Consider the following 57,671-nt stretch of genomic DNA (forward strand, 5'->3'; position numbering starts at 1 on the left):
GTCAGAAGGGTGTTGAGGTCTGTCGTCACAAACGGATCTTCAACACCCTTCGCCTATGCCCACACCCCGGGGTCGTTAGGACTTACTCGTCTAGCTCGCCGTACTTGACGGCGAGTGAATCGTCCGTTCAGCGAACGTCAAGTGCACCGATCCTACGCTGCCCCCGATCGACGCTGACGAACCCGACGAAAGGTTATCGATGACGACACGACGAACCCTGCTGACCGGTACCGCCGCCGTGGCGACAGGCGCGTTCCTCGGCGCGCCCGTCGCACACGCTCACCGGCCCAAACCCACCGTCGTCCTGGTGCACGGCGCGTTCGCCGACGCCTCCGGGTGGAACGACGTGGCCACCCGGCTCATCCGCGATGGGTACCCGGTCATCACACCGGCGAACCCACTGCGCAGCGTGTCGGCCGACGCGGCCTACCTGGCGAGCATCCTCGCCACCATCAACGGGCCGGTGGTTCTCGCCGCGCACTCGTACGGCGGGATCGTCATCAGCAACGCGGCGACCGGCAACGCGAACGTCAAGGCCTTGGTCTACGTGGCCGCGTTCGTCCCCGACGCGGGTGAGACGCTGCTGGGCCTGCAGACGAAGTACCTGGGAAGCAGGCTGAACGAGGCGGCGCTGGACTTCCGTCCCTACGGTGAAGGGCTCGTCGACGGCTACATCAAGAAGGACGTCTTCCGCGACGTGTTCGCCGCCGACGTCCCGAGGACGACCACCGCCCTCATGTGGGCCGGGCAGCGGCCCGCCGACGCCCGCACGCTCGGTGAGCCGTCCGGTGCGCCGGCGTGGAAGGCGATCCCCTCCTGGTACCTGGTGGCCCGCAACGACCAGGTGCTCCCGGCGGCGGCGCAGCGGTTCATGGCACGGCGGGCGGGCTCGCAGGTCCGCGAGGTCGGTGCCTCGCACGTCGCGATGATCTCGCAGCCGGCAGTGACGGCCGACCTCATCACGCGCGCCGCGCGCTGACCTTCCCGACGCCTGGGCGGGGTCGCAGATTCGGTCGGCGCAGCCCGTGTCCGAACCGCGGCCCGCGGCGTCCGTACCCCCTCCGGCCGACGAGGACTGACCATGCATCAACGTGCCAACGAAGGGCAGTGCGCTGCCGAGGAGGTGCGGCACACCACCGCGACCTCGCCGATCCGCCACCCGAAGCTGACGCTGTTCGCGCTGGCGCTGGGCACCTTCGCGATCGGTACCGGCGAGTTCGGCAGCAACGGCATCATCCAGCTGTTCGCCGCCGACCTGGACGTGTCGATCCCGATCGCCACGTACGCGATCACCGCGTACGCGTTCGGGGTAATCGTCGGTTCGCCCGCGATCACCCTGCTCGCCGCCCGGGTCAACCGACGCACCCTGCTGCTCGGCCTGGTCGTGCTCTTCCTGGCCGGGAACGGGCTGTCCGCGCTGGCCCCGGACATCACGCTGCTTGTCGTGTTCCGGTTCCTCGCCGGCAGCGTGCAGGGTGCGTTCTTCGGCGCCGGGGCCGTCGTCGCCGCGTACGTGTACGGCCCGGGACGGGGTGGCAAGGCGTTCGCCACCGTGATGAGCGGGCTGACCGTCGCCACCATCGTCGGGTCGCCACTGGGCACCTTCGTCGGCCAGCACGCCGGCTGGCGCGTCATGTACTGGACGGTGGTGGCCGTCGGCCTGCTCGCGGGCGCCGCCCTCGTCGCCTGGCTGCCCCGTACGGAGGACCTGCGCGGCAGACCCATCAGCGACGAACTGGGGGCACTGCGCCGGGGCAACGTCTGGCTGATGGTCACCGTCGCGGCACTCGGCATCTCCAGCATCTTCGCCGTGTACACGTTCATCGGCCCGTTCGTCACCGACGCCGTACGGCGCGACGCCTCCCTCATCCCGATCGCGCTCGCCGTGTTCGGTCTCGGCATGGCAGTCGGTAACCAGGTCGGCGGGCGCATGGCCGACCGGTACGAGCACCGCGGCCTGATCTGGGGCTACGGCGGCGTTCTGGTGCTCCTCGTACTGATCGGCGTCGCCGGCGGCAACCTGGTGGTTCTGCTGCCCTGCCTGTTCGGCGTCGGCGCGACCATGATGGCCGCGATCCCCACCATCCAGGTCCGGCTGACCGGGTTCGCGCCGGACGCACCGACGCTCATGGGCGCCCTCAACCTCGCCGCCCTCAACCTCGCCAACGCCCTCGGGGCGATCGGCGGTGCGCTCACCCTCGACGCGGGCTGGGGAACCCTGTCCACCGTCTGGGCCGGCTTCGCCCTCACCACCGGCGGTCTGCTCCTGTATGCCGGAACCCTCGCCCCGGCCTACACGCTCCGGCGTGATCGGGCTGTCGCGTGAACGACGACGCGGCGCGCCGAGGCGCTACCGCGTTCCGGCCGATGTCAAGTACCCATTCAGTACCGCTACCTAGATTCGGTCTCATCGCACACCAAGCCAAGGAGAGCCTGTGATGCCTACCCGCGTCAATCGGCAGACCGTCGACCTCTCACCGTATCCGGACCTCGTGGTCGTGTATCTGGGCATGCGCGTCAACCGGCTCTACGGCCTGCGAACGCTGATGGGCTACGGCCCGCAGATCGGCCGGTCCGCGACCGACAAACCGGAGGGCCTGCTTCAGCACGAGCCGCTGCTGTGGTCACTGTTCCCCATGCATGTCGGCATCCGCCAGTACTGGCGGGACCTGCCTTCACTGCTGTCCTGGGCACGCTCCGAACCGCATCGGCACTGGTGGCGCAACTTCCTGCGCGACAGCGGCGGCACCGGGTTCTGGCATGAGACGTACTTGATCCAGGGCGGTATGGAGGCGGTGTACGACGACATCCCACGACAGCAGGGTTTCGCCGCCTTCGCTCCCGTACATCCGGCACGTGGGCCCATGTTCGGCTCGGCCGCGCGGGTCGGGCGTCCTGAGGACACCATCACACCGGTCGTCAGTGAGGATGAGCTTTATACGCAGGGCTCCGACGGGTGATCAGGTGTGGCATCCGACCAACGGCTGGAGCACACGAACCGCCGGATTCCTCGCACCCGCCTACACGCCCGCGCTCTGGCTCACGGCATCGCCCTGATCGGCGCCCAGCCGACCAGCGACCGGTTCGGTCACCTGCCGTGGGTGTTCCTGGGCACCGTCACGGCCTTCCTCGTCGTCCACAACCTGCACGCGCTACGGGTACATCGCGGGAGTCGGGACTTTGGTCCCGACCCAGTGGGGCGTTCCGGCCCGGGTGCGGCGGCAGCCGGGTGAGCGAAGGTGAGGGGGCCAACAGAGAAGACCCCGATCCCGGAGGCAGCGATGACCACCCACACGAACAGCGACAGGGCTTCGACCAACGTCCCGGCGCACGCTCTCGAACACGCCGCCTTCCCCGGCCACATGCTCACCAGCACCGCCGCCCGCGCTCTGGCCGTCCTGCGGATCACGACCGGTTTCGTCTTCCTGTGGGCGTTCCTGGACAAGACCTTCGGACTCGCCTACTCCACACCCGCCGAACGGTCCTGGATCAACGGTGCCTCGCCGACCGGTGGCTTCCTGTCCCACGTCGAGGTCGGGCCGATGCAGTCGATCGCCCACACGATCGCCGGGACCTGGTGGGCCGACACCCTCTTCATGGCCGGGATGGCCGCCGTCGGCATCGCCCTCGTCCTCGGCATCGGCCTGCGCATCGCGGCCGGCTCCGGCGCGCTCATCATGGCCATGATGTGGTTCGCCGAGTTCCCCCTCGCCCGGTTCACCGCGAGCGGCGAGCCCTCGGGGTCGACGAACCCGATCACCGACTATCACCTCGTCTACGCCGTCGTCCTGGTGGTGCTCGCCGCCGCGTACGCCGGGCACACCTGGGGCCTCGGACGGCTCTGGGCCCGTCTCGCCCTCGTCCGGCGCAACCGCTGGATGATCTGAACTCTTCGTGACACCTGCCGGGCCGCCCCTGCGCGGCCCGGCACGCACCTCTGTCTGTTCCTGTTTCCCGCAAGCTGTCCCCATGTTCGGCGTCCGTCCGTTGTAGGCTTCCGGCCGCTCCGAAATTGACGGAAAGAGGCCGACGTTGCTCGCTAATCTGTTGCCCGGATTCCGAGAGGTGCGTGCGCCGCTGATAGCGGGGTACGTGTGGGTGCTGGCAGTCTGGATCGCCATTGGCGAGGACCTTCTCTCGCTCCAGCCGTACCCGCCCGCTTTCCAGAGCCTGATCGACCTCGGCAACTGGCTCGGAAAGACGGTCCTGCTCGGCGCGGTCAGCGTCTGCGCGTACATCATCGGGATCATCTCGAACACGACGAACAGGTTGTTGGAGCCGCGCCTGCTGGCCAGCGGATGGGGCCACCGGAACGTCGTCACCCTGGCTCGGGCCGGCGGACTCCGGCGGATCGACGCCAGCATGCGCTGCCCCGGTCCCCGGTCGATCAGCCGGCCACTCTTCGACATGATCCGCAAGCGTGCGGTCGAGCACTACCGCACCGCCGTCGACTACCGCGACCACTGCCACCGGATGATCGACAAGGCACGGCAGACCCTTCCGGTTCGGCATCCCGACCGGGTGGTGCTGGTCCCGGCCTCCACCACGATCACCGACCTCCTGGTCGAGTACCCGGCGCTGGACAACGCGATCGCGGAATCGATGTTCGACGTGGACCGTAAGGTCGCGCGGGTGTTGCGGGATCTGGAACCGACGGTGGAGCGGCTGATCGGTGCCGAGCCGGAACTACACGGCGAATTCGACCGGTGGATCGCCGAGGCACAGTTCCGTATCTCGCTCTTCGTACCGACCTGCGCGCTGGTGGGGGTCCTCGGTTGGCGCTTCTCCTGGCTGTACCTGCTGGGCCTGGTCGCTCCGATCGCGCTGCTGCTGGTGGGGCGACACGAACTCGTCAACGCGTACGCGAAGATCGCGATCTGGCTCTCCGCCGGCCGGGTGAACTCACCTGTCCTCGACGACATCCTGGCTCTGGGCCAGCAGCACGACCCGCAGGCCGAATCGTCGCCGGCCGCGGAACGTTTTGTGGCCCGCAATCTGCTCGGTCCCGAGCCGGTCGGGATGAACCCACTCGCGTGGGCCAGGAACCTGTGGCCGCGCGGCTGGCGCACCCGGTACGACTACGAGTTCGAGTAACGAGCGCCGGACACGTCGGAGTCGCCGCGCAGGCGCTGGTCAACGGGCGCTCGCGGGGTAGACGCGGGTCTCGGTCGCCTTGACCGCCGCCCAGACGGGTTGGCCGGGCGCGAGTCGAAGCTGGGCAGCGGCGAGCGGGGTGATGTCGGCGGCGACTCCGATCGGCCCGTCGAGTTGGACCCGCAGGTTGTCCCCGTGGCGTTGGATGCCGGTGATGGTGGCCGGCCAGGTGTTGCGGGGGCTGCCGTCGGGGCGGTTCGGGTGCAGTGCGACGGCCGAGGGCGGGAAGGCGACAAAGGCGTCTCCGTCGAGCCGGTCGGCGACGGTGAGCGAAAAGTCGTCGCCGACCCGGACGGTCAGACCGTCGGCACGACCCCGGTAGAGGTTGAGTCCGACGAGGCGGGCGACGTAGTCCGTACGGGGTCGGGCGGTGATGGTGGCGGCGTCGCCCTCCTGCACCATCCGGCCCTCCTCGACAATGATCAGCCGGTCGGCGAGCACCAGGGCATCGAGCGGGTCGTGGGTGACCAGGAGCGTGGCGCCGACGTGCTCGCCGAGGTGGCGTTGCAGTTCGGCCCGGGTGTCCAGCCGGGTACGGGCGTCGAGCGCGGCCAGTGGTTCGTCGAGCAGCAGCAGCGCGGGGTTGACCGCGAGCGCACGGGCCAGCGCCACCCGTTGGGCCTGCCCGCCGGAGAGTTGCCGGGGCTTGCGCCGGGCGTGTTCGGCCAGTCCCATCCGGTGCAGCCACCCGGTCGCCTGTTCCCGGGCGGTGCGCCGGTCGACGCCGTGCCGTCGGGGTCCGAACGCGACGTTGTCCACCGCGCTCAGGTGTGGGAAGAGCAGGTAGTCCTGGAAGACCACGCCGATCGGGCGGCGTTCGGTGGGTAGCCAGGTCCGCTGGGCGGGCCGGTCGAGGTCGACGCCACCGAGCGTGATGTGCCCGTCGCCGAGTGGCTCAAGGCCGGCGAGCGTACGCAGGGCGGTGGTCTTGCCGGCGCCGTTCGGGCCGAGCAGGGCGACGACCTCGCCGGCCTCGACCCGCAACTCCAGATCGAGGCGGAAGGTGCCCCGGTCGACGACGAGGTGGGCGTCGAGCATCGGGGCGTCGGGCTGACCGGTCGCGGGCGGTGAGGTGATCGGGGCGGGAGTGCTCATGGGCTGGTGATCCATCGGTCGCGGAGGCTGGCCAGGATCGCGACGGAGACGGTGAGCAGGATGAGGCTGAGGACGATCGCCGATTCCAGGTCGGTCTCCAGGGCGAGGTAGACGGCGAGCGGCATGGTCTGGGTCCGGCCGGGGAAGTTGCCGGCAAAGGTGATGGTGGCACCGAACTCGCCGAGTGCACGGGCCCAGCAGAGCACCGCACCGGCGGCGATGCCGGGTGCGACGAGCGGGAGCGTGACGTGGGTGAAGGTGGTCCAGCGGCCCGCGCCGAGGGTGGCGGCGGCCTCCTCGTAGCGGGTGTCCGCGCCGCGCAGCGCCCCCTCGACGGCAATGATCAGGAACGGCATGGCGACGAACGCCTCGGCGAGGACGACACCGGTGGTGGTGAACGGCAGGGTGATGCCGAAGGTGGAGTCGAGCCAGCCGCCGAGCAGGCCCCGGCGGCCGAAGACGAGCAGCAGCGCGACTCCCCCGACGACCGGCGGCAGGACGAGCGGCACGGTGACGAGGGCGCGTACGACTCGGCGGCCGGGGAACTCGATGCGCGCGAGGAGCCAGGCCAGGGGTACGCCGACCGCCAGGCAGAAGACCGTGGCGAGGGTGGCGGTCTGTAGCGACAGTCGCAGTGCGGTGAGTACGCCGGGTTCGGCCAGTCGCTGCGGCAGGGTGCTCCATGGTGTCCGGACCAGGAGTCCGACCAGCGGCAGAACCAGGAAGAGCAGGCCGATGGCGGCGGGTACGAGCAGCGCGACCGGGGTCCGTCCGGCGCGCCGACGAGGGGGTGAGGGCGCGGCCTGCACCGGCCGCGCCGTCACGTTGGAACCGTCTACGAGGGGCATCGGGTCTAGGGTGCCTGGAAGCCGGCCTGGATGAGCACGGACTTACCGGCGTCGGAGAGCACGTAGGCGATGAACGCCTGCGCGCCGGTCTTGTTCGGGGCGCTCTTCAGCACGGTGATCGGGTAGTCGTTGATCGCGCCGGCCGATTCGGGGAACTCGATGCCGTCCACGTCGGCGGTGGATGCCTTGGCGTCGGTCCGGTAGACCAGGGCGGCGTCGACCTCGCCGAGCTTCACCTTGGACAGTGCACCCTTGACGTCCTGTTCCAGGGTGACCGGGGTGAGTTTGACGTTGGCGGCGGTGAGGGCCTTCTTGGCCGCCGCGCCGCAGGGCACCTGCTCGGCGCAGAGGGCGACCTTCGCATCGGGTGTGGTCAGGTCGGTCAGTCCGGTGACGCCGTCGGGGTTGCCCTTCGGCACGGCGATGACGAGCTGGTTCTTCACGAAGGTGGTCGGGCTGCCGTCGCCGTTTCCGGCGTCGGTGACGGTCTTCATGTTCGCGGGTGCGGCGGAGGCGAAGACGTCGGCGGGGGCGCCCTGGTTGATCTGGGTGGCGAGGGCGGAGCTGCCGGCGAAGCTGAAGGTGACCTTCACCCCGGGGTTGGCCGCCTCGAAGTCCTTGCCGATGGTGGTGAACGACTCGGTCAGCGACGCCGCGGCGAAAACGGTGACGCTGCCGGTAACCCCTGAGCTGCTGCCGCCCGGCTGTGGGCTGGCGGTGTCGGCGCTGTCGCCGCAGCCGGACACGGCGAGCACCACAAGTGCGGCGAGTCCGGCCAGGGCGGTGCGGAACCGTCGTGCTCCCACGAGTTGGTCCTTCCTCGATAGCGATGCGGGACACGGCTACCTTAGTGCCCCGCATCTGCTATGAGGAACAGCCCTATCGGCTGGCAACTTCCATGAAGCTGGCCAATACCCCGCCGCATCTGCATGATGGATACATGGCTGGTGAAGCGGTGCCGTCAGCGGTCCCCGAGTCGATGACCGACCAGCAGGCACGTCGGTGGGCCGAGGTCCTGGACCACCTGAGCCACGCCATCCCGTCGGGCGCGGTCACCGTCGTGGTCGACGGCTTCGACGCGTACGCCGAACTGGTCGCCGATCGGCTCGCCGCCGCCCTGCACGGGTTCGGGCGCCCCTGTGTCCGGCTGACCGACACCGCACCGCTGGCGACGGAGGACTCCTGGCGGGCCGAACAGGGCCCGGAGCTCGTCGCGCTCGCCGACGGCCCACGGTGGCGCGAGCGTCCGCCGACCGGGAAGTGGGACGTGGTGATCTGGTTGCGGAGGCCACCGGCAGGCCGGTCCGCCCGGGGTGACCACGACAACGGCTGCGACATCGTGGTGGATCTGCACGACCCGCTCTGGCCGGTGATCCGTCACCTCGACTCCCGACTGGTAGCCCACGATCTCTGGTACCTCAGCGAGTCGCGGGCGTTCTTCGCCATCCGCGCCCGGACCTGGGACACCAAGTTCGGCGACGACCTGCCGGCGTACGCCGCCGCCGTTGCCGAGGCCGATCTACCCAGGGGCGGATCGGTGGTTGACGTCGGCTGCGGCACCGGTCGCGCGCTTCCGGCACTGCGGGAGGCCGTGGGCTCGTACGGCAGTGTGATCGGACTGGACCTCACCCCGGAGATGCTCGCCGTCGCGCGGACCCATGCCCGGGAACGGCTCGCCACCCTGGTGCTCGGCGATGCCCGGCAACTGCCCATCCGGGACGGGGCGGTGGACGCGGTCTTCGCGGCGGGGCTGGTCATGCACCTGCCGGAGCCTGACGCCGGTCTGCGCGAACTTGCCAGGATCACCCGTCCGGGCGGGCTCCTGGTCCTCTTCCATCCCTCCGGTCGGGCCGCGCTGGCTGCCCGACACGGCCGCCCGGTCCGCCCCGACGAGCCACTGTCAGAGGAACCGCTGCGCACCTCGGCCGGGCTTACCGGATGGCACCTGACCAGGTATGACGACGCCGTGGACCGGTTCCTCGCGATCGCCGTACGGGTGGGTCGGTAGCGACCGACCGCAGCTCGTAATGGGCCCTCCCCGACTTGACATGCAGCCGAAAGGCTGCATATCTTCAGGCAGCCAAAAGGCTGCCTGTTCGGAGGGACCGAAGAGATGGACGAGGTGTTCAAGGCGCTGGCCGACGCCAGCCGCCGCCGGCTGCTGGACAGTCTGAACGCCCGCAACGGCCAGAGCCTGCGTGAGTTGTGCACCGGACTCGACATGGCCCGACAGTCGGTCAGCAAACACCTGGCAGTGCTGGAGTCGGCCAACCTGGTGACCCCGGTGTGGCAGGGCCGCGAGAAGTTGCACTACCTCAACGCCGCACCGATCAACGCCATCACCGAACGCTGGATCAACCAGTACCACCGCGAGCGGGTGCACGTGCTCGCGGACCTGAAGCGAGCACTGGAGGAGAAGCCCGTGAGCGACCTCGAATTCGTCTACACGAACTACATCAGCACCACCCCCGAACGGCTCTGGCAGGCGTTGACCGATCCCGCGTTCACCCGCCGCTACTGGGGCGTCGCCTTCGAAACGGAGTGGACCACGGGTTCGACCATGGTCTGGGAGGAGAGCGGCGTACGGATGGCCGACCCCGAGCAGGTCGTGCTCGAAGCCGACCCCTACCGTCGACTCTCCTACACCTGGCACACCATCAGCCCCGAGTTCGCCCGCGCGCACGACATGAGCGAAGAGCTCTTCGCCCAGATGAGCGCCGAACCGCGCTCGACGGTCACCTTCGAGATCGAGCCAGTCGGCGACATGGTCAAGCTGACCGTCACGCACGGCGGCTTCGAGCCCGGCAGCGCCATCCGCGAGGGCGTCCAACACGGCTGGCCTGAGCTGCTCTCCAGCCTGAAGAGCCTGCTGGAGACCGGTGCACCGCTGCCCGCCTCCGACGGGTCGGCGGCCCCGTCCGAGTAACCGGAGAAACTTCCGTACGACGTACCAAAATAGTGGTTGTCGCATAATGGGGCGCCGGACCGAGCGGAGGAGGACACGTGGGCCGGGCACGACCGACAGGCGGCGGCGCCGTCGATCCCGAGGCACTGTGGCTGCGCCCCGGCGGCTCCCGGCTCGGCCGGCCACCGACCCACACCCGTACGGAGATCACCGCCGCCGCCATCGCGGTCGCCGACGCCGAAGGGCTCCCCGCCGTCACCATCCGCCGGGTCGCCACCGACATCGGCGCCGGCGCGATGTCGCTCTACAGCTACGTACCGGACAAGGAAACCCTGCTCGAACTGATGATCGACCAGGCGAGCGGCGAGGACGAACTGCCCCCGGCCAGCGGCGACTGCCACGTCGACCTGCGCCAACTCGCCCAGACCCAACGGGCGATCATGCGGCGACACCCGTGGCTGCCGTCGGCGCTCGCCTTCCGGCAGACCCTCGGCCCCAACACCCTCGCCGCCATGGAATACGCGCTCACCGCGCTCGCCGACACCGATCTCGACAGCCAGTCGAAGCTGGAGGTCGTCGCACTGCTCACCGGCTTCGTCGCGAACTACGTCGCGCAGGAGGTCGCCCAGGAGCGTGACGGCCGCCAACCACAGGAGTCGGTGGCCGCACAGGTTCGCTACCTGCACACGGTCGTACGCGGTGGCGACTATCCCCGCCTGGCCGAGGTGCTCTCCAGCAGCAGCGGCCGGGCACCGTCCAGCTTCGACCGTCTACTCGACCAGCTCATCGACGGACTGGTACCGGAGCGGACGACCAGCCGCAGCTCGATGGAGGTCGACCGGACACGAAGCGCCGAGTAGCGCCGCCGAAGCCGGGGTCGGTTCCGGCTTCGGCGGCGCCAGCGGCGCGCCCGCCCGGGTGCGGCGGTTGGCGAGCAACGTTCAGGCCAGGTCCCGCCGGGTGAGCAGCAGAGCGGCGGCGACCGCGAAGACGACGGTGTATCCGGCGAGCAGGAGGGTGGCGGGACCACCGTCGAGGATCGCCAGCACTCCCGGGACACCCTCGTCGGCGAACGTACGCGCGCCGAGCGCCCCGGCGAGTGAGCCGGCCGCCGTACCGGGGAGGACGTTGCTGACGGCCTCGACGGGTTCCCACACGTTCGCGACCCCGCGCAGCAGGTTCTCCACCGCGAGCGACCACACCAGACCGAGGCCGACACCGAGCGCTGGACTGCGGGTCAGGACGCCGACCAGGACCCCTGCGGCGGCCCACATCACGTACATCAGCAGGGTGGCACCGAACGCCGACGCCACCTCGGCTGTGGGCGGCCAGCGCAGCGGCTGGGACTCGACCCCGGCGACGAGCGTGGCTATCCCGAAGTTGACCGTGAACGTCGCCGCGACCTGGGCGACGACCACGGCACCGAGGGCGGTGAGCGTGCCGCCGCAGGCCGACGCGCGGGAGGATGCCTGGGTGAAGACCGTCTTCCAGGTTCCCCAGCCGTACCCGCCGCCGATCGCCAGCGCGCCAAGGATCAGCAGGAGCGGGGCGCCGAACATGGGTGTGCCGGCGAGCGTGTTCTCCGGTACGCCGACCGGCAACAGATCCTGTAACAACTGCTCGGGCGGCATGCCCTCGTTCATTGCCGAACCGCCGCCGTTGCGGAAGCCGACGTAGTCGAAGACGTAACCGAACAGGATGTCCACCGCCATCCCGACGCCCAGTACGGCCCAGAGTGCCGGCCACCTGCCCAGGCGCAGCAGTTCGGCACGGGTGCTGGCGAGCAACGACGCCGGTCCACGGAGCGTGTTCATGATCCCGTCCTCCTCGCCCCGGCCCCAGCCGGTGCGGATGCGTTCGTGGTGAGTTCGAAGAAGACCTCTTCGAGGGTCCGTTCGGCGACCCGGAGTTCGTGCAGGAGAACCCCCTGCCCGACGAGCGCCTTCGCGATCCCCGGGGCGAGGGAGGTGTCACCGTCGATCCGGATCCCCTGCACGGTGAGGGTGACCGCGTGGTCGCCGACGATCCGCGCTGCCACGGCAAGGGCGATCCCGGTCGGCTCGGCGCGGACGTGGAGCGAGCCGGTGCCCCGTACCTCGGCGACGGTGCTCTCCGTGATCAGTCGCCCGTCCCGGATCACCCCCACCCGGTCGCAGATCTCCTGCACCTCGCCGAGCAGGTGGCTGGAGATCAGTACGGTCTGTCCCTGGCCGGCCAGGTCCACGAGCAACTGCCGCAGGTCGGCCATGCCGGCGGGGTCCAACCCGTTGGTCGGCTCGTCGAGCACCAGCAGTTCGGGGTTGCCCAGCAGTGCCGCCGCCACACCCAGTCGCTGCTTCATACCGAGCGAGTAGGAGCGGAACGCCGAGCGGCGGTGGCTGGTCAGGTCGACCCGGGCGAGCGCGAGGTCCACATCATTCCTGGTGAGTCCCCGGTAGTGGGCCATCACCCGGAGGTTGTCCCGCCCGGACAGGTACGGGTAGAAGCCGGGGCCCTCGATGAGTGCTCCGGTCCGGGCGGTCGCCGCCGGGGCGCCGGGGCGGTGGCCCAGCACTCTCGCGGTCCCGCTGGTCGGCCTGATCAGGCCCAGCAGCAAACGCAGGGTGGTGGTCTTGCCCGCGCCGTTCGGCCCGAGGAAGCCGTACACCTCTCCCCTGCGGACGGTCAGGCTGACACTGTCGACGGCGGTACGACCGCCGTACCGTTTGGTCAGCCGATCGGTACTCACGACTGTTTCGGTCATGCCGGAAGCGTCGCAACCAGGGGCGTTCTTCCGCGTCGACCGGACACCGGTACCGGCGTACGTGGTCTTGCGTAGTGCACGTACGTCGGCGCGACGATGTGGCGGCGCCACCACGCGCCTATTCTCGGCGACGAGGTGCCACCGGGGCGTAACCAGGAGTGAGGTGGAGTGGTGCGTACCGACGATGTGAGGCGTCACTGGGAGACGGCTTCCCCGGTGCTGCTGATCCTGGTGGCCGGGCTGCTCGGCACCGGCTCGGCCGGTGCGGACGAATCCGGCTGGAACAGGGAGCCGGACTGGTTCGCGTACACGCTGGTGGTGTGCGCGGCGCTCGCCTCGGCGACGTCGCGCCGCCGTCCGGAGGTGGCCTTCGGCGGCTGCGGCGCGTCGGTCGTGGCGTACCTGGCGCTGGGGTATCCGGTCGGACCGATCCTCATCGCCGTCCCGGTCGCCGCCGCGGCGGCGGCCGTCGGCTGGCCGCTGCGCCGGGCGCTGCTCTGGAACGGCGGGTTGGGCCTCGCCGTGCACCTGGCCGGCGCCGTCCGGTTCGGCGCCGAACTCACGACCAGCGACCGTGGGCCCTACCTGGACTGGCTGGTCATTTCGGCGGCGGCGGTGGCGCTGCCGACGGCGATCGGCGTGGCGGTGCGGATCCGCCGGGAGTCCGAGATCGCGCTCCGGGTCGCACACGCGCGTCGCGCCGTCTCGGAGGAGCGGCTGCGGATGGCGCAGGAACTGCACGACTCGGTCGGCCACGGACTCGCCGTGATCGCGATGCAGGCCGGGGTCGCGCTGCACGTGCTGGAGCGGAACCCGGGCAAGGCCCGCGAGTCGCTGAAGGCGATCCAGGCCACCAGCCGGGAGTCGCTGCACGGGATGCGCGCCCAGCTCGACGTGTTACGCGACCCCAGGGGCGAGGAGGCGCCCCGGCGTCCCGCTCCGGGGTTGGCCGACGCGGGGGTGCTGCTCGACCGGATCCGTACCGGTGGACTGGAGGTTACGGCGGACGTCCGGGTGGGCGACCTGTCGCCGGAGGTGGACGGGGCCGCGTACCGGGTGTTGCAGGAGTCGCTGACGAACGTCCTGCGGCACGCCGGGGCGACCCTGGCCCAGGTGCGGGTGGCCCGTCAGGGTGGGGACCTGGTCCTGGAGGTCGCCGACAACGGCCGGGCCGATCCGGCCGACAACGCGGTCGTGCCGGCCGACGAGCGGTCCGAGGGGGCGGTGGGGCCGGGCAGCGGCGACCGGCCGGGCAGCGGCATCGCTGGCATGCGCGCCCGGGTGGAGGCGCTCGGCGGCGAATTGGCGGCCGGTCCCCAGGCCGACGGCGGATTCGCGGTACGGGCCCGGCTGCCGCTGGACACCCGATCCGGCACCGCCGACGTGCCAGGATCACCGTCATGATTCGCGTCGTGGTCGTCGACGACCAGGCCCTGGTCCGGATGGGGCTGCGTACCCTGCTGGAAAGTGAGGACGACACCGAACTGGTCGGTGAGGCCGCCGACGGGCGGGACGGGGTCGACCTGGTCCGGCGAACCAGGCCGGACGTGGTGCTGATGGACATCCGGATGCCCCGGCTCGACGGGCTGGCCGCGCTGCGTGAGATCACCTCGGATCCGGCCCTCGCCACGGTTCGGGTCGTGATGCTCACGACGTTCGAATTGGACGACTACGTCTTCGGGGCGCTGCGTGACGGGGCCAGCGGTTTCGTGCTCAAGGACTCCCCTCCCGACGAGCTGTTGCACGCGGTGCGGGTGGTCGCCGAGGGCGCGTCCCTGCTGTCGCCGTCGGTGACCCGTCGGGTGATCCAACAGTTCACCGGTCGGGGCACCCCGTCCGGCGCGCCACACCCGGCGTTGGAGCGCCTCACCGACCGGGAGCGGGACATCGTCGCCTGGGTCTCGACCGGCCGTTCCAACGACGAGATCGCCGCCGAACTGGTGGTCAGCCCCGCTACGGTCCGTACCCACGTGGGTCGCGCCATGGTCAAACTCGGTGCCCGGGACCGCGCCCAACTGGTGGTCTTCGCCGTTCAGTCCGGCCTCACACCGATCCGTCCCGACTGATGCCGGGCGCCCGCCGGGGCGGCTCGGCGGGTCCACTCGGTGCGCGGCGATCTGGGCAAGATCTGGTACGGCGCTTGACTGAGTTCTGGGAGCGCCCCAGGATTCTCCATGGTCCACTGCCTGGTGGACGGTCGAGTGGGGTGGCGGTAGATGCTGGCAGCGTTCGGTCTGACCGAGTTGGAGGAGCGGGTATATCTCGAACTCGTGTCCGGGCAGCCGGGCACGGCCGGCGAGCTGGCGCGTCGGCTCGCGGTCAGTCCCACCGAGGTCGACCGGGCGGTACGGACTCTGGAGCGCCCGGGGCTGGTGCACACCGTCGACGGTCGGGCCGAGGCCGCATCGCCCGATCTCGCGATCGACTCGTTGATGATGCAACGGATGCGGGAACTCCAGGAGGCCCGGATCGGGCTGCGCGACTGGTTGCAGCAGCAACGCGCGACCGACCCGCTCGACCAGGGCATCCATATGGTGGTCGGCGGGGCGACGATCAGCCAGACGTTCGAGCAGTTCCTGCGCGGAGCACAGGACGAGGTGCTCGGCTTCGACCGGCCGCCGTACGCCAGGGAGTTCCACGACAACCCGACGGAACTGGACCTGCTCAGCCGGGGCGTACGGTTCCGCGTCGTCTACGACCGGCGGGCCCTGGAGCGGCCGAACGCGAGCTCCCACATCGGGGCGCTGGTCGCCGCCGGTGAACAGGCCCGGGTCGCGTCGGACGTACCGGGCAAGCTCGCGGTCGCGGACCGCCGGGTGGCACTCCTGTCGTTTCCCGGACGCACCGGCACGATCGAGCCGTGGGCGCTGGTGGTGCGCGGCGCGTCCTGGGTCGACGTGCTGGTCGCGTTCTTCACGGAAGTGTGGGAGCGGGCCACACCGCTGCGCCTCTCCCCGAGCATGGACGCGATCGACGACGTCGACCGGTGGAGCCTGCCGACCGCGACCGACCGCCAGATCCTCTCACTGTTGATGACCGGGCTGCCGGACAAGGCGGTCGCCTCACAGCTCGGCATGTCCCTGCGTACGGTGCAGCGCCGCCTGCGCCAACTGATGGACGTCACCGGCAGCGCGACGCGGATGCAGCTCGGCTGGTTCGTCGCCCGCAACGACTGGTTGTGAACCGCCCCGCCCCCACACCGCGGGGCGGTTCACGCCCTGGAAACGGCCGTCAGTCGCGCGGGGTGACGGTGTCGGGGACCGTGGTCGGTGCCCCCGGCGCGTTCGGTGTGCTGACGACCACCCGGACGGGCGGTGCCAACAGCGGGCCGAGTCGTAACGCGACCCCACACGTCCACCGGGGCGTGCGGCCCCTGAACCTACCCATCGACCTTCTCCTCCTCCGGCGGCGGCGCGGCGAGGCGTTGCCGCCGTGGCCGATTCTGGGCCGGCGGATGACCGTCGGGCAGACGTAGCCGGTGGCGGAGCACGGACATGACGCAACTCCGCCACCCGTGTGACAGCCAGGGCCACGGTGTGTAACAGGAAGATGTCGCTGGTCGGGACGCTACCGGCAGGCCGTACGCTGCTGGACGTGCTGATCCTGCTGCCTCCGTCGGAAGGGAAGACCGCGCCCCGCTCCGGCCGCCCACTGGACCTCGACACGCTCACCCTGCCGGAGCTGAACCCGGGGCGGGAACGGGTGCTGGACGCGCTGGTCGGACTCTGCGGGGGCGACGACCGGGAACGGGCCCGGACGGTCCTCGGACTGAGCCCGGGTCAGGACGAGGAGATCAGCCGCAACGCCCGGCTGCGAAGCGCGCCGACCCAGCCCGCAGCCAAGATCTACACCGGGGTCCTCTACGACGCCCTGGACATCGCCACCCTGACCGGAGCCGCCCGGTCCCGGGTACGCCGGTCCGTGCTCGTCTTCTCCGGACTCTGGGGAGCGGTGCGCGTCAACGACCGGATTCCGGCGTACCGGTGCGCGATCGGGGTCAGCCTGCCGGACGTGGGTGGGCTCACGGCGTACTGGCGGGGGTTGTTGGATCCGGTGGTGGCCGAGGCAGCCGACGGGGCACCCGTGCTCGACCTGCGCTCCGGGGCGTACGGGGCGATGTGGCGGCCCACCGGGCGGACCGCCGAACGGACGGTCGCCGTACGGGTGCTGCACGAACAGGTCGTCGACGGCGTGCCCCGGCGGTCGGTGGTGAGCCACTTCAACAAGGCGACCAAGGGGCGGCTGGTCCGCGACCTGCTGCTGGCCGGGGCGGCGCCACGGAGCACGGGCACGCTGGTCGAGGCGCTGCGTGACCTGAAGTACACGGTCGAGGAGCAGCCGGCCGGGGCCGGCCGGCCCCGTCAGCTCGATGTGGTGGTCACCGAGCTGTAGCGTCCGCGGAGGTGAGCAGTGCCTCGATCCGGCGACTGGCCTGCTCGACCGAGGCGGGTCCGACGGCGGCCCGCAGCCGCAGTGCCCGGTCCCGGTGGTCGCGTCCGTCGAGGAGCCGGCGCATCAGCGCCGCCGCCCGCGCCGGTTCCCACTGGGTCGACGGCAGCCACTCCCCCACGCCGAGCCGGCGCAGCCGGGCACCGGTGTCCGGCTGGTCGAAGCTGTGCGCCAGCACCAGCTGCGGCACCCCGGCGGCGAGACACTGGGCGATGGTGCCGGTTCCCCCGTGGTGCACGACGACCGCCACCCGGGGCATCACCGACCGGTACGGCAACCAGCGGAACCAGTGCACGCCGACGGGCAACGTGGCCGGCAGCAGTTCCCGGTACGGCGACACCAGCAGCACCGTACGGCCCGCGTCGAGGGCGGCGGGGACCGCCGCCGAGTAGAAGTCGTGCAGCAGCATCTGTCCACTGCTGCCCGCGACGAGCACCGGTGGCACCTCGCCGGAGAGCAACTCGGCCACCTCCGGAGGGACCGGTCCCGGGTCAGGCGAACCGGCGCTGTCGAGTAGGAACCCGACCTTCGCCACCCGGTCCGGGGTCGGGTCCCCGGCGGCGTCGAACCACCGGGGCCAGAGTCCGAGTTGCAGGTCGGCGGAGCCGAGGAAGGCGCCCCAGTCGTCGACCGGCCCCAGGCCGAACCCGGCCCGCAGATGGTTGATCGGTCCGGCGAGCGCGGTCCGGTGCAGGTGTTCGGTGACCGGCAGCAGCAGGTGCTGCGCCGGGGTCATCGCCACCCAGGCGACGGGTACGTCCCGTAGCTCCCCCGCGATCAGTGGGGCGAGCCCCGAGGTGTGCCGACCGACCAGAACGGTCTCCCCCGGCACGGTCAGCTCGCAGAGGTGCTCCACCTCCGCTCGGAGCTGCCCGAACAGGTGTGTCCGGTGGTAGTGCGCGAGCAGGTCCGGCGGGCTCGGCGAGCCGACCCGGGAGAGCAGGATCCGGCGGGCGTCATCCAGGTAGGCCGCGTACTCCTCGGCGGTGTCGATCGGCACGAAGCCGAGGCCGGTCCGTCGCGCGGGGTCGGCGTACGGGGCGTGGGTGAGCAGGGTGACCTGGTGGCCCCGTCCGCGCAGTCCCGCACCGAGGTGGATCATCGGCCAGACGTCGCCGTGGGTCCCGTGGCTGACCAACAGAACAGTTGCCATCAGCGGCCTCCCGGGTTGAATACGGGTCCGCTACCTGCCCACGGCCACCCACGCGCCGGCCACCGGGTCGTAGCGGAGTTTGACGGAATCCTCGGTCGCCAGCTCGCTGAGCTTCTCGAACGCTTCGGGCGGCAACCCGGCGCTGATCTCCGCGTCGATGCCCCGCGTCGCATCCCGGATAACGACGACCGGTCGTTCGCTCCGACCGCTGCCGAGCCGGGTGAGAATTCTTCCGAAGAGCGCGTGCATCGCCTCACCCGTCGCGCTGCCGAGAGACTCACCCAGCGCCGAGAGGAAACTGTGTACGGGCACAGCGAGCAACACGATCAGGGCAAGGTTGCTGGCGTCGCCACGGTTTGCCTGCGCTTTGAGAGCGCGGGCGGTGAACCCGTGGGACCGTAGCGTCTCCGCCACCGCCTCTGCGGCTTCGCCATCATCGCCGACACCGAAGTGCACCACGGACACTGACTGGTCGGACATCCAGCCTCATTCCTCACTTCTCAAAAAGGGGTGTGCTGCCAGAACGCATGAAGACGGTCGGGGTTCCCCACTCCAGCGAGCCGAGACCGTCGCGGCGGACCGCGAGCCGGGCCATCATCGCGGCGACGTCGATGGGTGCCGAGGCGGCGAGGGCCTCGTAGAAGACTGTCGCGAACTTGCGGGCGACCGGGTCCGAGACGACGTCGCGCATGGACAGCACCGAGTTCACTCCCCGCCGTACGAGCGCCTCGGCCGTGCTGGTGTAGCCGTGCATGCCGTCGTCCCGCGCGGACTCACAGGTGTTGAGCACCACCATGCGCAGCCCGTTCTGGTTGGCCAGGATCGCGCCGAGGTCCGAGGCGAACACCCGGTCCGCCTTGCCCTCACTGTTGGCGAACGCGACGTATCCTTCCCCACGGGTCGCGTCGAATCCCCCGTGGCCGACGAAATGCAGGGCGTGGTACTGCCGCTTGTAGAGCTTGCGTTGCAGGTCCTGCCAGGTCTGGCCGTTCACCCAGCTCAGCCGGACGAGCCCGTCCCGGACGAACTGGCGCAGCGCCTCCTCGATCGCCTCCCGCTCCGCTGCCACCGCAACCGGATCGAGGTCGTCCGGGGAGACGACCATACCGAGGACGTACAGCGGTGGCTTCGTCGCGCCGCCGCGCACCGGCACCGGCATCTCGACGTAACGCACGATCGGATGCTCCAGCGCGACGTGCGCCCCGGTCTCGTCGTCGAACATCAACTCCCAGGGCAGCGCGGCCAGTTCCGGCGAAGGCATCCGCAGCACCAACCGGAGCACCGCGTTGACCGGTCTCCGGTCGCCGCCGTAGCGGGTCGCGTGGTGGCAGGCCCGGTACAGGCTCCTCGACTCACCGTGCAACAGCGCGTCGAACAGTACGGTTCCCAGCTTCCGTACGGCCGCGAGGTCCGCCGCGGTCGAGAGCGTCGGGTCGAGGCGGGCGGTATCGATCGCGGAACTCGCCCGTGCGAGATTCGCAGCCAGGTCCGACGGCAACCGCAGCGGCACCTCCACCTCACCGGCCGAGCCCCTGAGCAGCGCCCTGTTCCCGGCGCCCCCGGCAGCGGACGGATAAACGCGGATGACCAGGTCCTCGGTGCGCGGCGGGGTCCAGCCCATGGTGGTCTGTTGCGCCGAGGAGAGCCCGAATGCCTGCCGTTCCCACCTGTCCACCACAAACGATCGCCAGACGGTGAACGTGCTGGTGTCACCGAGCTTGGACGCGAAGGTCTCGTACCACCGGGGGCCCCGGACGTTGATCGAGGGCTGCTCGGTGACCTCCGGCAGTGCCGCCGTCACCGGCCTCCCCGCTATCGCCCGAAGCAGATCGGCGCGCAGCTCTGCCGCGCTCTGGTAACGGTCGAGCGGGTCCTTCGCCAGCGCCTTGAGGACGATCGCGTCGACCGACTGCTCCACGTCGGGATTGAGATGACTCGGCAGCGGTGGGTCGTCCCGTACGTGCTGGTCCATGACATCCGTCTTGGACTCGCCGACAAACGGCGGATGCCCACAGAGCAGCGCGAACATCAGGCAGCCTGCCGCGTAGACGTCCGAGCGGTAGTCCGCGGTGTCACCGCGCACCTGTTCCGGCGAGAGGTAGTGCACACTGCCGATCACAGCGCTGGTACGCGTCATCGTGGTCCTTCCGGGCAAGTAGGCCCGGGCGATCCCGAAGTCGGCAACCTTCACCTGACCGTGACGCGACAGCATCACGTTGCTGGGCTTGATGTCCCGATGGATGATTCCCTGGCGGTGGCTGAACTCCAACGCCGTGCAGATGTCCGCGCAGACCTCCATCGCCCGGCGTGGCATGAGTCGGCGTTCGACCGCCAGCACCTCCTTGAGTGTCCGGCCGTCAACGAACTCCATGGCGATGAACGGCCAGGCTTCGCCGGTCACCGAGATCCGCTCACCGGTGTCGTAGACCGCGACGATCGCCGGGTGGTTCAGCGATGCCGAGTTCTGCGCCTCACGTCGGAAACGCATCTGGAATGTGGCGTCCGTGGTAAGGCCCGCCCGCAGCATCTTGATCGCAACGTCCCGACCGAGGCGGAGGTCACGCCCCCGGTACACCTCGGCCATGCCGCCAATGCCGAGGAGTTCGCCGAGCTGGTACCGGCCCCCCAGCAACTCCGGCACGCTCATTTCGCACACCGCCGAACCGACAGTGCCCTTCCCAGGCGCTGGGAAAGGGGTGCGGACACGACCAGGCTCACGCGTCCTCCTCGGCGAGCAGTGACTCGATCTCGGCGTCGGAGAGTCGTTCCAACTCGGCGATGAGACCGGTCAGCTCCGCACCGTCGACCCCGGCGAGCTGACGTTCCCGGATCTCGCGGGAGACCTCGGCAACGGTGAAGGTCGGGGTGAACAGGAGCTCGACCGGGAGTTCGACCGCGAACACCTCGCGTACCCGGGCCATGAACTGGACCAGTTGCAGCGACTGTCCACCGAGGGCGAAGAAGTTCTCCGAGGGCGTACGCGGCGCCACGGCGAGCAGTTCCGTCCAGATCGCCATCACCCGGGCCTCCACCGGGTCGACACTGTCAGCCCAGGAGATCGGGCCGTCGTCTGCGGTTGCGGCCCTCGGGGCGTTGCCGGCGAGCAGCGCCGCCCGGACGGCCGCCGGCTCGGCGAGCATGGTGGCGATCCGTTCGACCACCGCCCAGGGTGCGGCCGGCATTACGGTGGCGGCAGGTTCGACGCCGGAACCGGGAGGTTCGCCAAGGGCACCACGGCCGGACGGTTCGCCGGTGGCGTCGGGTCGATGACGTACCGCCGCCGCCTCGGAGGCGGGCAGCCGGTGGTAGTGGACCCGACCGGCTTGCCCCGGCACCGGTTCGGCGGGCGTACCGGCGGTGACGTCGGCGAGGAAGGTGCGGGCGGGTCCGTTCCGGGCGGTCGGCAGACATGCCAGCGCGACCGTCGACACGCCCCGATCCAGGGCCAGTTCGCCGAGGTGGGCAAGCATCCGGTGCTCGACCCCGCGCCCCAGTGCCCGGCAGCTCAGCAGGAAGGTGTCGACCCGCAGCCACTCGGCGTCAACGGTGTGACCCACCACGCCGACGAGACCGTAGTCGCCGAAACGGTCCGCCACGGTCACCACCAGCCAGTCGAGGTCAGGTGCGGGCGGTTCGAGTGGGTCGCGGCGTACCGGGGCGAGGTTGAACTGGTTGGTCCGCTGGGCGAGCTGGGCGATCCGCTCGCGCTGGTCGGGCCGGGCCGGTGTGACGGCAACCCGCAGCTCCAGGCCGGCGTGGAAGTCGGCCAGCGACATGGCGCGCTCGCGCCACGCGTGGCGGCGCGCCTCCTGTTCGTAGCGCGCGGCACGTTCGCGGTCCTCGTCGGTGACCCGGTCCAGGTCTAGGGGCCAACAGTGGCGTAGGAAGGCCGCCGCCTCGGCGGAGTCGGACGGCAACGTCAGCGACAGCACCTCGGGGCAGGCGGCCCGCACCTCGGCGACCTCGATCGGGCTGTCGTCGAGAAAGACGAAACTCTCCAGCCCGAGGTTCAGCTCGGCGGCGAGGGAACGCAGGTTCTCCCACTTCGGTTGCCAGTTGACCCGGCTGGCGGTGAGGTGTTCGGGACGCAGCAGTAGGTCCGGGTGGCCGCTGAGGACCGCGTTGACGTCGGCGGGCTGGTTACGGCTACAGAGGCAGAGCAGCCGGCCGGCGTCGCGTTGGTCGACGAGCAGTTGCTGGAGCGCGCGGCGGTGCCGGTCGACGGTGACACCACCCGGCCCGTCCTCGCCGACGATGCCGTTCCAGAGGGTGTTGTCCGCGTCGACCACGATCACCTTCGGTCGGGTCGTCACCAGGGCGTGTACGGTCCGGGCCAGCGCCGTACCGAGCGCGGCGAAGAACTCCGGCGTGTACGGCACCCGGCCGAGCCGGTCGGCGTACGCGTCGTGCGGTTCGGCCACCGGGTAACGGCCCGCCAGTTCGGCCGGGCCGATCAGACGCAGGTGTGCGCAGCCGGCTAGTCCGTCGCGTACCACCCGCTCGGCACTGTCCGGTGTGGAGCGCGTCGCGGTGCCGGGTGTGGAGCACTCGGCGGCGGGCGGATCGGGGCAGAGCGCAACCACCAGTGGTACGCCCGCCCGCCGGTCGGCCGTACGCAGGGCGGCGACGAACCCGTCCGGGTCCGCGATGTCGGTGAGCCGGACCGCGACAACGTTCACCCCGTCGCGGCTGGTCCGCAACGGGCTGCCCGGATCGAGCAGTTGCTGGAACACCTGACCGTACGGCGCGAACTCGATCGCCATCGGCAGGGCCAGTTCCCCGGCCCAGAACCGCAGCACCTCGGCCAGTGGTTCGGCGGTGAAGGAGGCGGCGACGCGTACGGTCAGCATGCCCGGGTCAGCCGGGGGTGGCGGCGATCCGGGCGCGCAGGGACGCTGGCCGCATGTCGGTCCAGACGCGTTCGACGTACTCCAGGCACTCGCGTCGGCTGCCGGCGGTGCCGACCTGCCGCCAGCCGGCCGGTGGCGGGGTTCCGTCCCGCCAGATGGAGAACTGCTCCTCGTCGTTGACCACCACGACGTAGCTGCCGATCTCGTCGTCCTCGTCGTACATCGCTTGCTCCGCCTCGAATCCGGGGGGGGTGAACGGGGCATGACCATCGGTACGGATCGCTGTGGCTGTGCACGCTTTCATCGCGACGGGAGGACTGTCAAGGGGTACCCGGCGGGTCGGAAGAACACCTGAGCGTGACCCCAACTGTTAGGACAGTTATCTCTACTGTTAGGACTAATTACGAATCGACAGGGTCCTCGTTACGGTGGGTGCCACGCGGGGGGTGGCAGACGACCGACACGTAGGTACGCAGACGAGAGGCCGCCATGCTGACCGACCCAGCGCGGACCGACGGAAGCCTGGTCGAGCCGGTTGGCCCGGACCACGACTGATGGGAATCGAACCCATGACCACGGTGCCGGCGCTGCTCGACGCCCGCGCCGCGACCGAGCCGGACCGGACCGCCCTGATCGTCGTCGGCCCCGGTGGAGGCGACGGCGCGGCGAACGAGTTGACCTTCGGCCAGTGGCGGGCGCGGGCCACCACGGTCGGGCACGGGCTGCTCGACCGTGGTGTCCGGCACGGTGACCGGATCGGCCTGCTCTTCGACGGCTCCGACTGGGTCGGCTTCGCGATCGCGTACGCCGCGGTGACCTCGATCGGCGCGGTCGCCGTGCCGCTACCCGACCGGGCCACCCCGACGCAGTCACACGACCTGCTCGACCGGTGCGCCGCCACCGGACTGATCCGCACCGCCGACGCCGAAGTGCCCACGCACCAGGGTTGGACGGCCACCCTGGAGGCGCTCCACCACCCGACGGCGGAGCCGGTCGACGTCCCGGTCGGACCGGACGACCTGGCGCAGATCATCTTCACCTCGGGCACCACCGGCCCACCGAAGGGGGTGGCCGCCAGCCACGCCAACCTGACCTTCGGCCTGCTCCCCCGGCCGCGTCACCGCCCACTGGCCCACTCGGCGCACTTTCTGCACGCCTTCCCGATCGGCACGAACGCCGCCCAGACGATGCTTCTGAACGCCCTCGTCGCCCGCCCGACAGCACTGACCCTGCCCCGGTTCGACCCGGAACGGTTCGCCGCGCTCGTCGAGGCGTACCGGGTGGGAACGCTCTTCGTCGTGCCGGCGATGGCGATCGAACTGCTCCACCGGGCGACCCTCGAACGGCACGACCTCTCCAGCGTGCTGCTGCTCGCCTCGACCGCCGCGCCGCTGCCGGTGCCGGTGGCCACCGCGTTGCGCGCCGCGCTGCCCGGCGCGACGATCGTCAACAACTACACCTCCACCGAGGCGGCGCCGGCCCACACCACCCTGGTCTTCGACCCGGAGCGTCCGGCGGCGCTCGGCCGACCGGCAGCCGGCGCGGAACTGATGATCAGTGACCCGGACGGGGTACGGCTGCCACCCGGCGTGGTCGGTGAGGTACGGCTCCGCTCGGGCACCCAGCCACGCAGCTACTACCGGGACCCGACGGCGAGCGCGGCGGTCTTCCAGGACGGCTGGGTACGAATGGGTGACCTCGGCTATCTCGACGCCGAGGGCTACCTGCACCTCGTCGACCGGGAAAGCGACGTGGTCAAGTCCGGCGCGTTCAAGGTCTCCACACCACACGTCGAGTCGACCCTGTACGAGCACCCGGCGGTCGCCGACGCCGCCGTCGTGGGCGTACCACACGCGACCATGGGCACCATGCTCGCGGCGGCCGTGGTCGCCCGGGGGCCGGTCGAACTCGCCGAACTGCGTGCCTTCCTGGCACAGCGGCTGGCCCCGCACGAACGGCCAACCCGACTGCTGCTGGTCGACGCGCTGCCCCGCAACGACGGGGGCAAGGTACGCAAGGCGGAACTGCGCACGCTCTTCACCACCCGCCCGGACCCGGCGGAACCCCCGTCCACACCGCCGGACTCACCGACCGAGATCGCGCTGGCCGCACTCTGGTCCGAGGTGCTCTCCGCCCCCCGGGTCGGCCGCGACGACGACTTCTTCGCTCTCGGCGGGGACTCGTTGCGGGCCACCCAGCTCGCCACCCTCGCCACCGCACGGTTCGGCGTCACGGTGCCGGCCTCGCTCCCCTTCGACGAACCCGTGCTCGGCGGGCAGGCACGCTGGCTGGCCGCCGTACCCGCACCCGATCCGGCGCCTGGGCCGGCACCGGTCGCGCCTTCGGCGGTCGCGCCGCCGGTGCCGCGACCCGGTGACGTGACGGTGCCGTTGAGCGCGCAGCAGGAAAACTTCTTCGGCTGGATGTACGCGACCGAGGAACCCCGCGACGTCGGCCCGGTCAGCGTGGCGATCCGGATCACCGACGAGTTCGACCCCGAGTTGCTGACCCGGAGCCTGCGGCTGCTGGTACGCCGACACGAGTCGCTGCGTACGGTCTTCGACAGCCGGGACGGCACGCACCGGGCGTACGTCCGGGCGGACTGCCCGCCCCGGGTGACGGTCACCCCCGCAGTCGGCCCGGACACCGATGCCCGGCACGCACACGCCGCCACGGTTGTCCGTACCGACCGGGAACACGGTTTCGACCTGGCCAGCGGCCCGCTGGTCCGGGCGGTGGTGGTCCGGCTCGGCGCAGACGACCACGTGCTCGGTCTCGCCGTGCACCACCTCGTCTTCGACGGCTGGTCGATGGGGGTGTTCCTGCGTGAACTGGGGCTGGTCTACTCGGCGCTCCGCGCCGGCCGGCCCGTGGTGCTGCCGCCGCTGCCGGTGCCATACCCGGAGGCGGTCCGCTGGACCCGTGAGCAGTGGCCACGGACCCGCGACTTCTGGTCACGCCGGCTCGACGGGGCGCCAACCGGAATCGACCCGTTTCCGGGTAGGCGGCGGGCGGTCCGGCTGCGCAGCGACTCGCTGGAGTTCCGCCTCGACAAGACCGTCGCCGACCGGCTGCGCGGCTACGCCCGGGACCGGGGCGCCAGCACCTTCATGGTGATCGCGGCGGCCTGGGTGGCGGTGCTGGCCCGGTTCAGCGGTGCGCCCGAGATCGTGCTGATGTCACCGGTGCCGGGCAGGGCCCGACCGGAGTTCGAACCGCTGCTCGGGTGCCTGGTGCAGTCGCTGCTGCTGCGGGTGGACGCCGGTGCCGACCCCACCCTCGACGAGCTGCTGGACCGGGTACGCGGCACCGCGCTGAGCGCGATCGACCACCAGTACTACCCGTACGCCGAGTTCTACCCGCGCTTCCCGAACGCCGCCTGGCTGAGGTTCGAGAGCTGGGGCGGGGTGACCCACTTTCCCGGGCTGGTATCGGAGCCGTTCGAACTGCCGCGCGCCCTCGACGCGGACTGGCCGACCCCGAACGGCGAACCCGATCTGGGCGTACCCGAACTGGCCATGCTCGAACAGCCGGACGGCTCGATCTTCGGCTGGTTGCTGTGGAACTCGTACGCCTTCGACCGATCCACAATGGAGCATCTCGCTGCGATGCTGACCCGACTGGGCGCACAGGTACCGGACCGGGTTGACCGACCACTGTCCCAACTGACGGAGGCGATGTGACGACGGTCCAGTCCCCTCGGCGCAACCGGCACCCGGCCACCACGGCCCAGCACGGGATGTGGTTCACCGAGCAGCTCGGGGTGGCCGGCTCGGCCTACCACATGCCGGTGCCGATCCAGATCGACGGTGAGATCGACGCGCTGGCGCTGATCGACGCGTGCGCCGCGTTGGTGGTTCGGCATCCGGTGCTCGGTTGCGCCTTCGAGGAACACGAGGGTGAGCTTTTCGCGGTGACGGCACCGGTCGGTCCCCGGGTCACGCTCCGCACGGTGCCCGGGCCGGACACCGACGCCGAGGAACCCGATCCGGCGCAGGACCCGTTCGCGGAACTGGTCCGGTCGCAGACGCTGGAGCGGTTCGACCTACGACACGGGCCGCTGGTCCGGTTCACCCTGTTCACCCGTACGCCGGACCGGCACCTGCTGCTGGTCGTCGCCCACCATCTCGTCTTCGACGGCGAGTCGAAGGACATCCTCGTCCGTGACCTCGGTGAGCTGTACCGGGCCTTCGCCGAGGGTCGCACCCCGAACCTGCCGGCGCTGCCGACCTCGTACGCCGAACACGCCGACACGGAACCGGCTCGGCTCGCCGCCAACCTCGCCCCGGCCGCCGCCTTCTGGGCTACGCACTGGCGTGAGCCGGCCCCGGTGCTCCTGCCCGGCCTGCGCCGCCAGCAGGAGACGGCGGAGTCCGGTGCCACCGTCGACCACATCGCCGACCCGTGCCTACGTGCGGCACTCGCCGGCACGGCGGACGCACTCGGCGCGACCCGGTTCGAGGTGCTGCTCGCCGCGTTACGGGCGGTCCTGCACCGCTACGGCAACACCGATCCGACCGTCGCGGTCGACCTCGGCACCCGTACCCCCTCCACCCGCGACTGCATCGGGCTCTTCGTCAACGAGGTGCCACTGCGTGGTACCTCCCGTCCGGGGCAGACGTTCCGTGAGCTGGTCGCCGACACCCGGGCCGACCTGCGCGCCCGGTACCCGTTCCGCGCGGTCCCGGTCGCCCACGCCGTCGCCCGGAACCAGCCCGGTGGGTCGGGGTTCCGGCCGCGCATCGCCCTGGCACCGGTGTCGGTCAGCTACCGCCGCCGGGCGAGCCGACCGCCGTTGGGTGGGCTCACCGCCGACGTGGAATGGATGGCGTTCAACCACACCGCCCGCAACGCGCTGCACCTGCAGGTGCTGGAGAGTCCCGAACAGCTCGCGCTGCGGTTCCAGTACAGCCCGCGCACCCTGGACCCGGCCGATGTACGGCGGATCGCCGCGCACTTCACCACGCTGCTCGCCGCCGCGACCGCCGACCCGCAGGCCACCCTCGCCGATCTGGAGCTGCTCGACCAGAGCGAACGGCAACGAGTGCTGGTCGACTGGGCGCACCCCACGGTGGCGACCGAGCCGCCGACGGCCACCCTGCCCGAATTCTTCGCCGTTGGCGCGGCAACCACACCGGACGCCCCGGCGGTCGTCTTCGGTGATCAAACCTGGTCGTACGGCCGACTGGCGGCGGCGGTGGACCGGCTCGCGGGGCGGTTACGCCGGCACGGCGTCGGCCCCGGCACCCGGGTCGCCGTCCTGGTACGCCGCTCCCCCGAACTGCTGCTCGGTCTGCTCGGTGTGCTCCGGGCCGGCGCCGCGTACGTGCCGCTGGACCCGGACCACCCGGAGGCACGACTGACGGCGATCCTGGCCGACGCGGCTGCGACGCTCCTGCTCACCGACGGCACACCGACCGTCCTGTCACCCACCTGTCCGACGGTCACGCTTACCGACGCGGAAACCGAAGCCGAAGCTGTCGGTGTCGGTGTCGGGGATATCCCCTGGCCCCAGGCCGACGACCTGGCGTACCTGATCTACACGTCCGGCTCCACCGGGCAGCCGAAAGGGGTGCAGATCGCGCACGGGGGCCTGGCGTACCTCCTGGTCGCGATGCGGGACCTGATCGGCACCGGACCCGGCGACGGCTGGTTGGCACTCGCCTCGGTCGCGTTCGACATGTCCAAGCCGGAACTCTTCCTCCCCCTGGTCACCGGCGGACGGGTGGTCCTGGCCGCCGAGTCGCAGACCCGCGACGGCGAGACGCTGTGCCGGCTCGTACGCCAGCACGCGGTGACCCATGTGCACGCGACCCCGTCGACGTGGCGGCTGCTGCTCGATGCCGGGTTCGACGAACCGGAGGTGGTCGGGCTCAGCGGCGCCGAGGCCCTGCCCGTCCCCCTCGCCCGGGAGCTGCGCGGACGCGTAGGCAGACTCTGGAACCTGTACGGGCCGACCGAGGCCACGGTCTGGGCAAGCGGACGGGAGCTGCCCGATCCGGTGGAGTTGACCGGGCTGGGCGAGCCGATCGGCGGCACCCGACGGTACCTGCTCGACGCCCGGCGCAACCCGGTCCCGATCGGTGTACCGGGCGAGCTGCACCTGGGCGGCCCCGGCCTGGCCCAGGGTTACCTGCACCGTCCCGGCCTGACCGCCGCGCACTTCGTGCCGGACCCGTACGGCCCGCCGGGCTCGCGCCTGTACCGCACAGGCGACCTGGCCCGTTACCGGGACGATGGCGAGATCGAGTTCCTCGGCCGGGTCGACAACCAGGTCAAGATCAGGGGGTACCGGGTCGAGTTGGGCGAGGTCGAGGCGCGCCTCGACGCGCACCCGGACGTCGCCGGCTGTGCCGTCGCCCTGCGGGCGGTGGCTGGTGGGGAACCGCGGCTGGTGGCGTACCTGGTCCGGCGGGTCGCGGGTGCCGGGGCCGGCCCGACCGAGCTGCGCCGCCACCTGGCCGGGACACTGCCGGCGTACCTGTTGCCGAACGCCTTCGTCGAACTCGACCGGCTGCCGACCAGCCCGAACGGCAAGCTGGACCGGGGCGCGCTACCCGAGCCGCCGGCCGCGGCACCGACCGGTCCGGACGACGGGCCCGAGGCCGGCGGGGCGTTCGGCCCGGTCGCGGGGTCCGAGTGCGGGCCGGCGGCCGAACACCACGGGCTGGCGCGGGAGATCTTCGAGATCTGGCGGCAGGTGCTGCGGATCGATCGGATCGGGCCGGACGACGACCTGTTCGACCTCGGCGGCCACTCGCTGACCGTCACCCAGATCGCCGCCCGGATGCGCCGGCAGCTCGGGATCGACCTGCCCCTGCACGTCTTCTTCGACACCCCGACCATCGCCGGGCTGGTGGCGGCGGCACAGGCCGACGGCGCGGTGTCCCCCCAACCGGATCCATCCACCATGATTGATCCTTGTGTCCACTGAGGAGGTACGCCGTGCCATCCACCGCCGACCCTGACGCCGGCACGCCGACCACGGCGCCCCCGCCTGACGTACGCGAGAGTGTGGTGGGGCTGTCGCCACAGCGACAGGCACTGCTGGCGCGCCGGCTCGCCCAGCGTGGGATGGCGTCGGCGACCGAGCCGGTCATCGCCCGGTTGCCCCGTACCGGCCCGGAGCAGCGGTTCACCTGTTCGTCAGGACAGCAGCGGATGTGGTTGGCCAACCAGTTCGACCCGGCGGACCCGTCGTTTCACGTGTCCATGTCGCAGCGGATGCGCGGCGACCTCGACGTCGGCGCGTTGCGTCAGGCACTCACCGACCTGGTGACCCGGCACGAGATCCTGCGCACCGTCTACGTCGGCGTCGACGGCACGCCACACCAGATCGTGCGACCACCGACGCCGATGCCGGTGACCGAGGTGGACCTACGGGAGCTGCCGGTCGCCGACCGCGAACCGCGGGCCAGGTCCCTGGCGAGGAACGCCTTCGCCGTACCGTTCGACCTGGCCACCGGGCCGGTGCTGCGGGCGGCGCTGTACCGGCTCGCGGACGACGACCACGTACTGCTGATGACCAGCCACCACATCGCCATCGACGGCTGGTCGATCGGGAACGCCCTGCGGGAGTTGGCCAGCCTCTACCGCTGGCGGCTCACCACCTCGGCCGGGCCGGTCGCCGCCGGGCCGCCGCTGCCCGAGTTGTCCATCCAGTACGTCGACTACGCGCACTGGCAACACGAGTCCCTGGCCGACGGTGAACTGGCCGACGGGCTGGACTTCTGGCGCCGGCAGCTCGCCACCCCACGGGCGAGCGCCGAGTTGCCGATCGCCCGCCGCCCCGAGCCCGACCTCGCCTCCCGCACCGGCACCGGTGGCAAGGTCGGCCTGATGATCGGCCCGGAGCTGCTCGACCGGCTCCGGACGGCAGCCGGCGCGACCCGGGGCACCACGCCGTTCGTCACCCTGCTCACCGGGTTCAAGGCGCTGCTGGCCCGCTACCTCGGGCAGCCCGACGTCACGGTGGGCACGCTCGTCGCCGCCCGGACACACATCGAGCTGGAGCCGCTGGTCGGCTACTTCGCGAACCCGGTGGCGTTGCGCACCCGGCTCGATCCGGAGCTGACCTTCGCCGAGGCGGTGTCCCGAGTACGTCGCACGGTGATCGACGGGTTCGCGTACCAGAGCGTGCCGTTCGACCGGGTGGTGCAGGCACTGGCGCCCCGACGGGAGGCCGGACGGCACCCGTTCTTCCAGGCCGCGCTGATCCTGCACAACTTCTCCACCGGCACACCCGCGGACTGGCCCGGCCTGGACGTGCGGTGGTGGAACAGCGAACTCGACGACATGCTCTTCGACCTGACCCTGGTGGCGGTACCGCAGCCGGACGGCGGGCTGGAGGCGACGTTCTCCTACCGGACCGACGTCTTCGACGCCGCCGACATCCGACGGCTCGCCGAGGGGTTCACCGAACTGCTGGCCGGGATCGCGGCGGATCCCGGCCAGCGCCTGGGCGACCTGCCGCTGCTCACCCCGGAACAGCGGCAGTGGCTGCTGGTCGACCGACAGGGGCCGGTCCGGGAGTCGACGCCGGCGACGGCGACCTTCCCGGCGCTCTGGGCCCGCTCCCGCGACCGCCACCGGGATGCGGTCGCGGTGGCGGCGGCCGACGACGAGCTGTCGTACGCGGAACTCGACCAGCAGGCCGATCTGCTCGCCCGACGGTTGCGGGCCAGTGGCGTCGGCACGGAGACACCGGTCGGCATCTGCCTGGACCGTACGTCGGCGATGCTGGTGGCGATGCTCGGCGTCTGGCGGGCCGGCGGCGCGTACGTCCCGCTCGACCCCGCCTTTCCCGCTGGCCGACTGCGGCTGATGCTCGACGACGCGGGCGTGCGGGTGCTGGTGACCCAGGAGTCGGTACGCGAGCGGATGCCCGACCTCTGCGCCTCGGTCCCCGAGCTGGTCAACCTGGACCGGGGCGAGGAACGGGGTTCGCCGCCCGGGCCGGTGACCGGCGAACTGCCCGACCCCGACCAGCTCGCGTACGTGATCTTCACGTCCGGCTCGACCGGACGTCCCAAGGGTGTGCAGGTCACCCACGGGGCGGTCGGAAACCTGCTGGTGGCATTCGGGGAGTCCCTGGCACTCACCCCGGCCGACCGGCTGCTCGCGGTCACCACCCTCTCGTTCGACATCTCCGTGCTGGAACTGCTGCTGCCGTTGGTACACGGCGCACGGGTGGTGGTCGCCGGCAACGCCGAGGTGGTCGACGGGGCCGCGTTGCAGGCCCGGCTGCGCGACAGCGGTGCGACCGTACTCCAGGGCACCCCGGCGACGTGGCGGATGCTGCTCGCGGCCGGCGAGCTGCCGGTGACCGTACGGCACCGGCTCTGCGGCGGCGAGGCGTTCTCCCGGGAACTCGCCGACCGGCTCGGTGGCGGGGCGCTGTGGAACGTGTACGGGCCGACCGAGACGACGGTCTGGTCCGCCGCCGGTCTGGTCGAACCGGTCTCCGCCCGACCGGTGGCGATCGGGCCACCGATCACGAACACCCGGATCTACCTGCTCGACCATCGGGGCCAGCCGGTGCCGGTCGGGGTTCCCGGCGAGCTGCACATCGGTGGATCCGGTCTGGCCCGTGGTTACCTCGACCGCCCCGGGCTGACCGCGCGGAAGTTCGTGCCGGACCCGTTCGGCAGCCCGCCGGGCGGTCGGCTCTACGCCACCGGCGACCAGGCCCGCTACCTGCCGGACGGGCGGATCGAGTTCCTCGGACGCGGCGACCAGCAGGTGAAGATCCGGGGCTTCCGGGTCGAACTCGGCGAGGTCGAGGCGGTGCTACGGGAGCAGGAGGAGGTACGCGACGCCGCGGTCGCGGCCTGGTCCGATGGGGGCGACGGCGACGCCCGCCTGGTCGCGTACGTGGTGCCCGCCGACGGTTCGGCGACGGACGCCGCACAGTTCTGGGCACTTCTCCAGCCCCGGCTGGCGCTGCGTCTGCCGGGTTACCTGATCCCGGCGACGCTGGTGCCACTCGACCGGCTGCCGCTGACCCCGAACGGCAAACTCGACCGGCCCGGGCTGCCCGCCCCGACCTGGGGCGCGACAGACGCCACCCCGTACGTCCCGGCCGGCGGCCCGGTCGAGGCGGCGATCGTACGGATCTGGGAGGAGGTGCTCGACGTACGACCGGTGGGGGTGGAGACGGACTTCTTCGCCCTCGGCGGGCACTCGCTCCTGGCCGAGCGGGTGCTGGCCCGGCTGCGCGCGTACTTCCAGTTGGCCGCGCCGACCCGGGTGCTCTTCGAGGCGCCGACCGTCGCCGGGCTGGCCGCCGCGTTGATCCGGCTGGAGCCGGTACCTGGACAGGTGACCGCGGTCGCCGAGGTACGGGCCGAGATCGAGGCGATGTCCCCGGAAGCCGTGGCCCGGCTCCTCGACGAGAGCGGGGAGAACGAGAACGGGGAAGACGAGAACGCAGGGCACGAGAGCGGGGACGAGATGGCGTCGGTGGAGGGTGGTGTCGGATGAGCGGGCGCGGTGACGAGCTGCTGGCCGTACTGATGGCCCGGAGGGGCATCACGCTCCACCCGGACCAGAGCGTCCGCCCCGGTCCCAGGGGAGCGGAGTTGCCGCTCTCCCCCGCCCAGCAGCGGATCTGGTTCCTGGACCAGCTCGCCGTGGGCGACTCGGCGTACCTGATGTCGGGCGCGTACCGGCTCGCCGGGGTGCCCGACGTGGCGGCCCTGACCGAGGCGTTGCGCCGGCTGGTCCGGCGACACGAGCCGCTGCGTACCGCGTTCGTCGACCGCGACGGGCGGCCGGCGCAGGTGATCCGGGACGCCGACGACCCACGGGTCGCGGTGGCGCTGCCGGTGCTCGACCTCGATGCGCTACCGGCCTCGGGGAGGGAACGGGGCCTGCTGCGCCTGGCCCGTCACGAGCTGGGCCGGCGCTTCGACCTCGGTCGTCCTCCCCTGGTCCGGGGCACCCTGGTCCGGCTCGCCGAGGACGACCACGTCCTCCTGCTCACGTTCCACCACATCGTCTGCGATGACGTGTCGATCGGGGTGCTCTTCGACGAGCTGGCCGCCACGTACAGCGCACTGGTCGAACGGCGGGAACCCTCGCCGGCACCGCTGCCGGTCCAGTTCGCCGACTACGTACGCTGGCTCGCCGACCGTGACCCGGAGGTGTCGCGGGGGCAGGAGAGCTACTGGCGAGACCATCTCGCCGGGGCGCCGACGCTGTTGGAGCTGCCGACCGACCGTCCCCGTCCGGCGACGGCCGACGCCCCCGGCGGCACGTACGAGTTCGCGTTGCCGGCGGAGTTGGCGGGCGCGGTCGAGCGGCTGCGGCAGGACGCGGACTGCACGCTGTTCATGGTGCTGCTGGCCGCCTTCACCGTCGTACTGGCCCGGCAGAGCGGCCAGTCGGACGTCGTGGTCGGGGTGCCGGCGGCGAACCGTTCGTTGCCCGAGTTGGAGACCATGGTCGGGATGTTCGTCAACACCCTGGCGTTGCGGACCGACCTCTCCGGCGATCCGACCCTGCGGCAGGTGCTGGAGCGCGTACGCCGTACCTGCTTCGGCGGGCTCGGGCACCGGGAGGTGCCGCTGGAGCGGGTCATCGAACTCGCCGCTCCGGACCGCAGCCCCGGACATCATCCCCTCTTCCAGGTCATGTTCGTCCTCCACACCGCCGACGGGGAGGACACCGCGCGGTCCGCACCGATGTCCGGGCTGACCGTGCGACCGGCCGGGATCGGCATCGGGACGGCCCGGTTCGACCTCACCCTGCTCGTCGTCGAGCGGAACGGTCGGCTGACGGGGCAGCTCGACTACCACAGTGGGCTCTTCGAGCGGGGCACCGTACGACGCCTCGCCGACCAGCTCCGGCAGGCCCTGGTGGCGATGACCAGCGAGCCGCAGCGACGGCTGTCGGAACTGACCCTGCTCAGTGAGGCGGAGCGGAATCTGCTGCTCGGCGGCCTGCATCCACCGTCCGGCGACTGCACGGGCGCACCAAACGGATCCGAGGTCGCGGACGAGGGCCTACGTCGCCGCGAGGTCGACCGACCCGGTTTCGCGGACGAACTGGTGGCGGCGCAGGCGGCCCGGACACCGGACGCGCCGGCCGTGTACGGCGACGGCACGGTGCTGACGTACCGGGAACTCGACCGGTGGGCCGACCGGATCGCCCGACAGTTACAGGTCGCCGGTGTCGGTCCGGAGCAGCCGGTCGGTCTGGCGCTGACGGCCGGCCCGGCGGGGATCGCCGGCCTGCTCGGCATCCTCCGGTCCGGCGGTGCCTACCTGCCGCTGGACCCGACCCATCCGCCGGACCGTCTGGCCGACCTGCTCGGTGACTCGGGTGCGACCGTGTTGTTGACCAGCTCTGCGTACGCGAACCAGGTGCCCGACTTCTCCGGCAGGGTGCTCCGGGTCGACCAGGCCGCGACCGAACCGGCCGACGCGCCCGTTGCGCCGGTACGGGCACCCGACCAGCTCGCGTACGTCATCTACACCTCCGGTTCGACCGGCCGACCGAAGGGGGTGATGGTCGGGCACGACACCCTGACCCGACTGGCGCTCTCCTTCCGGGACGTGCACGGTTTCGGCCCCGGGCAACGGATCCTGATGATCCCGCCGCTGACCTTCGACGCCTCGGTCGGCGACGTGTTCCCGGCACTGGTCAGCGGCGCGGCGCTGGTCGTCCACCCGGAACCGGCGGCACTCACCGGACCGGCCCTGCTGGACCTCTGCGTCGAGCAGGGGATCACCGCGGTCGACGCGCCGTCGGCGCTCTGGCAACGCTGGGTCGACGACCTCGCCGGGCACCGGCTCCCGGACGACCTGCCGCTGACCGTGATGATGGTCGGCGGTGAGCGGGTGCCGGCGGAGAAGCTCGCCGCCTGGAAGCACCTCACGGGTGGCCGGGTCGCCTTCTACAACCACTACGGTCCGACCGAGGCGACGGTCTGCGCCACCGTGCACCAGGTGGATCGACCGGACGGTGACGGGACGTCGTGGCCCCGGGGTGACGGTTCACCGCCGGGCGACGGGGGCTCACTGCCGATCGGCCGGCCGCTGCCGCACGTACGGGCATACGTGCTGGACCCGGGTGGTCGGCTCCGCCCGGTCGGCGCCCCCGGCGAGCTTCACCTCGGCGGCGACTGCCTGGCCCGGGGTTATCTCGGGCGACCGGACCTGACCGCGCGGGCGTTCGTGCCCGACCCGTTCTCCCCGGTCCCCGGCGCCCGGCTCTACCGCACCGGCGACCTGGCCCGGGTACGTGGCGACGGAGAACTGGAGTTCCTCGGCCGGGTCGACCGCCAGTTGAAGATTCGCGGACACCGGGTGGAGCCGGCCGAGATCGAGGCCCAACTCGGCCAGCATCCGCTGGTCGGCGAGACCGTGGTGGTCGCCCGCGACCAGCAACTAGTCGGCTACGTCGTGCCCCGTTCGGGTTCTGCCGCGCCCGATCCGGACGAGTTGCGCTCCTTCCTGCGCGGCCGCCTGCCGGATTACCTGGTGCCGGCGGTGTTCGTACCGCTGGAACGGTTGCCGTTGACCGCGCACGGCAAGGTCGACCAGAGTCGGCTGCCGGCGACGGTGACCGCGTCGGTGCACCCGTTCGTGCCGCCGACCACGCCGACCGAGCGACGCCTCGCCGTCATCTGGGCCGAGGCGCTGGGCCGGGACCGGGTAGGTGCCCGGGACGGTTTCTTCGACCTCGGCGGGCATTCGCTGCTCGCCGCCCCACTGCTGGCGCGGATCAACCGCGAATTCGGGGTACGGCTGCCGCTGCGTACCCTCTTCGAGTCCCCGCGCCTGGACGCCTTCGCCACCCTGCTCGACGCCGGTGCACCGGGCGGCGACGCGCGGGCGGTCGGTGACGCCGGGCGGCGGCCGTCGGCCGCTCGTCGGGTAGATCTGCGGGCCGAGGCGGTGTTGCCGGACGACGTCTGTGCCGGGCCGGACTTCCGTCCACCGGCCGACACGGATCCGGGCGCGCCGGCGCACGTGCTGCTCACCGGTGCCACCGGCTTCCTCGGCGCCTTCCTCCTCGACGACCTGCTCCGGCACACCAGCGCCGAGCTGCACTGCCTGGTCCGGGCGGCGTCTGAGCAGGCTGCGGTGGCCCGGGTCGAGCAGAACCTGCGTCGGTACGGGCTGTGGCGACCGGAGTACGCCGCCCGGATCGCGCCGGTCCTGGGTGACCTGACACAGCCGAGGCTGGGGCTTGGCGGGCGGGAGTTCGACGCGCTCGCCGATCAGCTCGACGTGATCTACCACAACGGTGGCGCGGTGCATTTTGTGCATCCGTACGCCCGGTTGAAGCCGGCGAACGTGGACGGCACCGTGGAGGTGCTGCGGCTGGCCGGGCGGGGGCGGGTCAGTGCCGTACACCATGTTTCGACCCTCGGTGTGTATCTCGGCCCGGTGCCGGGGTCACGGACGGTCACCGAGGCCGATCCGCCGTCGCTGCCGGACCGGCTCTGGGGTGGTTACAACGAGAGCAAGTGGGTGGCGGACCGCCTGGTCGACGCGGCGCGGGAGCGGGGGCTGCCGGTGTCGATCCACCGCCCGGCCCGGGTGGCCGGGCACAGCGGCACCGGGGCCGGCAACACCGACGACTACCTGAGCCGGTTGTTGAAGACGTTCACGCAGGTGGGCGCGGTGCCGGCGCTCGCTCACGGGGAGGATCTTGCGCCGGTCGACTACGTCGCCGCCGGCATCGGCCACCTCTCCCGTCGCGCCGGCACGACCGGCCACGACTTCCACTACTACAACCCACGGACCATCGGGTACGACGAGATCGCCGAGGTGCTGCGCGAGCGGGGTTACCCGGTGCGGTTGGTGCCGTACGAGCGGTGGCACGCCATGGTGGTCGAGGCGTCGGAGGGGCCGGGCGGTACGGCGCTCGGGCCGTTCGCGGCGACGTTGCCGCCGACGATGGGTCCACGGGACCATCCGATCTTCGACTGCACCGGCACCCAGGCGGCGGTGGCGACGGGCGGGATCCACTGCCCGGCGGGCGACGCCACGCTGCTGCGCCGGTACGTGGACTTCTTCGTCCGTACCGGGTTCCTGCCGGAGCCCGGCTGACGGGTTCTCGTCGGCGGGTCGGCGCGACCGTGGACCGGGTTCGTGAGGACTTGCACCTGACGTCACGGCAGGTCCTAGCGTTGCGGGCGTGATCGGGAAAGACAGTGCCACGCGTCGGTGGAGCATCGGTGAGGTGGCTCGGGCGAGCCGGATGACCGTGCGCACCCTGCACCACTACGACGAGATCGGTTTGCTGCGCCCGAGCGAGCGCACCGCCTCCGGGCACCGCCGTTACACCGGGGATGACGTACGGCGGCTCTACCGGGTGCGGGCGCTGCGGACGCTCGGGCTGTCGTTGGAGGAGATCGCGGGCGTGCTCGCCGATTCCGGCGGCGACCTGGCGGCGATGCGCGAGTTGTTGACGACCCAGTTGCACGGGTTGGAGGCGCACGCGGCGCAGGTCCAGCGGCTCACCCAGCAGCTACGCGGCTTGCTGGGGCAGCTCGACGACGCGGCGATGCCCGATCCGGACCAGTTCATGACGACCCTGGAGATGATCTCTGTGTTCGAGACCTCGTTCAGCACCGAAGAGCGCGAAGAGCTGGCCCGGCGCCGCGCCGACCTCGGCCCGGCGGCCGTCGAGGCAGCCAAGACCGAATGGGCGGGGCTGGTGGAGCGTCTGCTCCGGCACGTCCAGGACGGCACGCCCGTCAACGACCCGCAGGTACGCGACCTGGTCGGTCGGTGGGACGCGCTGGCGAACCGGTTCCACGCGGACGGCGCGGCGGGTGAGCGGACGAAGGCGACCGCACAACGGGTCTGGGGGGCCAACAGCGAGGAGATCGGCCAGAGCCTGCCGTGGCCGGTGGAGCGGATGCGCGAATTGGTCGACTACCTGGCAAGGGTCCGGCAGGCGGGCTGATCCCTGCCGGCAACCTGCGAACGGGCGGCGGCGTGCGACCCCGGGTCGGTTCACCCGTGGTCGCACGCCGCGCGTACTCGTCCGCGTCAGCGGACCACCCCGATACCGGTGAACGACCGGTCGTACTCGGTGAACGACTGGTTGTTGTACGGCGCGTAGATCCAGGTACGCAGCGAGTTGGCCGCCGTGTCGATCTCCACCAGGCGTACCGGGTTGGTGGTGTTGGAATGGAACGTCTGGAGGAACGTGTAGATCTTGTTGCCGTTGACACCGGTGTCTACCCGGTTGCCGGCGACACCGACGTGACCGGAGAAGACGAACCGGATGTTGGCGTACTGCTTGACCAGGTTGTCGAAAAGATACTGCGGGCTGGTCGCGCCGTACGACGCGCTCTGCTCGATGTTGCCGTTGCCGTCGATGTAGTCGTGCGTGACGACGATGACGTTGTGCCGGGGGTGGGCGGCGACGACGTTCTTGGCCCAGGTGACGGCCTCGACCCGGGGCCAGAGTTCGAGGGTCAGCACCATCCACTGCACGCCGCCGGCCTCGAAGGTCGAGTACGAGTTGTCGACCTTGCCGGTCTCGAACTGTCCCCTGACCGCGCCGTACTGGCTGACGGTGAAGTACTGGTTGAACACGGTGGTGTCGCGGACGAGTTCCCGGGTGCGGGCGGGGTCGCGGGCCGAACCGCCGACGCCGGTCGCCTGGGTGTCGTGGTTGCCGATCGCCAGCGCGTACGGGATGCCGGCGGTCTCGATCGGGCGCATCGCGTTGCGGGCGATCACGTACTGGGAGTGGTCGGGGGTGTCCCAGTTGACCACGTCACCGGAGGAGGTCACGAAGCGCAGGTCCAACGCGGACCGGTTCTGCACCAACCAGTCCGTGCGGTTGCGGAACCGCGCGTCGGTGCCGCTCAACACCTCCTGCTGGGTGTCCGGCATGACGGCGAAGCTGAACCTGGTGTCGGTGGTGCCGGGAGTCTCCATCCGCGCGTACGCGATGTGGACGTTGCGGTCGCAGGGCTCGGCGCGGAAGTCGTTGACGAACTGGATCTTCACGTTGTGCTGGCCGGCGCCGACCGCCGTCCCGACCGGGTAGGTGCCGTAGCTGGCGGCGCTGACGATGGTGGTCTGGCCGACGCTGACGCCGTCGACGGTCACCTTCACGGTCGGCCAACCCTGGCAGTTCTCGCCGATGGCGCCGATCAGCACCCGGCCGGAGCCGGTGATGCTGGTGGTGGCGTAACTGGAGTTGCCCCAGAGCGAGGCGTGGGTGCCGGAGGCCGGTACGGGAGTGCCGGTCGCCGTACGGATCGCGCCCTCCACGACGGTGAACTGGGAGGGCTCGGCGGCGTTCGCCGTACCAGTGACGATCACTCCCCCGGCGACCGCGACCACCGTCGCCGCAGCAAGCGCGACGAGCGCGGATCTGGATTTCCTGATACGCACCGCAATACCCTCCCTTGACGGCATACGCCCATGACCTGGGCATATGCAGCGTAAGGAAGCTCAGTACGACATATGTAAATCCCTCAAGGACACTTCGGGTACCCGAGCTGTACTCCACATTTCGGATACCCGCCCGTCGATGCGGCCCCGTCGAAGCACACGTGCCGCTGCCCGTCGAACCAGACGGTCTCAGTCGAAGGAGATGTGGGCGAAGGCAAAACCATCCGCCAGCTCGTCCTGACGGGCGCGGAGCGCGGCGAGGTCACGGCCGAGCTGGTCTCGGGCGTACAGCACCGGTTCCGCGTCACCGAGGCGCTTGAGTTGTTCACCGACCGCCGCCACCGCCAGATCCTCGACGAGCCGGCCTGGATCGACTCCACAGGAGAACCCCTGCTCCCACAGCCGGACCCGCTCGAAGAAGAAGTGCCCGGCCCGGACCTCCAGCCACGCCCAGCCCTCGGCCGGCCCGTCGGCCCAGCTCACATAGAGGCTACGGATGATCGGGTCGGCGAGCTGGCGGCTCGCGTACGCGTCGACCGCGGCGGCTCGGGCGACCGCGCCGAGGTCGTTGACGTAACCGCTGCGCCCGTCCGGAAGCCGGCCGACGATGTCCCGGTAGCTCAACGGTGCCGCACCGGACGAATCGGCCTCGTCGACCTCGGCCGTGTCCCGGAAGGCGCGGGCGTCGAGCACGTAGTCGACGATCCGTCGACCGTTGCCGCCGCCACGTAGCGTCGCCGACTCGACCCGCATCAGTTGCAGCCCGACGGCGGCGCAGACCGCGTTGGTCATCCGGTCGTCCCGGTTGACCTCCGGACCACGGCCGACCTTGTCGGTCACTTCGACGGCGAAGGTCGGCGCGAAGCTGTACGGGTCGCCGACGACAAAGGCAAGCTGGGTCCGGATCGCGGAACTCCACTGGTGCGCGGTGATCCCCGGTGGACGGCGTCGGGTGATCTGGCTGAGCTTCCAGTCCGGCTGCACCACGCAGCCGCCGCGCTCGAACACCTCACCACGGGCGAGCCGGGCCGGGTGCTCAGACGGTGTGGAAATCGGTCGCAGCCACAGATCGGCGCCGATGCCGGTGTCTACCATGAATGTCGATCCCCAGTGTCGCGGCCCAGACGCCGCCCACCACGGTTCGGATGGACAGCCTGTAACCATGCTAGAAACGCGTACGCGGACGGCCGGCGGCAGGATCCGATCCCGACGCGTCCGGTTACCTAACCCGGGGTGAGCAGCTTCTTCGCGACCTTGCCCATGGCGTTGCGGGGCAGCCGGTCCACCAGATGCACCTGACGTGGCCGCTTGTGCACGGAGAGCCGCTCCGCCACGAAGTCGATCAATTGCTGGCCACTCACCCCGTCCGCCACCACGTACGCGGTCACCTGTTCTCCCAGGTCGTCGTGGGGGGTGCCGACCACCGCCGCCTCGGCCACCGAGGGGTGCGCGAGCAGGGCGTCCTCCACCTCACCGGCCCCGATCCGGTAACCGCCGCTCTTGATCAGATCGGTGGAGGCCCGGCCGACGATCCGGTGCCAGCCGTCCGGCCCGATCACCGCCACGTCCCCGGTGGCGAACCACCCGTCGTCGGTCTCCCGGGAGGCGTGACCGTCGCCCGCACCGCCTCGACCCAGGTAACCGCCACGACCCAGGTAACCGTCGAAGAGCGTCGCCCCGGCGACCTGCAACTCCCCGATGGACTCACCGTCATTCGGCACGATCCCGCCGTGCTCGTCGACCAGTCGGGTCCGTACCCCGGCGACTGGCAGCCCGACGTGACCGGGACGCCGCTCCCCGTCGGCCCGACCACTGACCGTGATCAGGGTTTCGGTCATGCCGTACCGCTCCAGGGGCGCCTGGCCAGCCAGGGCGGCCAGCTGGTGGAAGACCGGCACCGGCAGGGCGGCGCTGCCAGAGACGAGCAGTCGCGCCGAGCGGAGCGCACGGGCCGCCGAGGAGTCGGCGCCGATCCGGGACCAGACGGTCGGCACCCCGAAGTAGAGGGTGCCACCGGCGGCGGCGTACGCCTGCGGGGTGGGTCGGCCGGTGTGGATCAGCCGGGAGCCGACTCGCAACGGTCCGAGCACTCCGAGAACCAGCCCGTGTACGTGGAAGAGCGGCAACCCGTGCACCAACGTGTCGTCCGGTGTCCACTGCCAGGCGTCGGCGAGCGCGTCCAGGTCTGCGGCGATGGCGGCCCGACTGATCAGAGCGCCCTTCGGCGGACCGGTGGTGCCGCTGGTGTAGAGGATCAACGCGGGCCGCTCGGCGGGCGGCTCGGGGTAGTACGTGTTCGACCGGCGGGTCCGGCCGCCTTCCTGGCCGATCGGCAGCACCGCCGGACGTGGCGCCCCGGCCGGCAGCGCGTCGAGCAGTTCCGGCCCCTCGGCGAGGACCAGTTCGGCTCCCGAGTCCCGGAGCAGGTGGGCGAGTTCGGCCGGCCCGGAGTCGGGCGGCAGCGGCACGACCGGTACGCCGCTGAGCAGCCCGGCGAGCACCCCGACAACGGTTTCGACGGTCGGGGTGGCGTGCACCGCCACGACCCCCGCCCCCTGGATCTCGTCGGCGACCGCGGTGGCCCAGCCGATCAGCTCGTGCCGTGACAACGTACGCCCAGCCACCACCACCGCACCCGGGTCATCGGACCTCTCCCCCAACAACACCCGCACCCACTCTCGTAAGGAAGGGCCCCTTGTTATCGGTTTTTGTAGAGGAAGGGGCCCCTCCAAACCACCGAACCGGAAAGCTCAGGGTAGGTGGGGTAGGAGGGTGAGGGCCACGTCGAGGGCCCGCCCGGGGGAGGTGGCGCCGCCCTCGACGTCCCACACCTCGGAGAGCATGCAGAGCGCGAACCCCCAGGCGACGACCCGTTCCGGCGGCAGGCGCAGGCCGTCGGCAACCTGTTCGAGCCGGGCCGGTACGAGCGCGAGCAGGTTGTCGTCACGCCGCGACGGGTCTGGGTTGTAGAGCATCGGGCCGACTTCGGCGCCCGGGTCACCGACCACGCCGTGCGGGTCGATGGCGAGCCACGGTTCCCGTTCGGCTCGCAGGATGTTGTCGTGGTGCAGGTCCCCGTGCAGGACGACCCGGTCGGTGGCGGTGGCGCAGAGTTCGTCGAAGAGCCGGCCGGCTCGTTCGACCAGGAGCCGGGGCAGCAGCCGGTCGTCCGGGTGGGTGCGCAGGTGAGCCGAGAACGCCTCACCTCGGGAGGCCAGCTCCGGCAGCGGGCAGCCGGGCGGCGGGGCGTGGTGCAGCCGTCGTGCGACCTCGATGAAGGCGGCGGTCGCCTGCTCGTCGTGGTCGGGGACGAGCGTGCTGGCCGGGGTGCCGGGTTCGCAGTGTTCCAGCAGCAGCGCGCCGCGCGCGTCGTCGCGGGCGAGCAGGCGGGCGGCGCCTCGGCCGGCGTAGCTTTCCAACGCCGCCGCCTCGTCGGCGAGGTGCCCGGATTCCGGTACGCCGAGCTTCAGCACCGCGGTCGTGCCGTCGGCGCGGCGGACCGGAGCGACCCAGTTGAAGCTGAGTGCGTACGGGGCGCCGAGCTCAAGGTCCCAGTCCCGGGTGACGGCGCCGATCACCGAGGGGAGTTCGGCGAGCCAGCGTTGCCCGTCCGCGCCCCAGTTCCCGACCACGTTGCGTTGGAAGACGGGCGGGATGGCGACATCACTGGACATGCTGCGGATTCTGCCAGCGGCACCGGTTCCTGAGGCGTTGTCCGGGGTGGTGTCGGGTGTGGACCTTACTGGTCAGGCGATCGCAGGTCTTGTTTCCTCGATGTTCAATCCGTAACCTGCCGATTAAACATCGGATGCCTCGCGGCATCGTACTGCCATTAGTCCGCTTTTAACCCTGCAAATCATGGTCGCCACCACCAGTACCTCGGATGATTCCGGAGGCCCCCTTGACCGCGCAACCCTCGCAACCACCCCAACCCTCGCAACCAGGACAACCGCGAGGAAGACGACTGCTGCCCCGTACCCTGCTCGCCGGGGTGTTGGCGGCGGCGGTCGCCGTACCCGTGCCCGCCTTTGCCGGGCCGACGCCGCTCGCAGCCCCAGAAACCGGCGCCGCTGTGGCCGGTGCCGACCCGCTGACCCTCTGGTACGACGAGCCGGCCACCGACTGGGAAACCCAGGCGCTGCCGATCGGCAACGGCGCGCTCGGCGGCATGATCTTCGGCCGGGTCGCGAACGAGACGGTGCAGTTCAACGAGAAGACGTTGTGGACCGGTGGGCCGGGCGCACCCGGTTACAACTTCGGCAACTGGACCTCGCCCCGCCCGAACGCGATCGCCGACGTCCAGGCGCTCATCGCGCAGAACGGCCGCATCTCCCCGCAGGAGGTGGCGAACCGGCTCGGTCAGCCGAAGAGCAGCTTCGGTTCCTACCAGAGCTTCGGTGACCTGTCGCTGCGGCTGACCGTGGACCCGGGCGCGGTGCAGGAATACCGCCGCGAGCTGAACATCGGCAACGCCGTCGCGAAGGTCTCCTACGTCGACGAGGGTGTCCGCTACACCCGCGAATATTTCGCCAGCAACCCGGACAACGTGCTGGTGGTGCGACTCAGCGCCGACCAGCCGGGCAAGGTCGGTTTCACCGCCGGCGTCAGCGCGGCGAACAACCGGTCGAAGTCGACCACCGCCACCGGCGGCCGGATCACCTTCGCCGGGGCGCTCAACGACAACAAGCTCAAGTACGAGTCGCAGATCCAGGTCAACAACGACGGCGGTACGCGTACCGATGGCACCGACGGCACGGTCACCGTGGCCGGCGCGAACTCCGCCACCCTGGTGCTGGCCGCCGGCACCGACTATGCCGGCCGTTACCCGACCTACCGGGGCACCGACCCGCACGCGGCGGTCACCGGTCGGGTCGACGCCGCGTCGGCGAAGTCGTTCGCGGACCTGCTCGCCACCCACCAGGCCGACTACCAGGCCCTGTTCGACCGGGTGAAGCTCGATCTCGGCCAGGTCATGCCGAACGTCCCCACCGACGACCTGCTGCGCAACTATGACAAGGGCAACGCGGCGGCGGACCGGGCGCTGGAGAGCCTGTTCTTCCAGTACGGGCGTTACCTGCTGGTCGCCTCGTCGCGGGCCGGGTCGCTGCCGGCGAACCTCCAGGGCGTGTGGAACAACTCGACGAACCCGCCGTGGGACGCCGACTACCACGTCAACATCAACCTCCAGATGAACTACTGGCCGGCCGAGGTCACGAACCTCTCCGAGACCACCGCCCCGCTCTTCGACTATGTCGACTCGATGGTGGCGCCGGGCCAGGTCACCGCCCAGCAGATCTACGGCAACCGGGGCTGGGTGGTCAACAACGAGACGAACCCGTGGGGCTTCACCGGCCTGCACAACTACCCGCAGTCGTTCTGGTTCCCGGAGGCGGGCGCCTGGCTGGCGCAGTCGTACTACCAGCACTACCAGTTCACCAAGGACGAAAAGTTCCTACGTGAACGGGCGTACCCGATGATGAAGGAACTGTCCAAGTTCTGGATGGACGAGCTGGTCGTCGACGGCCGGGACGGCAAACTGGTGGTCTCCCCCAGCTACTCGCCGGAAAACGGTGACTTCACCGCCGGTGCGTCGATGTCGCAGCAGATCGTCTGGGACCTGTTCACCAACACCATCGAGGCGGCCGGCATCGTCGGCGGCGACGGCACGTTCCGCAACGAGGTCAAGGCCACGCTGGCGAACCTCGACCCGGGCATCCGGGTCGGCTCCTGGGGTCAGCTCCAGGAGTGGAAACTCGACCTGGACAGCCCCACCGACACCCACCGGCACGTGTCGCACCTGTTCGCCCTGCACCCGGGCTCGCAGATCTCCCCGACGAAGAACCCGGAGATCGCCGAGGCCGCCAAGGTGTCGCTGACCGCCCGTGGCGACGGTGGCACCGGCTGGTCCAAGGCCTGGAAAATCAACTTCTGGGCCCGACTGCTCGACGGCGACCACTCGCACAAGATGCTGAGCGAGCAGCTCAAGGGCAGCACCCTGGCGAACCTGTGGGACACCCACCCGCCATTCCAGATCGACGGCAACTTCGGTGCCACCTCCGGCATGGCCGAGATGCTGCTCCAGAGCCAGACCGGTGAGATCCAGGTCCTGCCGGCGCTGCCGAGCAAGTGGGCCAACGGTTCCGTGACCGGCCTGAAGGCCCAGGGCGACAACACCGTGGACGTACGCTGGTCCAGCGGTGCCGCCGACGAGATCAAGGTGACCACCGGCCGCGCCGGCAAGGTCAGCCTGCGCAACTCGATGTTCACCGGCCCGTACACGCTCGTCGACGCGGCCAGCGGCCGGAAGATCACCACCACCGGTGGCGGCGAGAAGATCACCTTCGACGCCGTCAAGGGCCACACCTACGTCGCGACCGCCCAGGTGGACCTGGCGATCACCGCCCCGGCCACCCTGGAGGTCGGCCAGACCGCGCAGGTCACGGTCGTGGTCAAGGCATCGGGTACGACCACCGTCCCCGCCTCGACGGTCAAGCTCGCCGTTCCGGAAGGCTGGACCGTACGCCCCGGCCAGATCGCCACCCCGAAGCTGCGCCCGGGAGACTCCCAGGTGTACGCCTTCACGGTCGCCCCGACGCGGGAAGCCGAACCGGGTGCGTCGCGCCTGGAAGCACGACTGATCAACGACGACTGGCGGGCCACCGCCAGCACCTCGATCGCCCTGCCGATCCCGCCGCCGTGCGACGTGCCGAACCTGACCCGCCCGCTCGTCGCCTGGGACCCGACCTCGGGAGACACCATCGCGGACCGCTCCCCGAACGGGCGTACCGCGACCGTCCAGACCGGAGCCGCGTACGTCAACACCGGCCCCACCGGCAGCGCGCTGGCGCTGAACGGCACCCGTTACCTGCGTACGACCCCGACGACGCTCGGCTACCTGAACACGGCCACGTTCGCGGCCGAGGTGAAGGTGACGACGACTGGCAGCTACCGGCGGCTGTTCGACTTCCAGCCGGGCGGCAACCCCGGCACCGACGGGGTGCTGATCGACCTGACGCCGAGCAACCAGCTCCGCTTCATCGGCGCCGGCAACGGCGTGACCAGCACCGCGACCATCCCCACCAACCGGTTCATCGACCTGGTCATCACCATGGCCGACGACGGTGCCATCACCGTCTACGTTGACGGTCAGGTCGCCGGTACGGCGAAGGTGCCGGACGGCGGCATCATCGGCTGCGCCACCCGTGAACTGCGGTTCGCCGCAGACCAGGACGGCGGGCAGCGGCTGACCGGTGAACTCGACCGGGTCGCCATCTTCCCGACGGCGCTCCCCGCTGACCAGATCGCCGGCTGGCAAACCCGCGCCTTCGGCTAACCAACACCTGCCGTACGCACACAGGGCTCCTGCCGACTCCCGTACCGGGAGTCGGCAGGAGCCCTGCGCCATTCGAATATGCGGCTTCCCCGCCACCCGCTCGAATCAGCGGAATGTCCGTCCCTTTCCGAGGTAAATCTCCCATACCTGAACGACGACGCGACCTTGCCTGCCAAACGACTCTATCCGTTAGGTTGATGCCTCAAGAACCGGCCTTTCCCCGGGGAGAAGCGCAGGCAGCCCAGTCAGCAGAGCTAAGTGCGACTACGACGGCAACAAACGTGGTGGGCATGTCAGACCATCACGGTCTTCACATCAGAGCAGATTCCAGCAGACGAGACGCACTCCCGTGGCTCGCTACTTGCCCCTCACCGACGTAGACCCTGCCTCCGCCTCCAAGGCTAGCGAGGCGTTGAGGCGGGCAGCTATTGCGTCGGTCTGGTCGAGTGACAACTCTTCCACCTCTCCCCATTCCGTGCCGCCTTCAGGAAGGGTGCCCGCAACATGGAAGTGCACATGAGGGATGGTTTGGTTCGCAGGGACACCGTTGTTCTGCCACACGGCGATTCCTGGCCGCCGCTCCGTCAGGTCGATAGCGCGCGCCGCACGTCGAACGAGGTGCATGACCTCGGTTGCTTCGTGATCCTCAAGTTCAAGCAGGGTAGGGCAATGCCTCACAGGCACCACCAGAAGATGTGCCGATCCTCTCTGTTCTCTCGTCACCAAGACCGCAGCGAGGCTCAATCGACACATGATCGTGTAGGGCCGTCGGCCCGACAGGTAGTCACAGAAGGCGCAGTCGTCCGTCTCCGGAACCTCTATATTGGAGACGGTCATCACGTTTCCTTTAGGGAAGTGAGAAATGCCTGAAGCTCGAGCATGTCAAGCCGCTCCACATCCTGGGGGCGTACGACAATATCGAGTCGGTCACACACTCGTGTTTGACGAGACGCGAACATGAAGGACATGGCGATGAACCTGATGGAGTCCTGCGCAGGTAGAATCTGCGAGAGACGGGCCAAGCCACCACCAATGACCGGTATCGCTACTGGGTCGCCGTTCGTTCGGGCACGGACCTCCCGCCATAGGTTTTCGAGGCTGCGCCAGATGCCATCCATTGTTGCTTGAGCCTGATTCACCGAATTCATTTCACCGTATGCGACACAGAAGTAGTGCTTACGTGCCTGCCGGATTGCAACGACTGTCCCGATTGGGTAGCGCGTGGTCTTGCCAGGCTTCTGCACTTGGCTGGTCGGCGTCACGGAGATCAACCCTCGCGCAAGCTCGGCATCGAGCGCCGATACGTCATTGGCATAGACTACGGCAAGGAACTGCCCCTGAACGCTGCCAGGGTTGATGATGTGTGGTATTTGTGTGTCGAATGTATTGGTCATGCCCACCACTACATTATCGAGCTGGGCAAACAAGTCACCCTCTACGATCCGGATCGTCGTGTTGGGTTTAGAGTAGGTTTCCTCGATCGATCTCGGATACGAGCGGATACTCGCATATATCACTGCGATAAACACGATAGCCACAGCAAGAGGGAAGTGGATTTTAGAAATAATGTTAGGACGAAGTACGTCATAAAGCCCGAAGAGGAATGCGACCACACCAAGACAAGCGAAGACGTGATTCGTGAACGACCGCCAAAAGCGCAGACGCTTGACATCCCGGAAAGCGCGAAATGTCATTCGAGTCCCAGTCGCTCATAAACCTCGGGCTTGTAGAAATATGGCCCCGATTTCCGCTCCTTCGCAAAATCTGACGCATAGTTATCAAGTGCATATTGAATGATTGCAGACTGGAAGGAGACCGAAATAGTGTGGTAGTCGACATCAAGGAAGGGCTTCGGGATGAAGTTCCTATCAACCTTACGATCACCATCAAGATTGGCGACAACGACCGGCAGACCAAGTCGAATAATCGCTCCCACCTCGTAGGCAAGGAAGGAGACACCATCCCCACCCTTCCTCTTACCAGCAGCCGACCCCAGCAGAACGACCTGCTTCGCTTTTTCAGCCTTTCCCCGAGGCGCGCCTTAATCGATTCCGGCTTGCTTGAGTCGCGCGCGACATACAAGTCGTGCGCATCAAAAAAGTTGAAGTCGATGTGCTTATTGTCGCGCCAGGCTTCCATGAGTCGGTAAAACTTAATGTCCTCACTAGCAAACGCGACGTAAGTCTTGTTTCTATAAGACACGATAGCCTCTAACCACTGGTAGATGATCCAAGAGGGGCATTAGTTCAACGCGAGGAAGTATAGCGGAACCGGACGAGACTAGCGGGGATACCAGGTCAGGCTAGGAGGCAAGCGTCGACTCGCCAGTTATGCAGCAATTGCACCATTGGCGCGAAAGGTTAATATCCTTGGAATAAGTCCCCGAACCCTGCACCAGATAGGGGATACACCGAAATAGGCTGAGATCGACTTTGTCGCCCCACTTACGCCGTCCTCCATCGATCGTCGTACGGCAACAGTGCTTCACCCACTGCAATATCCGCGGAGCAGGTGGCCGAGAAACGATCTCCGGTTCGCGAGCACCGACAACGGTGTACCCGGCACGCAATTCCGCACACTGGCCGATTTGGCCTGGAGCATAGCGGCGTCGCCTCAGCCACAAACCGCCCGACTCTTTCGCAAAACGTCGTTGCACGAGCATCTACGAGGGCTGATTCAGCCACCTACACAGACGGTGATGACAGCAGTGTAAGACAATGGCCACCGCATATTCATGCTGGCCGGTCAAGGACAGCCGGATTGCCGCTCGGATCAAGCCCAGGGAAGTTTGAAGCGTCTAACCAGTCACCTCCAGTTTCATCAACACAACACCCCGCATCCTTAAGTCGTTGTGCTAGCCGCCGAAGAGGGCTGGCTGTGCCGTCGAACCGGACAAGGTTCCGGCCTTCCAAGTCACTGATAGGTCGGACACGACCAACCTGAACTAGGATTGTCCTGGAAGGATGCAACCCGAAAGCCATGCCAGCCTCGAATAAGACGTTCGGTCGCGGCTGACCAGTCAACTCCGTCTCATGCACAGGCTCCTCTGACGCGCGGCACTCAAGACGCAAATAGGCCAGGTCATCGGGTGTAAACAATACGATGACAGCTCGCACCTGACGGAATATCTGTTCGACAACGTGCCCAACATAAGGTGTTGATGACCCGGTCTTGGAAACAAGATGATCCCACTCTAATGGCTTCAAGTCGAGACTCCGAAGGAATGCGAACAGCGCCTTATTCGCCTTGACATTTCGACCATACACGACTCCAACAACCCGATCGTCGGGTTTGCTTTCAATCTCGTTACCCGACGGCGAATATGCCGTCCTCGACTTACCCCCAAAACTTCCTTCCGAAGAGGGATAAACACCAGGGGGAGCCTTGATAAACTCATCTGTGACATTTTGACCATCTTGCAGAATCCGGAGCCAGGCCGCACTCCCAAACCCCGCCTCACTTAAATTGATCTCGGGACCCATGAAGATCGAGACGTCTACCCGATCCGCAAGATTGAAGACCTTTCCTCCGACGACTATCGATCCACGGACCCACCAAGGCTCCAAGATCCGGTCCGTGAGATCATCGGAGCTGAGGTTATGCAGGACGGCACTTCGCGTCAGACCGCTACTCACCTGAACGTGGTATGGCATGGTCGGAGGGTACGGCACCGCGATCCATTGTTCATCAGCTCGTCAGGAATTTTTTCCGTACCACTGTCACCGCTTCGGCCGCTGCGGCAAGTGCCCTCCGTGTGGGAGCATCTACGCTGCTGCGCGGGCCGACATGATCGGAGGTAGGTTGTGCCCTATGTCAATGTGCGCGTGACCTACGAGGGTCGGGAATATGACGTAGAGTTAGACAACTCTGTCGACCCGGTCACTCTCGCAACGAATTTAGCCGAGGATCTGAAACTAAGTGTATCCGGCAAACAATATCGACTGGGCCTACTCAAAGGTTCAGGGATAATGGAAGGTGCAGTACTTGAATTGCTCGAGACGAATCCGTCTCGTGGCGTCCGAATCAAGAGTCGACCTTTAGATGACTGAGAAATCCACCGGGGTAAGACACCTACGCGAAAGGGTCGACGAGCTGCGCGACGAGGGCCAGGAATTGGTCAATCACACAGCGAAGCCAGCAGCGCACGATGAGCACCCTGAGCAGCGATCGGTAAAGATTCGAAACAATCTTCCGCAGCCAATTTTCCGCGTCTTTGGCTGGGATGACGACGCCTTACGGCAGCTGGCCATTCGAGCAGTAGCCGATACCCCATCGTACACAAATAATATGGGTTTAAGGGAAACAGCATTCCCAACCCGGGTTGTCGATCAGACTACCGAGACCACGCCTAGCGGAAACTACGTGCTGAGCCATGAATTTTCAGCAACCTTCGGTAACGATCACCTGCGGCGTCAGCTTGTTCAGATGACTTTTAGGCTGGTCGCTCGAATGAGCCCAGAGCAAGTAACCAAGAAGCCAACGCAAACCACAAGCCCCATCTATCCCCAAATGCCGTTAGCGATATTCGGTCATTTAGGAGCGACCGGTAATACATTCTTCATACGAGGAGGTAGGTGGCAAGTCGACTTGACAGGAACCTTCCTGTCCAATCTTCTACCTTGGATTCCAAGGTTACGAACGCAAAACGTCTTTGCGCTTGGAATCCTGACTGAATGTGAGCCAATGACCTTAAGGGTAGCAGCACTCACCCTATAGCAAGAAGCGGGACTGGAGCAGAATAGCAGCGGTAGCCGCACTTATAAATGTCCGAAGTTGCCGCCCCGGACGCCCGCAACAAAATAACGCCAGCTAGATCGATCGAAGGTCAATATTGGACCGACAGGGTCCTTACTATCCCGTACCCGCACTGCGTTCGGCAGCTCATCCGCCATTTCGACACAATCACCCGACGATCCCGATCGAGTGCTTTTACGCCATACCGTCATGCCGGCCCCCTACATCGCCAACTCCTCGGCGATCTTACGCAGGGCTTCGCGGCTGGCGACAGCACCCAGCGCTTGGGCCTGGAGCTGTTCATGTGCTGCCCGGTACGCCGAGACCTCGCGGTCGTGGTCCATGTACAGCGCACCGGTGAGAGTGTCGACGTACACCATGCTGTCGTCGGTCGCATCGGGGTACGGAGCGGGCAAGGCCGGGAAGTCCAGGATGACGAAGCTGCCGTCGTACCCGACGCCTGCCGAGTAGGGCAGTAGCTGGATCTGGATATTGCTCCTGCGGCTCATCTCCAGCAGATGGGCGATCTGGCGCCGGATCACCTCAGCGCCGCCCACGAGCCGACGCACCGCTGCCTCGTCAACGACCATCCTCAGCTTCGGCGGCGTGTCACCCTCCAGGATCGCTTGGCGGTCCATCCGCAGCGACACCTGACGTTCGACCTCTTCCTCCCGCATCGGAACAGGCGCACCCTGAAACGCCGCGCGGGCGTAGTCCTCGGTCTGGAGCAGTCCTGGAACCATCTGGCACTGGTACGAGCGGATCACCGATGCCTCGGACTCCATGCCGACGTACGACGCGAACCAGTCAGGCACGGCGTCGCCGTACCGCTGCCACCAGCCGCGTTGCTTCGCCTGCCGAGCTACCGAGATGACCGCTTCGGCCTGCTCGCCAGTGACGCCGTATAGGTCGAGCAGTGCCCGCACGTCGTTCGGATGCGGACGGACCTCGGCGTTCTCGATCCGCGACAGCCAGCTTGAGTCGTGGTCCACCCGCCGCGCAGCGTCCGATGCGGACAGCTCGGCTCGACCTCGGAGCTGACGCAGGGTCAGAGCGAGTCGGCGGCGCTTGACGGTTGGGCTTTGACGTTGGGCCACGGTGCCCATCATGCCCTGCGAGCACCCGCGATGTTGCCCGCAAGGGGCGTGTCGCCTCACTGTAATCCGCATATTGCGGATTTCATTTTGTCGTGGGACGGTAACTCTACGGGTGCGGCGGTCGGATGACCGGACCGAAGGCCCGGCCGCCGCGCTCCTTCGAGGGAGGCCCGATGAACAGGCGAGTCACCTACGACCAGTACCTCTCCGCCGTCGCGATGACGTTGGCTCGCCGGCACCGTCCGGTGTGGTCGTGGGCCAGGTGGCGCCGGATCTGCCGGTGCGGATCGGAGCTTCCCTGCCGTACGAGACACAAGATCCCGATCAATCGGGGCCACTGGCCGACCGAGGAGGAGCAGGGGTGAGTACGCATAACCCGATGGCGCGTACCTGGGTGTGCTCGGGGTGCGGCGGGGACTGGCCGTGTCTGACGCGGCGGCGGGAGCTGCGGGCCGAGTTCGATGGCAGTCGGGTGTCGCTCGGGCTCTACCTGGCACAGTTCTTCGTCGTCGCCGCGCAGGACCTGCCGCACGTGCCGAGCGGCTGGCTGCACAACCGCTTCGTCGGCTGGATCCGCAACGACGAGCGGGCGTCCCCGTACACCTCGGTTGATGTTCTCGTCAGCTCCTATGAGCTGGCCTTGGCCCACTCCCCCGACCCCGGCGGACGCTGCCCCACCTGCGGCGAACACACCGACTGCTGGGTCCGCATCTCCCCCGAACCACCCGGCTTCCTCATCCCCCTCCCCTGATGTTCGGCCCCCTGCCCAAGCCCGGCGACGTTCTCGTGATCGACGAGCGGGCCAGCGTCCAATTCGCCGGCGACCGCGCACTGATCGTCCGACTGATCACCCGTGCCCGCGAACCCAGCTGCGACGGCTGGATCTGGCTCACCGGCTACGTCCTCGACCAACAAGGACAAGCAACCGAAAAACGCGAACTGTACGTCCAGGTCGCCGGCCTCCGACCCGCACCAAGCCGACCGACGCGACTCCCCCGATATGCCCCCGGATACGGCTGAGCCAGCGTGAGTGCCGGCCCCATGTTCTCGGCGACCGCCCTCCGACGGAGGAGCAGGCGGTCGCTCAGGCGCTGACGATTGACCCGTCGGGCAGCACCGGTACGGCCGGCTCGCCACTACCGATGACGGCAAGCCGACCGTGCATCGTGGTGTCTGTATCAGTTCTCCTTGGCGACGCGGCCGAGGCGGAGCGCCGAGACAAGGAAGAAGATGCCGCCGGGGATGGCGTAGCCGGCCACGTTCGTCAGCGTTGCGCCGTCTGCTCCGGCCGTCACGATGAACGAGGTGCCGGCAAGCACGGAGATGCCACCGCTGATGATCATTGGCCACTGGCCGCCCATCTTGCGACGGTTGGCGGCCACGATGAGCTGTACCACCCCGGCCACGATTGCCCAGGCGCCCCAGACCCGCAGGACCGCTGGGATGCCGGATACGCCGGCAATGGCCACGCCTATAGCGGTGAGCAGGCTGACGGCGACGTTCACGTGAAGGCCGAGCACCGATCCGGTGGCACGTGACGAACGAGCGTCGACGAGCGCGGCGAACACGTCGAACAGCGGATACAGCACGAGCAGCGTGACGGCGAGCGGACCGAGGTGCGACGCGGTCGTGAACATCACGCCGGCCCAGACGACGGCGAACACGAAGCGGACGATGTACAGGCGCCGCAGTGCGGACGCCGCTACCGGGATGACGGGTGCAGCGATGGAGGTCACGGTGATCCTTTTCGATGTCCGAGTGGCTTCATGGACCGAAGGCGGCTCGCCGATGGATGGGCACCACGTGATCATCCACCAGCAAGAACGAACGTTCTGTCTCGGGCAACGATGACACGGTGACGGAGAACGTCAAGACCGAACGTTCTATCCGCTAACATGGGTGTCATGGTGCGTGGAGAACCCCAGGGCCGGCCGTCCGAAGCGCGGTCCCGGCTGCTCAACACGGCAACAAGGGTCTTTTATGCGGAGGGCATCCACTCGGTCGGCATCGACCGCATCGTCGCCGAAGCGCAGGTGACACGAGCCACTCTCTATCGACACTTTCCCGGCAAGGAAGATCTCGTCCTGGCCTACCTCAACCAGGTCGACGAGGCCATGCGCGCTCAGGCGGACCGGGCTGCCGACGGCGGGCTATCGGCGGCCGACACCATCCGGGCTCTCAGCGAGTCGATCGCCCAGGGCATCCAGTCCTCCGGTTTCCGCGGCTGCGCCTTCCTCAACGCCGCTGCCGAGTACCCCGATCCCGATCACCCGGTGCACCTGGCCGTGCTCGCCCACCGCCAGTGGTTCCTGGACACCGTCACGGAACTGATGGCGCGCGTTCAGGAAGCGCCCGCCGAGGCCGCCGCCCGGCACTTCGTCATGCTGCGCGACGGCGCCATGGCTGCCGGTTGCCTGTTCGATCCGACGCTGGTCTGCGACACCTTCCTGCGCGGCGTCGAGGGACTGCTACGAGTTCATGCTGCGTCCGATCCTGCCGATTCGGCGGTCGCCTGATCCGATCACGCCTCGGACCCGTGAGTGCCTGGCGTCCCCCGCCCGATCGGCGAGGCGGAGTCCTCCATCGGCCGCTGCCGACCCCGCACCGCGTCGAGCAGCGCGACAAGGGCCAGCACTCCGGCCACCACGCTCAGTCCGACCATCGGCGACCAGCGGGCCAACACTGGCGTGGCCAGCAACAGGACCACCAAGCCGATCATCCGCGACCAGGAGATCCGGCCGAAGACCTGGTACTCCAGCCACACCCTGGCGGCGAGGAAGAGCACCGGACCGCCCACCACGAACAGAAGCCACGTCGGCCGCAGCGACCCGTACGGATCGGTGATCACCAGTTCGTAGCTGGCCGCGGTGACGAGCACGCTGAGCACGATCAACGCATGCGTCCGTACCGACGCCGCACCCAACTGGCCGGGCATACGCGCCCGACTCAACACCTCGGCCAGCAACCGACCAGCGCGGTAGAAGTAGAGCCGCCACAGCAGCACGCTGATGATGAACGCGACCGTGAAGGCGGCAGCCCGCACCGACGAGTAGCTCGTGCCACTGAAAACGGCGGCGATGACAATGATCGTCTCGCCGAGCGCGATGAGGAACATCTGCTGGTGACGTTCGGCCAGATGCTCCCCGGCGATCCGCCAGCGACCCACCGCCGCAGCCCCCAGCCACGGCAGCGGCCAACCCAGAGCCCAGGCGACGTAGTCCACGGCGAGCGCGGCAGCCCACAGCGGCAGGCGAAGCTGGTCCGGGCCCAACGCGCCGACCAGCCAGAACGGCGCGGCCACCACGGCCCATGCGGCGAGCCGGAACGGCACCAGTCGTCGTGGATGACCACGCAGCGCGGCAGCGACCGCCAGCGGTCGCACCACCATCACCAGCAGGTACGCGACCGCGAACGGCAACGCCCGTTCCTCCATCGCACGCGGCAGCGTCACCGCCATCACCAGGGCGGCGAACATGGTGCCGACCACGACCGCCTGAATGATGGACCGCTCGGGCTCGTAGCGACTGGTGATCCAGGTAGTGTGCGACCAGATCAACCAGAGCGCCAGGAACAGCAGCAGGGTACGACCGAGCCCGGCGACGAGCGTCCAGCCGGTGTCACTGCCGAGGTCGGCGAACCGTTGCGAGACCCGGGTGAGGGCGACAACGAAGGCCAGATCGAAGAAGAGTTCCAGGAACGTGGCACGCCCCGAACTCGTCCCAGAGCGCAGCAGCTCGGCACCGCGTCCCGCCACCATCGACCGCCCCTACCCGCCCCTGTCCGCCCCCGTGGCACCAACGAGTCGGCCGCCGACAGGGTTGCGTGGGCCGCTCCCCTGATATTCGGCCCGAAACGCGCGAACTGTACGACCAGGTCGCCGGCCCTCGACCCGCCCCCGTCAGCCGCCAACAGCGGTAGGGCGGCAGCTCGGCACTCGG

General features: G+C 69.2%; 47 protein-coding genes. 24 read left to right on the forward strand and 23 right to left on the reverse strand.

Annotated elements, in window-relative coordinates; all coding sequences use genetic code 11:
- Positions 1-199: 199 nt before the first annotated feature.
- From ACIBF5_RS29415 to ACIBF5_RS29440, 6 genes are all read left to right on the forward strand, one after another.
- Positions 200-979 (forward strand): alpha/beta fold hydrolase, encoded by a 780-nt coding sequence (locus ACIBF5_RS29415; protein ID WP_396816181.1) that lies wholly within the window; start codon positions 200-202, stop codon positions 977-979.
- Between the two features lie 102 nt (positions 980-1,081).
- Positions 1,082-2,326, forward strand: a complete 1,245-nt coding sequence (locus ACIBF5_RS29420; RefSeq protein WP_396816182.1) for an MFS transporter — start codon at positions 1,082-1,084, stop codon at positions 2,324-2,326.
- Between the two features lie 112 nt (positions 2,327-2,438).
- Positions 2,439-2,960 (forward strand): monooxygenase family protein, encoded by a 522-nt coding sequence (locus ACIBF5_RS29425; RefSeq protein ID WP_396816183.1) that lies wholly within the window; start codon positions 2,439-2,441, stop codon positions 2,958-2,960.
- Between the two features lie 6 nt (positions 2,961-2,966).
- A complete protein-coding gene (locus tag ACIBF5_RS29430; protein ID WP_396816184.1) occupies positions 2,967-3,233 on the forward strand; it encodes a hypothetical protein in 267 nt (88 codons plus the stop codon).
- A gap of 48 nt (positions 3,234-3,281) precedes the next feature.
- Complete coding sequence (locus tag ACIBF5_RS29435; RefSeq protein ID WP_396816185.1) at positions 3,282-3,887, forward strand: hypothetical protein; 606 nt, start codon at positions 3,282-3,284, stop codon at positions 3,885-3,887.
- 211 nt (positions 3,888-4,098) lie between these two features.
- Positions 4,099-5,094, forward strand: a complete 996-nt coding sequence (locus ACIBF5_RS29440; protein WP_396816186.1) for a hypothetical protein — start codon at positions 4,099-4,101, stop codon at positions 5,092-5,094.
- A 39-nt stretch (positions 5,095-5,133) separates the two neighbouring features.
- Here ACIBF5_RS29440 and ACIBF5_RS29445 read toward each other — a convergent pair whose 3' ends face one another.
- The 3 genes from ACIBF5_RS29445 to modA are packed head-to-tail and all read right to left on the reverse strand — an operon-like array spanning position 5,134 to position 7,903.
- Positions 5,134-6,249: an ABC transporter ATP-binding protein gene (locus ACIBF5_RS29445; protein WP_396816187.1), complete on the reverse strand. Its 1,116-nt coding sequence runs from the start codon at positions 6,247-6,249 to the stop codon at positions 5,134-5,136.
- The gene (locus ACIBF5_RS29450; RefSeq protein WP_396816188.1) at positions 6,246-7,097 is read right to left on the reverse strand and encodes an ABC transporter permease; all 852 of its coding nucleotides are present in this window, start codon (positions 7,095-7,097) and stop codon (positions 6,246-6,248) included. Before ACIBF5_RS29450 ends, ACIBF5_RS29445 begins: the two co-directional genes overlap by 4 nt.
- 5 nt (positions 7,098-7,102) lie before the next feature.
- Complete coding sequence (gene modA / locus ACIBF5_RS29455; RefSeq protein WP_396816189.1) at positions 7,103-7,903, reverse strand: molybdate ABC transporter substrate-binding protein; 801 nt, start codon at positions 7,901-7,903, stop codon at positions 7,103-7,105.
- Positions 7,904-8,037: 134 nt separating this feature from the next.
- On the opposite strand from modA, the gene ACIBF5_RS29460 reads away from it, so the two are divergent.
- The 3 genes from ACIBF5_RS29460 (at position 8,038) to ACIBF5_RS29470 (ending at position 10,862) form a co-directional block, all read left to right on the forward strand.
- The gene (locus ACIBF5_RS29460) at positions 8,038-9,105 is read left to right on the forward strand and encodes a class I SAM-dependent methyltransferase (RefSeq protein WP_396816190.1); all 1,068 of its coding nucleotides are present in this window, start codon (positions 8,038-8,040) and stop codon (positions 9,103-9,105) included.
- Between the two features lie 105 nt (positions 9,106-9,210).
- Entirely contained in the window at positions 9,211-10,023 is an 813-nt protein-coding gene (locus ACIBF5_RS29465) for an ArsR/SmtB family transcription factor (RefSeq protein ID WP_396816191.1), read from the forward strand.
- A gap of 77 nt (positions 10,024-10,100) precedes the next feature.
- Complete coding sequence (locus tag ACIBF5_RS29470; protein ID WP_396816192.1) at positions 10,101-10,862, forward strand: TetR/AcrR family transcriptional regulator; 762 nt, start codon at positions 10,101-10,103, stop codon at positions 10,860-10,862.
- Between the two features lie 81 nt (positions 10,863-10,943).
- On the opposite strand, the gene ACIBF5_RS29475 is transcribed toward ACIBF5_RS29470, so the two are convergent.
- Together ACIBF5_RS29475 and ACIBF5_RS29480 are read right to left on the reverse strand one after the other, a co-directional pair.
- Positions 10,944-11,816 carry an ABC transporter permease gene (locus tag ACIBF5_RS29475; RefSeq protein WP_396816193.1) on the reverse strand — a complete coding sequence of 291 codons (873 nt, stop codon included), beginning with the start codon at positions 11,814-11,816 and terminating at the stop codon, positions 10,944-10,946.
- A complete protein-coding gene (locus ACIBF5_RS29480; protein WP_396816194.1) occupies positions 11,813-12,745 on the reverse strand; it encodes an ATP-binding cassette domain-containing protein in 933 nt (310 codons plus the stop codon). The genes ACIBF5_RS29475 and ACIBF5_RS29480 overlap by 4 nt, the downstream gene beginning before the upstream one ends.
- A gap of 171 nt (positions 12,746-12,916) precedes the next feature.
- Here ACIBF5_RS29480 and ACIBF5_RS29485 point away from each other — a divergent pair, with 171 nt between their 5' ends.
- From ACIBF5_RS29485 to ACIBF5_RS29495, 3 genes are all read left to right on the forward strand, one after another.
- Positions 12,917-14,149 carry a sensor histidine kinase gene (locus ACIBF5_RS29485; RefSeq protein WP_396816195.1) on the forward strand — a complete coding sequence of 411 codons (1,233 nt, stop codon included), beginning with the start codon at positions 12,917-12,919 and terminating at the stop codon, positions 14,147-14,149.
- The gene (locus ACIBF5_RS29490) at positions 14,146-14,811 is read left to right on the forward strand and encodes a response regulator (protein ID WP_396816196.1); all 666 of its coding nucleotides are present in this window, start codon (positions 14,146-14,148) and stop codon (positions 14,809-14,811) included. The genes ACIBF5_RS29485 and ACIBF5_RS29490 overlap by 4 nt, the downstream gene beginning before the upstream one ends.
- Before the next feature lie 150 nt (positions 14,812-14,961).
- A complete protein-coding gene (locus ACIBF5_RS29495) occupies positions 14,962-15,927 on the forward strand; it encodes a helix-turn-helix domain-containing protein (RefSeq protein ID WP_396816197.1) in 966 nt (321 codons plus the stop codon).
- Between the two features lie 49 nt (positions 15,928-15,976).
- Here the strand turns inward: ACIBF5_RS29495 and ACIBF5_RS29500 are convergent, their stop codons facing one another.
- A complete protein-coding gene (locus ACIBF5_RS29500) occupies positions 15,977-16,132 on the reverse strand; it encodes a hypothetical protein (protein ID WP_396816198.1) in 156 nt (51 codons plus the stop codon).
- Positions 16,133-16,294: 162 nt separating this feature from the next.
- On the opposite strand from ACIBF5_RS29500, the gene yaaA reads away from it, so the two are divergent.
- Complete coding sequence (gene yaaA, locus ACIBF5_RS29505) at positions 16,295-17,137, forward strand: peroxide stress protein YaaA (RefSeq protein WP_396816199.1); 843 nt, start codon at positions 16,295-16,297, stop codon at positions 17,135-17,137.
- Here the strand turns inward: yaaA and ACIBF5_RS29510 are convergent.
- The 5 genes from ACIBF5_RS29510 to ACIBF5_RS29530 all read right to left on the reverse strand — a co-directional run bounded on the left by ACIBF5_RS29510 (position 17,124) and on the right by ACIBF5_RS29530 (position 23,420).
- Positions 17,124-18,347: a glycosyltransferase gene (locus ACIBF5_RS29510; protein WP_396816201.1), complete on the reverse strand. Its 1,224-nt coding sequence runs from the start codon at positions 18,345-18,347 to the stop codon at positions 17,124-17,126. The two genes, yaaA and ACIBF5_RS29510, sit on opposite strands and share 14 nt — an antisense overlap.
- A 30-nt stretch (positions 18,348-18,377) precedes the next feature.
- The gene (locus tag ACIBF5_RS29515; protein WP_396816202.1) at positions 18,378-18,827 is read right to left on the reverse strand and encodes a hypothetical protein; all 450 of its coding nucleotides are present in this window, start codon (positions 18,825-18,827) and stop codon (positions 18,378-18,380) included.
- Between the two features lie 13 nt (positions 18,828-18,840).
- Complete coding sequence (locus ACIBF5_RS29520) at positions 18,841-20,994, reverse strand: protein kinase (RefSeq protein WP_396816203.1); 2,154 nt, start codon at positions 20,992-20,994, stop codon at positions 18,841-18,843.
- 67 nt (positions 20,995-21,061) lie between these two features.
- On the reverse strand, positions 21,062-23,197 hold the full coding sequence (locus ACIBF5_RS29525; protein ID WP_396816204.1) for an HAD-IIIC family phosphatase: 2,136 nt from the start codon (positions 23,195-23,197) through the stop codon (positions 21,062-21,064).
- 7 nt (positions 23,198-23,204) lie between these two features.
- Positions 23,205-23,420: an MbtH family protein gene (locus ACIBF5_RS29530; RefSeq protein WP_396816205.1), complete on the reverse strand. Its 216-nt coding sequence runs from the start codon at positions 23,418-23,420 to the stop codon at positions 23,205-23,207.
- Positions 23,421-23,766: 346 nt separating this feature from the next.
- On the opposite strand from ACIBF5_RS29530, the gene ACIBF5_RS29535 reads away from it, so the two are divergent.
- From ACIBF5_RS29535 to ACIBF5_RS29555, 5 genes are all read left to right on the forward strand, one after another.
- Complete coding sequence (locus ACIBF5_RS29535; RefSeq protein ID WP_396816206.1) at positions 23,767-26,880, forward strand: AMP-binding protein; 3,114 nt, start codon at positions 23,767-23,769, stop codon at positions 26,878-26,880.
- Complete coding sequence (locus ACIBF5_RS29540) at positions 26,877-30,131, forward strand: amino acid adenylation domain-containing protein (protein WP_396816207.1); 3,255 nt, start codon at positions 26,877-26,879, stop codon at positions 30,129-30,131. The genes ACIBF5_RS29535 and ACIBF5_RS29540 overlap by 4 nt, the downstream gene beginning before the upstream one ends.
- A gap of 11 nt (positions 30,132-30,142) precedes the next feature.
- Positions 30,143-33,679 carry an amino acid adenylation domain-containing protein gene (locus ACIBF5_RS29545; RefSeq protein WP_396816208.1) on the forward strand — a complete coding sequence of 1,179 codons (3,537 nt, stop codon included), beginning with the start codon at positions 30,143-30,145 and terminating at the stop codon, positions 33,677-33,679.
- Positions 33,676-38,259 (forward strand): amino acid adenylation domain-containing protein, encoded by a 4,584-nt coding sequence (locus ACIBF5_RS29550; RefSeq protein ID WP_396816209.1) that lies wholly within the window; start codon positions 33,676-33,678, stop codon positions 38,257-38,259. The genes ACIBF5_RS29545 and ACIBF5_RS29550 overlap by 4 nt, the downstream gene beginning before the upstream one ends.
- Before the next feature lie 88 nt (positions 38,260-38,347).
- Positions 38,348-39,121, forward strand: a complete 774-nt coding sequence (locus tag ACIBF5_RS29555; protein ID WP_396816210.1) for a MerR family transcriptional regulator — start codon at positions 38,348-38,350, stop codon at positions 39,119-39,121.
- An 86-nt stretch (positions 39,122-39,207) separates the two neighbouring features.
- Here the strand turns inward: ACIBF5_RS29555 and ACIBF5_RS29560 are convergent, their stop codons facing one another.
- The 4 genes from ACIBF5_RS29560 to ACIBF5_RS29575 all read right to left on the reverse strand — a co-directional run bounded on the left by ACIBF5_RS29560 (position 39,208) and on the right by ACIBF5_RS29575 (position 44,243).
- A complete protein-coding gene (locus ACIBF5_RS29560) occupies positions 39,208-40,569 on the reverse strand; it encodes a carbohydrate-binding domain-containing protein (protein WP_396816211.1) in 1,362 nt (453 codons plus the stop codon).
- Between the two features lie 189 nt (positions 40,570-40,758).
- Entirely contained in the window at positions 40,759-41,664 is a 906-nt protein-coding gene (locus ACIBF5_RS29565) for a DUF2726 domain-containing protein (RefSeq protein WP_396816212.1), read from the reverse strand.
- 128 nt (positions 41,665-41,792) lie between these two features.
- A complete protein-coding gene (locus ACIBF5_RS29570; protein ID WP_396816213.1) occupies positions 41,793-43,241 on the reverse strand; it encodes an acyl-CoA synthetase in 1,449 nt (482 codons plus the stop codon).
- Positions 43,242-43,319: 78 nt separating this feature from the next.
- Positions 43,320-44,243: an aminoglycoside phosphotransferase family protein gene (locus tag ACIBF5_RS29575; RefSeq protein WP_396816214.1), complete on the reverse strand. Its 924-nt coding sequence runs from the start codon at positions 44,241-44,243 to the stop codon at positions 43,320-43,322.
- 227 nt (positions 44,244-44,470) lie between these two features.
- Here ACIBF5_RS29575 and ACIBF5_RS29580 point away from each other — a divergent pair, with 227 nt between their 5' ends.
- Positions 44,471-47,902 (forward strand): glycosyl hydrolase family 95 catalytic domain-containing protein, encoded by a 3,432-nt coding sequence (locus ACIBF5_RS29580; RefSeq protein WP_396816215.1) that lies wholly within the window; start codon positions 44,471-44,473, stop codon positions 47,900-47,902.
- A 357-nt stretch (positions 47,903-48,259) separates the two neighbouring features.
- Here ACIBF5_RS29580 and ACIBF5_RS29585 read toward each other — a convergent pair whose 3' ends face one another.
- From ACIBF5_RS29585 to ACIBF5_RS29600, 4 genes are all read right to left on the reverse strand, one after another.
- Positions 48,260-48,739 carry an HIT family protein gene (locus tag ACIBF5_RS29585; RefSeq protein ID WP_396816216.1) on the reverse strand — a complete coding sequence of 160 codons (480 nt, stop codon included), beginning with the start codon at positions 48,737-48,739 and terminating at the stop codon, positions 48,260-48,262.
- Positions 48,739-49,596, reverse strand: a complete 858-nt coding sequence (locus ACIBF5_RS29590; protein WP_396816217.1) for a macro domain-containing protein — start codon at positions 49,594-49,596, stop codon at positions 48,739-48,741. Before ACIBF5_RS29590 ends, ACIBF5_RS29585 begins: the two co-directional genes overlap by 1 nt.
- Positions 49,487-50,104, reverse strand: a complete 618-nt coding sequence (locus ACIBF5_RS29595) for a TIR domain-containing protein (protein WP_396816218.1) — start codon at positions 50,102-50,104, stop codon at positions 49,487-49,489. The genes ACIBF5_RS29590 and ACIBF5_RS29595 overlap by 110 nt, the downstream gene beginning before the upstream one ends.
- A 530-nt stretch (positions 50,105-50,634) precedes the next feature.
- Complete coding sequence (locus ACIBF5_RS29600) at positions 50,635-51,555, reverse strand: TIR domain-containing protein (RefSeq protein ID WP_396816219.1); 921 nt, start codon at positions 51,553-51,555, stop codon at positions 50,635-50,637.
- A 388-nt stretch (positions 51,556-51,943) separates the two neighbouring features.
- Here ACIBF5_RS29600 and ACIBF5_RS29605 point away from each other — a divergent pair, with 388 nt between their 5' ends.
- On the forward strand, positions 51,944-52,618 hold the full coding sequence (locus ACIBF5_RS29605; protein ID WP_396816220.1) for a hypothetical protein: 675 nt from the start codon (positions 51,944-51,946) through the stop codon (positions 52,616-52,618).
- Positions 52,619-52,659: 41 nt separating this feature from the next.
- On the opposite strand, the gene ACIBF5_RS29610 is transcribed toward ACIBF5_RS29605, so the two are convergent.
- Entirely contained in the window at positions 52,660-52,848 is a 189-nt protein-coding gene (locus ACIBF5_RS29610; protein WP_396816221.1) for a DUF397 domain-containing protein, read from the reverse strand.
- A gap of 9 nt (positions 52,849-52,857) precedes the next feature.
- The gene (locus ACIBF5_RS29615; RefSeq protein ID WP_396816222.1) at positions 52,858-53,733 is read right to left on the reverse strand and encodes a helix-turn-helix domain-containing protein; all 876 of its coding nucleotides are present in this window, start codon (positions 53,731-53,733) and stop codon (positions 52,858-52,860) included.
- A 173-nt stretch (positions 53,734-53,906) separates the two neighbouring features.
- Between ACIBF5_RS29615 and ACIBF5_RS29620 the strand changes: the two genes are divergently transcribed.
- From ACIBF5_RS29620 to ACIBF5_RS29630, 3 genes are read left to right on the forward strand one after another with little or no spacing between them, the layout of a single operon-like run.
- Positions 53,907-54,098: a hypothetical protein gene (locus tag ACIBF5_RS29620; protein ID WP_396816223.1), complete on the forward strand. Its 192-nt coding sequence runs from the start codon at positions 53,907-53,909 to the stop codon at positions 54,096-54,098.
- On the forward strand, positions 54,095-54,484 hold the full coding sequence (locus ACIBF5_RS29625) for a hypothetical protein (RefSeq protein WP_396816224.1): 390 nt from the start codon (positions 54,095-54,097) through the stop codon (positions 54,482-54,484). The genes ACIBF5_RS29620 and ACIBF5_RS29625 overlap by 4 nt, the downstream gene beginning before the upstream one ends.
- Positions 54,484-54,753, forward strand: coding sequence for a hypothetical protein (locus ACIBF5_RS29630; RefSeq protein ID WP_396816225.1), 270 nt, complete (start codon positions 54,484-54,486; stop codon positions 54,751-54,753). The genes ACIBF5_RS29625 and ACIBF5_RS29630 overlap by 1 nt, the downstream gene beginning before the upstream one ends.
- 158 nt (positions 54,754-54,911) lie before the next feature.
- Here the strand turns inward: ACIBF5_RS29630 and ACIBF5_RS29635 are convergent, their stop codons facing one another.
- Positions 54,912-55,469, reverse strand: coding sequence for a hypothetical protein (locus ACIBF5_RS29635; protein ID WP_396816226.1), 558 nt, complete (start codon positions 55,467-55,469; stop codon positions 54,912-54,914).
- Between the two features lie 168 nt (positions 55,470-55,637).
- On the opposite strand from ACIBF5_RS29635, the gene ACIBF5_RS29640 reads away from it, so the two are divergent.
- Positions 55,638-56,249 carry a TetR/AcrR family transcriptional regulator gene (locus tag ACIBF5_RS29640; protein ID WP_396816227.1) on the forward strand — a complete coding sequence of 204 codons (612 nt, stop codon included), beginning with the start codon at positions 55,638-55,640 and terminating at the stop codon, positions 56,247-56,249.
- Positions 56,250-56,254: 5 nt separating this feature from the next.
- Here the strand turns inward: ACIBF5_RS29640 and ACIBF5_RS29645 are convergent, their stop codons facing one another.
- A complete protein-coding gene (locus ACIBF5_RS29645) occupies positions 56,255-57,490 on the reverse strand; it encodes a low temperature requirement protein A (protein WP_396816228.1) in 1,236 nt (411 codons plus the stop codon).
- Between the last annotated feature and the right edge of the window lie 181 nt (positions 57,491-57,671).

The sequence above is a fragment of the Micromonospora sp. NPDC050417 genome (assembly GCF_044458865.1).
Classification (GTDB): Bacteria; Actinomycetota; Actinomycetes; order Mycobacteriales; family Micromonosporaceae; genus Micromonospora_G.

What these genes read in the sequence shown, in the direction of transcription:
- ACIBF5_RS29435 (WP_396816185.1), top strand. Translation starts at nt 3,282, where the DNA reads ATGACCACCCACACGAACAGCGACAGGGCTTCGACCAACGTCCCGGCG.
- ACIBF5_RS29605 (WP_396816220.1), top strand. Translation starts at nt 51,944, where the DNA reads ATGACTGAGAAATCCACCGGGGTAAGACACCTACGCGAAAGGGTCGAC.
- ACIBF5_RS29590 (WP_396816217.1), bottom strand. Translation starts at nt 49,596, where the DNA reads ATGACATTTCGCGCTTTCCGGGATGTCAAGCGTCTGCGCTTTTGGCGG.
- ACIBF5_RS29525 (WP_396816204.1), bottom strand. Translation starts at nt 23,197, where the DNA reads ATGCTGACCGTACGCGTCGCCGCCTCCTTCACCGCCGAACCACTGGCC.
- ACIBF5_RS29520 (WP_396816203.1), bottom strand. Translation starts at nt 20,994, where the DNA reads ATGAGCGTGCCGGAGTTGCTGGGGGGCCGGTACCAGCTCGGCGAACTC.
- ACIBF5_RS29510 (WP_396816201.1), bottom strand. Translation starts at nt 18,347, where the DNA reads ATGGCAACTGTTCTGTTGGTCAGCCACGGGACCCACGGCGACGTCTGG.
- ACIBF5_RS29575 (WP_396816214.1), bottom strand. Translation starts at nt 44,243, where the DNA reads ATGTCCAGTGATGTCGCCATCCCGCCCGTCTTCCAACGCAACGTGGTC.
- ACIBF5_RS29565 (WP_396816212.1), bottom strand. Translation starts at nt 41,664, where the DNA reads ATGGTAGACACCGGCATCGGCGCCGATCTGTGGCTGCGACCGATTTCC.
- ACIBF5_RS29515 (WP_396816202.1), bottom strand. Translation starts at nt 18,827, where the DNA reads ATGTCCGACCAGTCAGTGTCCGTGGTGCACTTCGGTGTCGGCGATGAT.
- ACIBF5_RS29630 (WP_396816225.1), top strand. Translation starts at nt 54,484, where the DNA reads ATGTTCGGCCCCCTGCCCAAGCCCGGCGACGTTCTCGTGATCGACGAG.
- ACIBF5_RS29420 (WP_396816182.1), top strand. Translation starts at nt 1,082, where the DNA reads ATGCATCAACGTGCCAACGAAGGGCAGTGCGCTGCCGAGGAGGTGCGG.
- ACIBF5_RS29475 (WP_396816193.1), bottom strand. Translation starts at nt 11,816, where the DNA reads ATGAACACGCTCCGTGGACCGGCGTCGTTGCTCGCCAGCACCCGTGCC.
- ACIBF5_RS29640 (WP_396816227.1), top strand. Translation starts at nt 55,638, where the DNA reads ATGGTGCGTGGAGAACCCCAGGGCCGGCCGTCCGAAGCGCGGTCCCGG.
- ACIBF5_RS29415 (WP_396816181.1), top strand. Translation starts at nt 200, where the DNA reads ATGACGACACGACGAACCCTGCTGACCGGTACCGCCGCCGTGGCGACA.
- ACIBF5_RS29585 (WP_396816216.1), bottom strand. Translation starts at nt 48,739, where the DNA reads ATGACCGTCTCCAATATAGAGGTTCCGGAGACGGACGACTGCGCCTTC.
- yaaA (WP_396816199.1), top strand. Translation starts at nt 16,295, where the DNA reads ATGTCGCTGGTCGGGACGCTACCGGCAGGCCGTACGCTGCTGGACGTG.
- ACIBF5_RS29495 (WP_396816197.1), top strand. Translation starts at nt 14,962, where the DNA reads ATGCTGGCAGCGTTCGGTCTGACCGAGTTGGAGGAGCGGGTATATCTC.
- ACIBF5_RS29530 (WP_396816205.1), bottom strand. Translation starts at nt 23,420, where the DNA reads ATGTACGACGAGGACGACGAGATCGGCAGCTACGTCGTGGTGGTCAAC.
- ACIBF5_RS29460 (WP_396816190.1), top strand. Translation starts at nt 8,038, where the DNA reads ATGGCTGGTGAAGCGGTGCCGTCAGCGGTCCCCGAGTCGATGACCGAC.
- ACIBF5_RS29645 (WP_396816228.1), bottom strand. Translation starts at nt 57,490, where the DNA reads ATGGTGGCGGGACGCGGTGCCGAGCTGCTGCGCTCTGGGACGAGTTCG.
- ACIBF5_RS29490 (WP_396816196.1), top strand. Translation starts at nt 14,146, where the DNA reads ATGATTCGCGTCGTGGTCGTCGACGACCAGGCCCTGGTCCGGATGGGG.
- ACIBF5_RS29610 (WP_396816221.1), bottom strand. Translation starts at nt 52,848, where the DNA reads ATGACGGTATGGCGTAAAAGCACTCGATCGGGATCGTCGGGTGATTGT.
- ACIBF5_RS29600 (WP_396816219.1), bottom strand. Translation starts at nt 51,555, where the DNA reads ATGCCATACCACGTTCAGGTGAGTAGCGGTCTGACGCGAAGTGCCGTC.
- ACIBF5_RS29535 (WP_396816206.1), top strand. Translation starts at nt 23,767, where the DNA reads ATGACCACGGTGCCGGCGCTGCTCGACGCCCGCGCCGCGACCGAGCCG.
- ACIBF5_RS29550 (WP_396816209.1), top strand. Translation starts at nt 33,676, where the DNA reads ATGAGCGGGCGCGGTGACGAGCTGCTGGCCGTACTGATGGCCCGGAGG.
- ACIBF5_RS29445 (WP_396816187.1), bottom strand. Translation starts at nt 6,249, where the DNA reads ATGAGCACTCCCGCCCCGATCACCTCACCGCCCGCGACCGGTCAGCCC.
- ACIBF5_RS29620 (WP_396816223.1), top strand. Translation starts at nt 53,907, where the DNA reads ATGAACAGGCGAGTCACCTACGACCAGTACCTCTCCGCCGTCGCGATG.
- ACIBF5_RS29450 (WP_396816188.1), bottom strand. Translation starts at nt 7,097, where the DNA reads ATGCCCCTCGTAGACGGTTCCAACGTGACGGCGCGGCCGGTGCAGGCC.
- ACIBF5_RS29500 (WP_396816198.1), bottom strand. Translation starts at nt 16,132, where the DNA reads ATGGGTAGGTTCAGGGGCCGCACGCCCCGGTGGACGTGTGGGGTCGCG.
- ACIBF5_RS29425 (WP_396816183.1), top strand. Translation starts at nt 2,439, where the DNA reads ATGCCTACCCGCGTCAATCGGCAGACCGTCGACCTCTCACCGTATCCG.
- ACIBF5_RS29465 (WP_396816191.1), top strand. Translation starts at nt 9,211, where the DNA reads ATGGACGAGGTGTTCAAGGCGCTGGCCGACGCCAGCCGCCGCCGGCTG.
- ACIBF5_RS29480 (WP_396816194.1), bottom strand. Translation starts at nt 12,745, where the DNA reads ATGACCGAAACAGTCGTGAGTACCGATCGGCTGACCAAACGGTACGGC.